The sequence below is a fragment of the Rhizobacter sp. SG703 genome (genome assembly GCF_012275445.1).
Lineage (GTDB): Bacteria > Pseudomonadota > Gammaproteobacteria > Burkholderiales > Burkholderiaceae_C > Rhizobacter.
Map to the genome: position 1 here is coordinate 228813 of NZ_JAAZQK010000009.1, position 57671 is coordinate 286483.

A 57671-nucleotide genomic window follows, 5' to 3' on the forward strand; every position below is an offset into this window, starting at 1 on the left:
GGATCTTCGCGATTGGCTCCCAGGACGCGATGACCAGCGGTGTGTGGAACGGCGAGTACGACGCGGTCGCGATGCCGGCCTTGCGGCCTGCCTCGGTGACCTGGGTCGCCGCCACCACCCCCGAGGGGAAGAAGAAATCGGGGGTGGCGCCGGGCAGCACCCGCGCGGCCATGTCGCGGCTGCCGATGCGGGTGACCTGCACCGGCAAGCGGTGCGCGGCCAGCACCTGCACGACGCGCGGGTTCTTGAAGAAGTCCTCGACGTCGACCGCGATCAGGCCGCTCAGCTCGGTCGCGGCGACCGTCTCGGCAGCGGCCTGCTGCGCCGGGTGGCCGCGCAGCGAGAACCAGAGGGCGCCGCCAAAGCCTCCCAGCAGTGCGAGCGTGACCAAGAGCCTGGCCGTTTTGTTCATGAAGACGCAACCGTCAGTGCAGACGGCGCGAGTCTAGGGCACGCGACCGGGCTTTCAGTCCCGGGTCTCAGACGGCGCTGCGGTGCCGCGCGATGCAGGTGTCCAGCACCTCCCCGCCCGGGCGCTTCCACCAGTCCTCGCTGGAGAAGATCTCCACCTCGCTGTAGCCCGCGTAGCCGGCGGCTTCGACCCAGCCGCGGATGCGCGGAATGTCGATCACGCCGTCGCCCATCATCGCGCGGTCGTTCAGCAGGTCGCGCGTGGGCACGCGCCAGTCGCACACATGGAAGGCCAGCAGCCGCTCGCGGCCGGCGCGTTCGATCTGCGATTGAAGCTTCGGATCCCACCACACGTGGTACACGTCGAGCGCCACGCCGAGCGCGCCGCTGCGGCCGGGGTCGAGCGCATCGCACAGGTCCAGCGCCTGCTCCAGCGTGTTGACGCAGGCGCGGTCGGCCGCATACATCGGGTGCAGCGGCTCGATCGCGAGCGGCATGCCGGCACGGCGCGAATGCTCGAGCGTCGCCGCGATGCCGTCGTGCACCTCGGCCCGCGCCACGCCCAGGTCCTTGTGCGCCGCCTGCCCCGACAGCGCACCCGGCAGTCCGCCCACCACCAGCACCAGGCAGCGCGCGTCCAGCGCACGCGCCTCGTCGACGGCGCGGCGGTTGTCGTCGAGCGCGCGCTGCCGGCCGGCCGCATCGGCCGCCGGAAACATGCCGCCGCGGCAGTAGCCCGACAGCGCGAGGCCGGTGTCGCGCAGCAGCCCGGCAATGCGCTCCAGGCCCGCCGCGGCGACCTGGTCGCGCCACGGCGAGATCGCGCGGATGCCCCTGGTCGCGCACTCCAGCACGATGCGGTCGAGCGGCCATTGCGCGCGTACCGTCGCGGTGTTGATCGACAGCCAGCGGTGGTCGGCGCTGAAGTCCCTCATCTCACGCGTCCACGCCATGCAGGCCCAGCAGGTGCCGCATGCGCCGCGCCGCCAGCTCCGGCTGCTCGATCAGCCCGGCCTCGTCGGCCAGCCGCAGCAGCTCCGCCAGGTGCGGCAGCGACCGCGTGCTCTGCTGCCCGCCGACCATCGCGAAATGATCCTGGTGGCCGTTGATCCACGCCATGAAGACCACGCCGGTCTTGTAGAAGCGGGTTGGCGCCTTGAAGATGTGCCGCGACAGCGGCACCGTCGGCGCGAGGATCGCGTGGAAGCGGCTGCGGTCGTGCGTGGCGAGCGCGGCCAGCGCCGCGCTCGCCGCCGGCGCGATCGCGTCGAAGATGCCGAGCAGCGCATCGCTCTGCCGCTGCGTCGGCGCGCTGCCGACGCCGTCGCCGGCGATCAGCTCCGCGTAGTTGAAGTCGTCGCCGGTGTACATGCGCACGCCGGGCGGCAGGCGCCGCCGCATCGCGATCTCGCGGCCCTTGTCGAGCAGCGAGATCTTGATGCCGTCGACCTGCGCCGGATTCGCCCCGATCACCGCCAGCGCGGTGTCCATCGCGCGGTCGACGTCGGCACTGCCCCAGTAGCCGGCCAGCGCCGGGTCGAACATGTCGCCCAGCCAGTGCAGGATCACCGGCTCGCGGGCCTGGCGCAGCAGGCGGCCGTAGACCTGCAGGTAGTCGTCCGGCCCGCGCGCCACGCGGGCCAGCGCGCGGCTGGCCATCAGGATCAGCCGGCCGCCCAGTTTCTCGATCGCGGCCATCTGCTCCTCGTAGGCACGGATCACGTCGTCGACGCCGTGTGCCGCGTCGGGCGCGAGCTGGTCGGTGCCGCAGCCGCTCGCGACGCGCGCGCCGGGCACGTCGCGCGCCGCATCGAGCGAGCGTGCGATCAGCTCCAGCGAGGTCGGCCAATCGAGGCCCATGCCGCGCTGCGCGGTGTCCATCGCCTCGGCCACGCCCAGGCCCATGCGCCACAGGCGCTGGCGGCAGGCGATCGTGCAGTCCCAGTCGATTGCGCACTGCAGCCACGGGTCGATCGGCGCGAGCGGATCGGCCACCACGTGCGCGGCCGAGTACGCGATGCGGTTGAAGGCCGGCTCGGCCGGTGCGCCCCAGGCCTCGCGCGCCGACAGCGTGTAGCGTGCGAGGTGCCCGTCGGGCTGCGGCAGGTTCAGTGTCAGGCTCATCGCAGTCCCTCGCGTCGTCATCGTCATCGTCAGAGCGCCAGCGCCGGCACGTCGACCCAGCGCCGCTCCTTCCAGCTGGTCAGCGCCGCCTCCACCAGCTGCACGCCCTTGGCCCCTTCGGGCAGCGTGAAGCGGTACGGCGCGTCCTCGGCCACGTGGCGCAGGAACTGCTCCCACTGCAGCTTGAAGCCGTTGTCGTAGGGCTGGGTGTCGGGCACCTCCTGCCACTGCTCGAAGAACGGCATGGTCTGGCGCGTGTCGGGGTTCCACACCGGGCGCGGCGTGTTCACGCGTGCCTGGCTGCGGCAGTCGGTCAGCCCGGCCACCGCCGACCCGTGCGTGCCGTCGACGTGGAAGGTGACCAGGTCGTCGCGCCGCACGCGCGTCACCCACGAGCTGTTGACCTGCGCGATCACGCCGCCGGCGAGCTGGAAGGTCGCGTAGGCGGCGTCGTCGGCCGTCGCGCGGTAGGGCTTGCCGGCTTCGTCGAAGCGCTCCGGGATGTGGGTGCTGCCCAGGCACGACACCGACTGCACTTCGCCGAACAGGTTGTCCAGCACGTAGCGCCAGTGGCAGACCATGTCGAGGATGATGCCGCCGCCGTCTTCCTGCCGGTAGTTCCACGACGGCCGCTGGATCGGCTGCAGGTCGCCCTCGAACACCCAGTAGCCGAACTCGATGCGCACCGACAGGATGCGGCCGAAGAAGCCGGCGCGCTTCAGCAGGTCCAGCTTGCGCAGGCCGGGCAGGAACAGCTTGTCCTGCACCGCGCCATGCTTCACGCCGGCCGCCTGCGCGAGCCGGCACACCGCCAGCGCCTCGGACAGGTTGGTCGCGATCGGCTTCTCGCAGTACACATGCTTGCCGGCACGGATCGCCTGCGCCAGCAGCGTCGGGCGCATCTGCGTGGTGCCGGCATCGAAGAACACCGTGTCGGCGCGGTCGGCCATCGCGCTGTCGAGGTTGGTGCCCCAGCGCGCGATGCCGTGCGCCTTCGCGAGCGCCTCGATCTTGCCGGCGTCGCGGCCGATCAGCAGCGGGTCAGGCATCAGCCGGTCGCCGTTGGCGAGCGCCACGCCGCCCTGGTTGCGGATCGCGACGATGGAGCGGATCAGGTGCTGGTTCATGCCCATGCGGCCGGTGACACCGTGCATGATCAGACCGAGTCGTTGGGTGGCCATGGAGGTCCTTGCGGGGTCGACGATGAGGATTCAGACGAGCGCGGCCGCCTGCGACAGCGGCTGCATCGCCGACCAGTCCGGCGTCGCCGCGTGGGCGTAGCCGGGGCCGGCCAGCGAATGGAGGTCGATGCGGCCGCCGGTGATGCGCAGCCGAGCGCCGGCGTCGTACAGGTCCGGATGCGCCTGCACGAAGGCCTGCCGTTCGGCGGCCGGCGCCGCACCGAAGCCGTCGGCGTAGTGGTGGCCGTTGCGCTCGGCATGCGCCAGGCCGAGCAGCGCGGCCAGCGCCAGGTCCTGCTGCACCGCGAGGCCGGCCTGGCAGGTCAGGTCCTCGGCCGACATGAACCACGCCGGCGGCTGGCCGTCACGCTGAGCGGCCCGGTTCCAGCGCTCGCAGCGCGCGCGGTTGACCAGCGACTTGTGGAAGCCCTTGCAGCCCTTGCTCGACACGCCGTGCCAGCCGGCGTCGCGCCCGCGCACGAAGGCGTCCAGCGTGCCATCGGCCTCGTCCATCAGCAGCGGGCAGGGGAGTGCGGGCAACGCGCCATCGAACGAGCGGTCGCGCGGCACCGGCTGTTCGAGATACAGCAGCGCCTCGGGCCGCACGGCGTACGCGGGCAGCACGGCCAGCCGCGCGAACAGGTCGAGCAGCGCCGCCGTGTCGCCGTACTGCTCGTTGCCGTCCAGCGTGTAGCGGTGGCCGGGCGCGTCGCGGTCGAGCACCGCCAGCACCTCGCCGAGGCGTTGCGCGTCAGCCTGCGGATCGCCGCCGAGCTTGATCTTGAACACCCGGTGCCCATAGCGCGCGATCACCGCCGGCAGGCTCACCGGCAGCGGGCCGGCGTCGGCGGGCAGCGCCTGCAGCGCATCGAGCAGGCCGATGGTGTGGCGGGCCTCGATGTGCGGCCGCGGCACCAGCGTCGGCAGCCAGCCGTTCCAGTCGAAGCCGCGCAGGTCGGGCAGCAGCGCGCTCGGCTGCAGGCCGATCGCGTTGCGCGCCACCGCATCGAACACCGACACGCCGAGCGCGCGGCACAGCGCATCGATCACCGCGCGGTCGACGACTGCCGGGCCGAAGGCGCTCGACAGCTCGGTTGTCCCGGCTTGGCGGCCGGTGTCGGCCAGCGCCGCCGCATGGCGCTGGAAGAGTTCGAACGCGCTGGCCGACGCATCGCCGGCATAGGCCTGCACCGTGCGTTCGACCGCGCCGGCCAGGTGCTCGACGTTCTGCGCATGCGAGAAGCCCGCGCGCTTGTCGAACCACTTCGGCACCATCAGCTCGGCCGCATGGCCTTGCCAGCTGCCGCGGCCGGCCACCTCGACGGTGGCGCGCACGAAGAGCTGCGGGCAGCGGGCCAGCGTGACCGCACCGAAGCGGAACGGCAGGCGCAGCGCGACCGGCCGCACGCCGCAGTCGACCGCGCGCACGACCAGCAGGATGCCTTCGCTTCTCACTTGCTCTTTCCGGATTCAATGCGCATCGAGCGAGCCCTGCGCGTAGAAGTGCGCGCGCAGCGTCTTCGCGTGCGCGGCGAAGGCCTCGCTGCCCATCGCGTCGAGCGAGCGCGGCCGCGGCAGCGCGATGTCGTACACCGCGGCGATCGCGCCCGGCCGTTCGGTCATCACGACCACCCGGTCCGACAGGAAGATCGCCTCCGGGATGCTGTGCGTGATCAGCAGCACCGTCTTGCCGGACGCGCCCCAGATGCGCTGCAGCTCGAGGTTCATGCGCTCGCGCGTCATCGCGTCGAGCGCGCCGAAGGGCTCGTCCATCAGCAGCACCGGCGGGTCGTGCAGCAGCGCCCGCAGGATGGCCACGCGCTGCTGCATGCCACCCGACAGCTGCCACGGGTACTTGTTCTCGAAGCCGCGCAGTCCGGCCATCTCGACCAGCTGCTGCGCGCGCTCGCGGGCCGCTGCCATCGGCAGCCCGCGGATCTCGGCCTGCAGCAGGATGTTGTCGATGACGCGCCGCCACGGCAGCAGCAGCGCGTTCTGGAACACGATCCCGACGTCGGTCTGCGGGCCGTGCACCGGCCGGCCTGACAGGCTCAACTCGCCGCCGCTGGCCGGCAGCAGCCCGGCCACCAGCTTCATCAGCGTGCTCTTGCCGCAGCCCGACGGGCCGACCACCGAGACGAACTCGCCGGCGCGGATCGCGAGGTCGAGCGGGCGCAGCGTCTCGACGTCGCCGTCTTGCGTGCGGTAGGTCTTGTGCAGCCCGCGCGCCTCGATCAGCACGGGCGTCGGCGCGGCCGACTCGACGGGTTTCAGCACGGCGCTCATCGGCTCGGGACTGGAGTACCTTCGTGCTGCGCACTCCGGTATTCGCGCTTGGGGCGGCCCGGCGAGCTCATGGCAGGTAATCCAGCGAGACGTAGTCTTCCGGCTTGCCGCGCGTGGCCGGGTCCATGCCGCCATACTGCACCAGCAGGTCCAGCGATTCGCCGACGTTCTTCATCGACACCCGCAGCGGCCGCAGCGCGCGGGTTTCGTCGGTGTGGTACAGCGCGGTCGTCAGCTTCAGGCCGGCCAGCATGGTGTCGCGCTGGCCCGATTTCGGGTTGGCCTTCAGCGTCGCGTCGACCGCGGCCTCGGGGTTCTTCTCGGCCTCTTCGAGCGCGCGTGTGGTGGCGCGCAGGAAGCGCTTCACCAGGTCGGGCCTGGCGGCCAGCGTGTCCTTGTGGGCGACGATGCCGGAGCTGATCAGGTTGACGCCGTAGTCGGCGAAGCGCACCAGCTGCACCGGCTTCTTCGTCGCGTCCTGCAGCTTGATGTTCTGGTCCATCACATAGCCGAGCAGCAGGTCGGCCTGGCCGTTGATCACCGCATTCAGCTTGGTCTGCGCGTCGCCGGAGACGGTCTTGAACTGGCTTTCCTGCAGCCCGGTCTTCTTCAGGAACAGCGGCCAGATCTGGCTCATCGAATCGCCGGGTGTCATCGCGACGGTCTTGCCGGCGATGTCCTTCGCGGTCTTCACGCCCTTGTCGGCGAAGCCCATCACCGACATCGGGCTGACCTGCAGCGCGACGCCGACCGCCTTCACCGGCGCGCCCTTGGCCGCCGCCTTCACCATCGTCGGCACGTCGACGTACCCGAAGGTGGCCGAGCCCGCAGCCACCGCCTGGATCGACACCGCCGAGCCACGGCCTTCCTGGATCTCCAGGTCGATGTTCTCGGCCTCGTAGAAGCCTTTCTCCTTGCCGATGAAGAACGGCGCGTGCTCGCTGTACACGTACCAGTTCAGCAGCAGCACGACCTTGTCGCGCAATTGCGCGAACGCGGGCGCGGCCAGGCCGATCGACAAGGCTGCGGCAGCGGCTTGCACCAGGACACGTCTCTTCATTTCGTCGACTCCTTTGCAGATGTGATCAAGCAACGCCCGCGGAACCGGCTTTGCCGGGCCGCTGGGTGGCGCCCCTCGGGGCAGGAGCGCAGCGACTGGAGGGCCATCATTTCGACGCGTGCCACGGCATCAGCCAGCGTTCGACCCCTTCGATCGCGAGGAACAGCAGCACGCCGACCAGCGACAGCAGCACCAGCGCGGCGAACATCAGCGGCAGGTCGAAGCTGCCGGTGGCCTTCTGCAGCACGTAGCCGATGCCGGAGTTCGAGCCGACGAACTCGCCGACCACCGCGCCCACCACCGCCAGCGTCACCGAGACCTTCAGGCCGCTGAAGATCGACGGCAGCGCGGTCGGCAGCCGGAACTTGATGAACACCTTCCACGGGCTCGCGCCCATCGAGCGGGCCAGGTCGATCACGTCGGCCTCGACCGACTTGAAGCCCTGCACCGTGGCCACCACCACCGGGAAGAAGCCGAGCAGGAAGGCCGCGATCACCTTGGGCACGATGCCGAAGCCGAACCACACGACGAAGAGCGGCGCGATCGCGACCTTCGGGATCGACTGCGAGAACACCAGCAGCGGGTACACGAAGCTCTCGACCAGGCGCGACGACGCGATCCACATCGCGATCGGCACGCCGAACAGCGCCGACAGCGCGAAGCCGCCCAGCGTGGCGTACAGCGTCGGCAACGTCTCGCGCAGCAGCATCGGCCCCTCGGCCACCAGTTCGCGGGCCACCGACCACGGCGTGGGGACCAGGTAGGGCGGGATGCGCAACACCCGCACCGCCAGGTCCCACAGCACCAGCAGCACCACCAGCAGCCAGGCCGGGCGCAGCGCGGGAGACAGGAGCCAGCGGGTCATCGTGCCGTCCTTCTTCACCATTTGGTGAATTACGTCGGGGTGGTGCTCATCGACGGTCAGTCCCGCAGGACATAGCCCATCACCACCTCGGTGATGTGCGAGAGGCGCTCCGACAGGGCCTTGGGCGCCATCAGGTCGCGCCCGAAGATGGTCGACAGCGTGTGGTTGTTCGACAGGTAGAAGTACGCGAGGCCGGCGATCGAGATGTAGAGCTGCACCGCGTCGACGCCGCCGCGGAACACGCCGTCGCGGCGGCCGCGCTCGAGCACCTCGCCGAGCGTCTGCACCAGCGGCGAGTTCATCTCGAGGATGCGGCTGGACGCCTTCAGGTGGCGGGCGCGGTGCAGGTTCTCGCTGTTGAGCAGCGTCAGGAATTCGGGGTGCGCGAGGTAGTGCTCCCAGGTGAACGACACCAGCCGGCGCACCGCGTCGGGCGGCCTCAGGCGTTCGAGGTGCAGCTCGCGCTCGGCGTTGCGGATGTCGGCATAGGTCTGCTCGAGCACGGCGAGGAACAGCTCGTCCTTGCCGCCGAAGTAGTAGTAGATCAGCCGCTTGTTGACACCGGCGCGTTCGGCGATGCCGTCGATGCGGGCGCCGCCGAGGCCGCGCTCGGCGAATTCGTGCATCGCGGCGCGCAGGATCTCCTGCTGCGTGCGCTCGGCGTCACGCGTGCGCAACTCGACGACGTTGGCGGCGGCGGTGGATGGTGCGGACAGGGCCGGTGGCATGCTGCCCATAATTCAACGCTTGGTGAATTATGGGCATCCGGTCGAACCCGTAGCTACTTCGGCAGGCGCAGGCCCATCAGCGCGTCGATCGCGCTGCGACTGACGGTGTTCGGCAACGCCGGCACGATGGCCTTCACCGCGGCCGGAACGGCGCCCGGGTGGACCACCGCGACCTGCACCGCGCGCGACTGCTCGTCGAGCAGCACCAGGTAGTAGCGGTCGTCCTGCGCGCGGCGCCACACCGGGCCGGCGTTGCCGCGGGTGTTGGCATCGACGACGGCGCCCTGCTTCATCACCGTCAGGCTGTTCGCGTCGAGCAGGTCGGCATCGGCCGCGAAGTGGTCCATCGTGCAGCCCTTGATGCCGCAGGTCGAGCCGCCCAGCGAGCCGACCTGGTAGGAGCGGATGCCGGTGCTGACGATGTCGCGGTTGCCGTACTGCGTGCCCTGCGATTCGGCCACCACCTCGAGGATGTTGATCTGGCCGCAGCCGTCGCCGAGCCCGGCGTTGCCGGGGGTGTTGCTGAAGCAGTGGCAGGGACTGTAGCCAGACCAGCCGTCGCGGTACAGCTCCGACGGGGCGACCGCGAGCCACGGCGAATCCTCCGCCTTCTCGTCCTTGCCGTCGGTGACGCAGCTCAGCGGCTTCATCGACGCGTCGTCGGCGTAGGGCATGCCGGCCAGCATCACGACGAGCTTGGAGCCCTTCCAGCCGACGAAGTCGAGGTCGGATCCCGGGCAATACGGGTCGCTGCCGGGGCCGCACTTGAACGGCTTCTCCTGTGAAGCGAAGACGGTGCAGCTGTTGCCGAGTTCGCTGGGCAGCACCTTCGAACCTTTCGGTCCGGAGAAGTGGAAGTTGTACGGCTTGTCGGGGGTGCGGCGGTCCCAGAACGAGCGGATCGCCCAGTTGCCGTCGGTCGCTGCCAGCGGCTGGTAGACGACCAGCTGCTTGATGCGCAGCGGCCCGTCGAGCACCAGCCCGAGCTCTTCGTTGAACGGGCTGATCCGGTCGCTGCTCACCTCGTGCTTCGTGCGGCAGCAGGATTCGTCGCCCCACGGGAACTTGAGGACCTCCGACTGCACGTTGCAGCTCGCGCTGCCGGCCTGCGCCTCGATGCGGCGACCCCAGTAGCCCTTGGCGCCGATGTTGGTGAAGGTCAGCGTGCCGCCGAGCGTGGTCGTGCCGGTGTTGTCGGTCGGCGACGCGGTGTGGGCCGGCGCCTGGGTGTTGCCGAGGTCGGGCCAGGTGTTGGCCGACGGGGCCGGTGCGGGGGCCGGGCTGGGTGCGGGGGCGGGCGCGGGGGCCGGTGCCGGGCTCGGCGCGGGACTGGGTGCCGGCGCCGGGCTCGGTGCGGGTGCAGGACTGGGGGCCGGGCTCGGTGCAGGCGCCGGTGCCGGCGAGGGGGCGGCCCCGACGGGCGAAGGAGCGGCGCTGTCGCCACCGCTGCCGCTGCAGGCGGCGAGGGCAGCGGCAGCGAAGAGGGCGGCCAGCAGGGAGGTCTTTGTCATGCCGCGAGACGGGCAAGTTGCGGACCATCCCGGTGCGCCGTCATCGCGTGATGGCGCGACGCGGGAGCGTGCCGCCAGCCCGCACCGGCGCTGCGTTCGCGCGACCCATCGGCGCGGCGCATGCCCACCATTCGTGCCAACGCAGACGCCGATTGCGTCGCCGACGGACACTTCCTGTTCGACGCCGCCGCGAATCGTCAGCGCACGAGGCACACTGGGCGCTTCATTCCGCTTCCTTTGCCGCGCCGACATGACCGACTCCCCGTCCCATTCGCCACGCCCGCAACGACTGGCCGGCCACGTGCTGGTCGAAGCGCTGATCGCGCAGGGCATTGACACCGTCTTCGGCGTGCCCGGCGAGAGCTACCTGGCCGTGCTCGACGGCTTCCATGAGCATGCCGACAAGATCCGCTTCATCGCCTGCCGGCAGGAAGGCGGCGCCGCCTTCATGGCCGAGGCGCAGGGCAAGCTGACCGGCCGCCCCGGCGTCTGCTTCGTGACGCGCGGCCCGGGTGCCACCAATGCCAGCATCGGGCTGCACACCGCGTTCCAGGACAGCACGCCGATGGTGCTGTTCATCGGCCAGGTGGCCAGCGACCAGCGCGACCGCGAGGCCTTCCAGGAGCTCGACTACCGGCAGGTGTTCGGCCCCGGCACGCTTGGTTTCGCGAAGTGGGTCGGCGAGGTGCACGACCCGGCGCGGCTGCCCGAATACATCTCGCGCGCCTTCCATACCGCGCTGCAGGGCCGGCCCGGGCCGGTGGTGCTGGTGCTGCCGGAAGACATGCTGACGCAGGCCACCGATGCGCCGGTGCTGCCGCGCGCCGAGCCGGCCCACGCCTGGCCGGCGCCGGGCGGCCTGCGCGACCTGCGGGCGTTGCTGGTGGCGGCCGAGCGGCCGTTCGTGATTGCCGGCGGCAGCGGCTGGGATGCCGCGGCCTGCGCCGCGCTGCAGCGTTTCGCCGAGAACTGGAACCTGCCGGTCGGCTGCGCGTTCCGCTTCCAGGACCTGTTCGACAACCGGCATGCCAACTACGCCGGCGATGTCGGCATCGGCATCAACCCGGCGCTCGCGCGGCGCATCGGCGAGGCCGACCTGGTGATCGCCGTCGGCGCGCGGCTCGGCGAGATGACCACCGGCGGCTACACGCTGCTGAAGGCGCCGCGGCCGCTGCAGAAGCTGGTGCACATCCATGCCGGGCCGGAGGAGCTCGGCCGCGTCTATGCCGCCGACCTGCTGCTGCAGTCGTCGATGGCCGCCGCGGCGAAGGCGCTCGAAGCGCTGGCCGCGCCGACCCGGCCGGCCTGGGGCGACTGGACGGCCGCCGCGCATGCCGACTACGAAGCCAACCACGTGGCCGCCGCGGTGCAGCCGCTCGACATGGCCGAGGTCGTCAAGACCATCCAGCGCCTCGCGCCGGCCGACACCGTCTACACCAACGGCGCCGGCAACTACAGCGGCTGGCTGCACCGCTTCTGCCGCTACCACGGCCTGCAGCACGCCGGCCGCACGCAGCTCGCGCCGACCGCCGGTGCGATGGGCTACGGCGTGCCAGCCGCGGTGGCCGCGGCGCTGCTGTACCCCGAGCGCACCGTGGTCAACATCGCCGGCGACGGCGATTTCCTGATGACCGGGCAGGAGCTCGCGACCGCCACCGGCTACGGGGCGAAGCGGCTGATCAGCGTCGTCGTCGACAACGGCACCTACGGGACGATCCGCATGCACCAGGAGCGCGAGTACCCCGGACGTGTCAGCGGCAGCGACCTGTTCAACCCGGACTTCGCGGCGCTGGCCGAGGCCTTCGGCTGGCGCGCGGCGCGTGTCTCGGACACCGCCGGCTTCGAGCCGGCGTTCGCCGCCGCGCTCGACAGCGGCCGCCCGACGCTGCTGCACCTGAAGCTCGATGCCGACGTCAGCACCAGCCGCAGCAGCCTGCAGGCGATCCGCGACGCGGCCAGGCGCCGGCTGGGCCAGGCATGACCGACCGGATCGCCCGGCAGGCCGGAGGGTGCCGTCGGATGACTTGTTCAAGACAATGTCATACCCGCGGTGTCATACCAACGATATATTGCCGACGATGAACAAAGTGCTTCCCGTCAATCCCGTGCCGGCGCCGACGCCGGCAGAGCGCTGGGTGTGGCGGGCCTGCCTCGCGGTGTCGCTGGTGTGGCTGGCGGCGGCCTGGGCCGGGCAGGCGCGCTGGTGGCCGGGGGCGTTGCTGCTCGCGTTGAGCCTGTTGCCGCCGCTGCTGCGTTCGCAGCGCCGTCAGGTGGCGATGCCGGGCTACGACACGCTGGACGTCGGCCCGTGGGGCCTGGTGCACCGCAGCGGCCTGCCCGACGACCCGCAGGAGCCGTCGACCCGGCGCCTGGCCTGGTCCGACATCCGGCAGGTCGACGTGCTGACCACCGAAGACGGCCCGCTCGGCGAAGACCTGTTCTTCGTGCTGATGACGCAGCCCGACAGCGATGCCGATGCGCTGGCCGTCTCGAATGCGCAGGCCGTGCCGACCCGGCTGCTCGATGCGATGGCGCAGCACCTCGGGCCGCTGGACCAGGCGCAATTGCTGAAGGCCGTCAGCACGCGCGAGCTGAAGCGCTTCACGCTGTGGCGGCGCGAGGCGGTTGCGGCGCGCTAGCGGGCGTCAAGGCATTTTTTCAAGGGGCCAGACCTCGATGACGCCGTGGGCGACGGCGCACGGCGACTTCGACACCAACGCGATGGCGTCCTGCAGGTTGTTCGCGTCGATCACCGCAAACCCCGCAATCGGCAGGCTGCTGCGCAAGAACGGGCCGGCAGTCGTCTGCACACCCGCGGCGTCGTGGTTTCGCACCTGCACCGGCGCGCCCGCGACGCCGATCAATGCACCATTGGCACGCATCGACGCGTCGTGAGCGTGTGCCGCGTCTCTCACCGCGGCGGCGGTCCGGTCGTAGCCGGCTTCATCGCCATAGCCGATCGTGATGAACTTTGCCATGTCGGCTCTCCTGTTCAAGGAACATGCCGTCATGGCGGGCAAACGGGGCGCCCGCCTGGAGTCAAGGGGCGCGTCTCGTCACCTTGCCTTCTTCCAGAGCAGCAGCACGACGCCCGCGAGCACCACGCCGGCGGCCGTCCATTCGTAGTGCGTGACGGTTTCGCCGGCCACCGCGACCCCCAGCAGCATCGCGATCACCGGGTTCACGAAGGTGTAGCTCGACGCGAGCCCGGCGCTCGCCTTCGACAGCAGCACCATGTAGGCGTTGAACGCGATCAGCGAGCCGAACACCACCAGGTAGAACCAGGCACCGACCGCCTTCGGCTCGGGCGGCCACTGCATCTGCTCGCCGGTCACGGCGGCCAGCAACAGCAGCACCACGCCGCCGCAGATCATCTCGCTGGCGAAGCCGGTGGCACCCGGCGCGAGCGGCAGGCTGCGCTGGCTCAGCACGCTGCCGATCGACCAGGTCAGGCAGGCGGTGGCGATGGCGGCCAAGCCGATCGGCGAGGCCTGGAAGCCGGCACCCTGTGTCAGCATCAGCACGCCGGCCAGGCCGACGGCGATGCCGAGCAGCTCGATGCGGCTCGGCACCACGCGCCACAGCAGGTTCAGCCCGGCGATCATCAGCGGCACCACCGCGATGAACGCGACCACCAGGCCGGAGCCGACGGTCTGCTCCGAGTAGGCGGTGCAGCCCATGCCGCCGCCCAGCATCAGCGCGCCGACGACCACAGCATTGCGCCATTGCACGCGGCTCGGCCACGGCGCGCCGCGCCAGCGCATCCATGCCATCAGCAGCACGCCGGCGAACAGGAAGCGCGAGCCCATCTGCAGGAACGGCGGGAAGCTGACCAGTGCGAACTTGATCGCGAGGTAGGTGGAACCCCAGACCAGCCAGGTGGCGGCCAGGCACAGCAGGATCAGCGCTTGCGGGCCGCGGTCGGGCTGCAGCGCGGCGGTGGGTGAGGAGGCGGACATGGGCGGTGCTCGGTGCAGAAATCAGGTCGACATCGTACGAAGGTGGGCACCGCAATGGAATGCAGGAAACAAGGCCGAGCGGGCCGACGCGTGCTATGTTTGAAGGACTTTCGGAGGTTTTGCCTTGAACGCTGAAATCGATGCCCACGACACGCGCATCCTGGCCGAGCTGCAGGCTGACGCGCGGCTGACGATGGCCGAACTGGGCCGCCGCGTGCACCTGAGCCAGCCGGCGGTGACCGAGCGGGTGCGCAAGCTGGAAGCGGCCGGCGTGATCACCGGCTACCGCGCGACGGTCGACCTCGGCAAGCTCGGCTACGGCATCCGCGCGGTGATGCGGGTCGGGCGCGCCGAGTACGCGCGGGTCGTCAAGCTGGTGCAGCAGAGCCCCGAGGTCGTCAATGCCTACAACGTGACCGGCGAAGACAGCTGGATGCTGGAGATCGCGGTGATCGACGTGGCCCACCTCGACGCCGTCGTCACCAAGTTCTGCCTGCTGACCGAAACCTCGACCGCGATCATCCTGAACACCCCGCGCGAGCACCAGACCATGCTGCCGCCGCGGCGCGAAGATGTGAAACCCCCGATCAAGAAGGTCACCGCATGAGCACCGACACCCACGCCGACTTCGCCACCTGCGACCTGTGCGATGCGCACAAGAACGACACCGACGGCGCGTTCCGCGTGCTGCCGCCGGTGTTTCGCGACTACGGCGGCCAGCCGAAGTTCAGCGGCCCGGTCAGCACCGTCAAATGCTTCGAGGACAACTCGCTGGTCAAGGCCGCGGTCGAGTCGCCGGGGCAGGGCCGCGTGCTGGTGGTCGACGGCGGCGGTTCGCTGCGGCGCGCGCTGGTCGGCGGCAACCTCGCGGCCGCCGCGGCGCGCAACGGCTGGGCCGGGGTGCTCGTCGACGGCTGCGTGCGTGATGTCGAGGAGCTCAGGGCCTGCAATGTCGGCATCCGCGCGCTGGCGCTGATGCCGTTGCCGACCGAGAAGCGCAACGAAGGCCAGCGCGACGTGGCCGTGACGATCCAGGGTGTGTGGGTGCGGCCGGGCGAATGGCTCTATGCGGATGCGGACGGGATCGTCGTCATGCTTCGGTAGTCCGCTTCCCGGGTTGTCACCCGGGCTACGCGACAACCTCCAGCAGCCGGTCCAGGCCGCCGGTGTTGATCGCCACCATCGCCTGTGCCCGCACCGCCGGCTTCGCGTGGTAGGCCACCGACAGCCCGGCCACGCCCATCATCGGCAGGTCGTTCGCGCCGTCGCCCATCGCGATCGCCTGTGACGGCGCGATGCCGAGTTGCGCGCAGGTCGCGAGCAGCATGCGGCGCTTCTCGTCGCCGTCGCAGATGTCGCCCCAGGGCTGGTCGACCATGCGGCCGGTCAGCGCGCCGTCGGTCACTTCCAGCACGTTGGAGCGGGTGAAGTCGATCTTCAGGCGGTCGCGCACGTGGTCGGTGAAGAAGGTGAAGCCGCCCGACACCAGCAGGGTCTTCAGCCCGGCGGCCTGGCAGGCCTGCACCAGCGTCGCGGCACCCGGGTTCAATTGCAGCCGCTGGTCGAGCACCTGCTGCATCGCGCCGACCGGCACGCCTTTCAGCAGCGCCACGCGCCGGCGCAGGCTGTCCTTGTAGTCGGCGATCTCGCCGCGCATCGCGGCCTCGGTGATCGCCGCGACCTCGGCCTTGCGGCCGGCCGCATCGGCGATCTCGTCGACGCATTCGATGTTGATCAGCGTCGAATCCATGTCGAACGCGATCAGCTTGAAGTCGGCAAGCCGCAGCGGCGGCGTGAAGCGCTGGAGGACGAGGCCGGGGGCGAATTCGGAGGTCATGGGTCAGGCAGGTTGCTTCGGGGTGCCGAGCGAACGCAGCACGTCGCGAATGAGCTGCGCGCGGTCCTTCGGCTCGGGGGTCTGGCGCTCGATGCGCAGCTTGTCGTTGCCGGCCAGCTTGATGTGGCGGTTCTTCTGCACCAGCTCGATGATGCGCATCGCATCCACCGGCGGGTTGGGCCGGAAGCTGATCACCATCAGCGCCGGCGCCGCATCGATCTTCATCACGCCGTACGGCTTGGCCAGCACGCGCAGCCGGTGCACGTCGAACAGCGTCTGGCCCTGCGGCGGCAGCTTGCCGAAGCGGTCGGTGATTTCCTCGAGCATGGTGTCGATCTGCTCGGGCTTGTCGGCGGTGGCCAGGCGCTTGTACAGGCTCAGGCGGGTGTGCACGTCGCCGCAGTAGGCGTCGGGCAGCAGCGCCGGCGCATGCAGGTTGATCTCGGTGGTGGCCGACAACGGCGACAACAGGTCGGGCTCGCGGCCGGCCTTCAGCGAACGCACCGCTTCGCCCAGCATCTCGTTGTAGAGCTGGAAGCCGACCTCCATCATGTTGCCGCTCTGGTTGTCGCCCAGCACCTCGCCGGCGCCGCGGATCTCCAGGTCGTGCATCGCGAGGTAGAAGCCCGAGCCGAGCTCCTCCATGTTCTGGATCGCCTCCAGCCGCATCGCGGCCTGCTTGGTCAGGCCCTCGACCTCGGGCACCAGCAGGTAGGCATACGCCTGGTGGTGCGAGCGGCCGACGCGCCCGCGCAGCTGGTGCAGCTGCGCCAGGCCGAACTTGTCGGCGCGGCTGATCACGATGGTGTTCGCGCTCGGCACGTCGATGCCGGTCTCGATGATGGTGGAACACAGCAGCACGTTGTGTCGCTGCGCGACGAAATCGCGCATCACGTGCTCCAGCTGCCGCTCGGCCATCTGACCATGCGCGACCGCGATGCGCGCCTCGGGCAGCAGCTCCTGCAGCTTCTCGCGCCGGTTCTCGATCGTCTCGACCTCGTTGTGCAGGAAGTACACCTGCCCGCCACGCTTCAGCTCGCGCAGCACCGCTTCGCGGATGGTGCCGGTGCTCTCGTTGCGCACGAAGGTCTTGATCGCCAGCCGCCGCTGCGGCGCGGTCGCGATCACGCTCAGGTCGCGCAGGCCTTCGAGCGCCATGCCAAGCGTCCGCGGGATCGGCGTCGCGGTCAGCGTCAGCACGTCGACCTCGGCGCGCATCGCCTTGATCGCTTCCTTGTGACGCACGCCGAAGCGGTGTTCCTCGTCGATCACCAGCAGCCCCAGGCGCTTGAACTTGACGCTCTGGCTGATCAGCTTGTGGGTGCCGATCACGATGTCGACGGTGCCGTCCTCGATGCCTTCGAGCGCCGCCTTCACCTCCTTCGGCGAGCGGAAGCGCGACAGCTCGGCCACCTTCACCGGCCACTTGCCGAAGCGGTCGGAGATGTTCTGGAAATGCTGCTCGGCCAGCAGCGTGGTCGGCGCGAGGATCGCCACCTGCTTGCCGCCGGTGACGGCCACGAAGGCCGCGCGCAGCGCCACCTCGGTCTTGCCGAAGCCGACGTCGCCGCACACCAGCCGGTCCATCGGCTTCGGGCTGACCATGTCCTGGATCACCGCATGGATCGCGGCCTTCTGGTCGGGCGTTTCCTCGAAGCCGAAGCTCGCGGCAAAGGCCTCGTAGTCGTGCGGCGAGAAGCGGAACGCGAAGCCTTCGCGCGCCGCGCGGCGCGCGTACAGGTTCAGCAGCTCGGCCGCGGTGTCGCGCACCTGCTCGGCGGCCTTGCGCCTGGCCTTGTCCCACTGGCCGGAGCCGAGCCGGTGCAGCGGCGCCTCTTCGGCGCTGACGCCGGTGTAGCGGCTGATCAGGTGCAGCTGCGCGACCGGCACGTAGAGCGTGGCCTTGTCTGCGTATTCGAGGTGCAGGAACTCGCTCGGCCCCTCGCCCAGGTCGATGTTCATCAGCCCCACGTAGCGGCCGATGCCGTGGTTCACATGCACCACCGGGTCGCCGACCTTCAGCTCCGACAAGTCCTTGATCAGCGCGTTGACGTCGCTGACCTGCTCCTGCTTGCGCTTGCGCCGGCCGGTGGGCGAGGTGGCGAACAGCTCCGTCTCGGTGACGAACTGGATCGCCTTGCCGTGCTCGGTGTCGTGCCAGAAGAAGCCCTCGGCCAGCGGCGCGACCGCGATCGCGAAGCGCTCGTCGCCTTGCTCGAATTCCGCGAGGCCCTTGACCGACGGCGGCTCGATCCGGTTGTCGCGCAGCAGCTCGAGCAGGCTCTCGCGCCGGCCTTCGCTCTCGGCGACGATCAGCACCCGGTGCGCCGTGGTGCCGACATGCAGCTGCAGCTTCTTCAGCGGCTCCGGCGCGCCGCGGTCGACGCTCAGGTCGGGCAGCGGGCGCGCCCAGTCGGTCTCTTCCTTGCCGCGCACCGACAGCACCGGGTGCGCATTCACGATCGCGAAGAAGTCTTCGGCGCGCAGGAAGATGTCTTCCGGCGGGAGGATCGGCCGTTCCTTGTCGTGCTGGAGAAAGCGGTGCCGTTCGCGGGTGTCGACCCAGAAGCGCTTCAGTGCATCGTCGACCTCGCCGTGCAGCGCGATCGCGGCCTGCTCGCCGAGGTAGTCGAAGATGGTCGCGATGCTGTCGAAGAACAGCGGCAGGTAGTACTCGATGCCGGCGGTGGCGATGCCGCTGCCGATGTCCTTGTAGAGCCGCACCTTGGTCGGGTCGCCGTCCACCTTCTCGCGCCAGCGGGCGCGGAACGCGGTGCGCGAATCCTCGTCCATCGGGAATTCGCGGCCCGGCAGCAGCCGCACCTCGGGCACCGGAAACAAGCTGCGCTGGCTGTCGGGGTCGAAGGTACGGATGCTGTCGACCTCGTCGCCGAACAGGTCGACGCGATAGGGCACCAGCGAGCCCATCGGGAACAGGTCGATCAGCCCGCCGCGCACGGCGTACTCGCCGGGCGACACCACCTGGCTCACATGGGTGTAGCCGGCCAGGGTCAGCTGGGCCTTCAGCGCGGCTTCGTTGAGCTTTTCCTTCTGTTTGAAGTTGAAGGTGTAGGCCGCGAGGAAGCTGGGCGGCGCGAGGCGCACGAGCGCAGTCGATGCCGGCAGCAGCACCACGTCGACCTCGCCGCGCTGGATGCGCCACAGTGTGGCCAGCCGCTCGGAGATCAGGTCCTGGTGCGGCGAGAAGGTGTCGTAGGGCAGCGTTTCCCAGTCGGGGAACACCGCGATGCGCAGCTCGGGCGCGAAGAACGCGAGCTCGCCTTCGAGGCGCTGCGTGTCGGCCGGCTCGGCGCTGACGATCGCGGTGAGCTGCTTCTGGTCGGTGCGGGCCTGTGCGAAGCGGGCCAGCAGCAGCGCATCGGCCGAGCCGATCGGACGGGGCAGCGTGAAGCGTTTTCCGGGGGACAGGCTGGGCAGGTGCATGGACACAGGCAACACGGGCAGCGCGAGCGTGCGCGACAAAATCAAATCGCCCCGCGCGGCGTGGCGGCGGGGCGATCGAGCAGTGCCGATTATAGAATTCGCCCACTTTTTCGCGCCCCATGCCGACTTCATCTCCCTCCAGGTTGTTCGCCCTCGTGCCCTGCGCCGGTGTCGGCGAGCGTGCCGCGGCCAACGGGCCGAAGCAGTACGCAGCGCTGGCCGGTGCGAGCGTCGTCTCGCACACGCTGGCGGCGCTCGCGCAGGTGGCGCGGCTCGCGCAGGTGCTGGTGGTGCTGAGCCCTTCGGACAACGCGTTCGAATCGCACGCGCCGGCCTTCACCGGCTGGGCCGCGCGCGTCGGCGGCGACACCCGCGCGCAGACGGTGGCCAACGGCCTGGCCGAGCTGCTGGCACGCGGCGCGCACAGCGACGACTGGGTGCTGGTGCACGATGCCGCACGCTGCCTGGTGCGCCCCGAGTGGATCGACCGGCTGATCGACGTGTGCCTGCATGACGCCGTCGGCGGCCTGCTCGCGTTGCCGCTGGCCGACACGCTGAAGCACGAGGTGCAGGGCCGCAGCGAGGCGACGCTCGAGCGCCGCCACAAGTGGCAGGCGCAGACGCCGCAGATGTTCCGCATCGGCCGGCTGCGCGACGCGCTGGCGCATGCCGGCAGCGAGGTCACCGATGAAGCGAGCGCGATCGAGGCGCAGGGCCGCTCGCCGCTGCTGGTGCGCGGCGCGCTCGAGAACCTGAAGATCACCTACCCGGACGACTTCGCGTTGGCCGAACGACTGCTGAGGACGCGCTGATGAACCCGAACCGCAACAAGCCGCCGCAGATGCGCATCGGCGAAGGCTGGGACACGCACCAGCTGGTGGCCGACCGCAAGCTGGTGCTGGGCGGCGTCGAGATCCCGCACACGCACGGGCTGCTCGGCCATTCCGATGCCGACGCGCTGTGCCATGCGCTGACCGATGCGCTGTTCGGTGCCGCCGCGCTCGGCGACATCGGCAAGCATTTCCCCGACACCGACCCGCAGTTCCACGGCGCCGATTCGCTCGCGCTGCTGGCCGAGGCGGCGCGCCGCGTGCGACTGGCCGGCTGGGAGATCGCCAACGTCGACAGCACCATCGTCGCGCAGCAGCCGAAGATGGCGCCGCACATCCTGACGATGCGCCAGCGCGTGGCCGGCGCGCTCGGCCTCGACGTCGACCGCGTCAACGTGAAGGCCAAGACGGCCGAGAAGATGGGGCCGGTCGGCCGCCTCGAAGCCATCGAGGCCCGCGCCGTCTGCCTGCTGGTCAAGCCTTGAGTTCACAGCCCGGATGCCGATCCGGGACACGTCGCCGCCAGCACACCCACCCGAGCCCGCACACCATCAGTACCGCCACCGCCGGCTCCGGCACTGGCGTCACCAGGTACGCATGGCTGTTGAGCCCGGTGACGACGAACTGCCCGCGGTCGTTGATGTCGCTTGCATACAGGAACTCGCCGTAGAACGAAGGGTCGGTGTTGACGAACGACAGGGTGTTGACGTCGACCGGATCGCTGCCGTTCGGGCCGGTGATGTAGGCGTGCGCGTAGATGTTGGGCGTGAAGGTGAAGCTGCCCGCGATCTGGCCCAGGTTGTTGATTGCGTTGCCCCCTGCGTAGAACGCTTCTCGACCGCCGCCGTGGAACGTGGCCAGTTGCCCCAGCTCGATCTTCTTCACGGCACCGCTGGCTTCAGTGAGGTAGACACCGCCGTCCGGGCCATAGAAGCGCGCGGCACCGCTCAGCACCTGACCGCGGTCGTTGATGTCCGCAACGCCCGAGATCGTGTCGATGTTGTCGTAGTCGTAGCCGGGAACCTTCACCTCGGTCAGCGCCTGGTTGCTCGCGTCGGCCAGCGCACCGCGCGAGCGCACCGGCTCCGTCGGGTCGCCGCGCATGCGGTTCTCTGCGTTGACCGCCACCGTGCCGGCGGCATTGATGCCGTTGGCCGTCGAGGTCGCGCCGCCCAGCGTGCCGATCGGCTGGAGGGCGCCGGCGCCCGGCTTGGTGACGAATCCGCGCTGCAGCCCGTCGGCGTTGATGAAGCTGCCGGTAACCTGGCCGCCGGCATTGATCTTCGACGCAGTGCTGTTGCCTGCCGACCCGAGGCTGCGCGGCGTGGCGCCGGCGCCCGGCATCACGAAGGCGCGGGTGTCGTCCGGTGCATCGCCGTTGTCGGGGTTGATCGACGAGGTGCCGACGACCCAGCCCTGGTCGTTGATGGCGGTCGCCTTGTTCCAGCTGCCGCCCAGCGTCGGGATGCTGGTCAGGCCGATGCCGTTGGCGCCGGTCACGAAGGCCATGTAGGTGTCGTCGGACGACCAGCCGTTGTTGCCGCGCGCATAGGCATAGCCGACCACCTGGCCGCTGTTGTTCAGGCCGGTGGCGACCATGCCGATCCAGTCGCCGCCGAACCCGCCGAGGTCGGTCAGCAGGTACTCGCCGGCCTGCGCGAGCGGCGCGGTGGCCAGCAAGGCGCCGGAGGTGCCGAGTGCCGCCAGCAGGCGGCGCAGGCGGTGCTTCATCGTGTGCTTCACGTGTTCTCCTTTCGTGGGGACGGCTTCTGCCGCCAGGCCAGCAGGCCCAGGCCGGCCAGCAGCATCGAGACGACGGCCGGCTCGGGCACCGGCGAGATCAGGTAGACGTGGCGGTCCCCGGAGGTGACGAGGATTCGCCCGGCATCGTTGATCAGCAACGCAGCGTCGTAGTCCCAGTACGGCAGCGGCCCGGTGAGCCCGATGAAGGAGCTGGCATCCAGCAGCGTTGCGCCGTGGCCATCGGGTCCGGTGACGAACAGGCCCTCCGCGAGGGTGCCCTGGTGGTAGCGGCCGACCATCTGGCCCGCCGCATTCAGTCCGCCGGGCCAGACGTCGACAGACACCGGGAATTCGCCACCGCCAGGCCCGATGGGCAACTCCAGCAGCCGTCCGTTGCCGTCGGCGTCGGCGATGAATCCGGCGGGGTAGCTGTAGCCGGGTGCCGACAGTCCGCTCGTCTGCCCACGGTCATTGATGCCCCGGCCCCAGCTGGGTGCGGTCGGGTCCTGGCCGGTGATGGTGATTTGACGCATCGCCGTGCCGTTCGGTCCGGTGACGAACGCGCGCTCCGTGCCGTCCATGCCGGGGGATGCGCTGCTCATGCCGGTGACCTGCCCGGATGCATTGATGGCGGTCGGCGCGCTCGTGGCGGTGCTGCCTTGGTACAGGCTGCCGAGGTCGTGCAGGGTGCCCGCCTGCGCATCGCTGATGAAGCCGCGTCGAAGCCCCGCGGCGGTCGTGCTGGTGCCCACCACCTGGCCGCTGGCGTTGATCGCGGTCGCACTGCTGGACGTGCCACCCAGCGTGCCGAGGTCGCGAGCCGACGTGCCGTTCGGGCCGACCACGAACGCGCGCTCGGTGCCGCTGGCCGTCGACGAGGTGCCGACCACCCAGCCTGCATCGTTGATGCCGGTGGCCCGGTTCCATGCGCCACCGAGCGTCGGGAGGGCGCTCAGGCCGATGCCATTGGCGCCGCTGATCCAGGCGGTCTCGCCGGTCTCGCTCCACGACCCGTCCGCCGCCTGGGCGAGGTGCGTTTCAAAGCCCACCACCTGGCCGCTGTTGTTGAAGCCGGTGGCCTGCATCCAGCGCCATTCGCCCGCCCCTGGCGGTGGTCCCAGCGCCCCCAGGTCGAACAACGTGTACATGGCGGCGTTCGCCACCGCGGGCGCGCCGGCCAGGCCCGCTACGGCACACAGCGCAGCAAAGAAGCGCATCAGTGTCTTGCCCATGGTCGACTCCTTCCGTCAACCGTTGATGCTCGCGCGGCGGCGCCACACGAGCCAGCCGAGGCCGCACGCCATCATCAGCACCGCCGCCGGCTCGGGCACCGGCGTCACCAGGTAGGCATGGCCGTTGCTGCCGTTGGTGATGAACTGGCCCGAATCGTTGATGCCGGTGGCGTCGAAGAACATCCAGTCGCGCGCACCGGCCGCGAGGTTCGTGAAGCTCAGCGTGTTGACGTCGACGAGCCCGAAGCCGTTGGCGCCGCTGATGAACGCGTGGCTCATCATGTTGCTGGTGAAGTAGTAGCTGCCGACGACCTGGCCGAGGCGGTTGAGTCCCAGCGCCTGGCTCGTCAGCTGCCACGGGCCGGGCATCTCGAACGTGCCCATGTCGTGCAGGTTCAGCACGCGGCCGATGCCGTCGCGCCCGGCGATGAACGCCCGCCCGGCGTCGCCGACGAACGCGGACGAGCGGCCGACCACCGTGCCCTCCTCGTTGATCGCGTAGGCCACCGAATTGGTGTCGCGGTCCGTCATGTCGTAGCCGGCCACCGCGATGGGCATCATCACGTCGCCGGCGCGGCCGGTCATGAAGGCGCGTTCGCGCGGCGTGTCGACGCTGGTGTAGCTGCGGTACTCGGCGCTGCCGACCACCTGGCCTGCCTGGTTGACGCCGTGGGCGGTCGAGCTGGAACCGCCCAGCGTGCCGATGTCGTGCATCGCTCCGCCGTTCGCATCGGTCAGGTAGGCGCGCTGCGTGCTGGCCGGGCTGGTGTAGGCACCGACGATGCGGCCGTCGGCGCTGATGCCGTTCGCGGTGCTCGGGCCGGCCAGCGTGCCGAGGCTGCGCGGCGCTGCACCGGCGCCTTCCATCGCGAAGCCGCGGGTGTCGCCGCCCGGTGTCGAGGTGGTGGTGGCCGAGGTGCCGACGACCCAGCCGTTGTCGTTGATGCCGGTCGCCTTGTTCCAGCTGCCGCCGAGCGTCGGGATCGCCGCCATGCCGTGGCCGTCGGCGCCGGTGACGAAGGCCTGGTACTGGTCGCTGAACGAGGTGCCGTTGGTGCCGTCGTTGAAGGCATAGCCGACCACCTGTCCGCTGGCGTTGATGCCGGTCGCGTAGGTGTTGCTCCAGCCGCTGCCGAGCAGGCCGAGGTCGGTGAGGCTGTACTCGGTGGCGTGGGCGGGGGCGAGGGCGCCGGACAGGCAGGCGCTGGTGCCCAGCGCCGCGAGGACGCGTGCGATGCGAGTCTTCATGGTGTTCCCCTGGGATGCGACGACGGCCGTCGACGCAGCTTTTGTACGGCTGCCGTGTGACGTTTGATGTCGTTTTCACACACACCCGCGAGAAGCGCAGGGGCATGCGGCCGCCATCCGTCGGATGGGCCGCGCGCGGGCGGTCAGAAGCTCAGCAGGTCGATGGTCGGCGGCACGCGAAAGCGCACCGGCAGCTTGTCGATGCCGACGCCGGGGGTGACGAACACGCGCGCGTTCTTCATCTCGTACAGGCCCTGGCGGAACGCGCCGTCGGTGGCATGCGCCAGCAGGTGCGCCGTGAAGACCGGGATGTCGATCTGCCCGCCGTGCGTGTGGCCGGCCAGCAGCAGCGCGGCCTCGTCGGGTTCGAGGTCGAACACCGTGTCGGGGTTGTGCGTCAGCATCACGCGGTGCGCGCGGTCGACGCGCCAGGGCTCGCGGCGCGATTCGGCGAGGTCGCGCTCGGCCGAACCGGCGCTGCGGTCGCCGAGGCCTTGCAGCTCGCAGCGGCCGAGCGGCACGCGCCGGCCGTCGATCGGCTCGACATGCGCGGCCGCCAGCGCCTGCTGCAGCGCATCGCGCAGCGGCGGGCCGGGCCGCTGCTCGTCGTGGTTGCCCAGTACCGACAGCGTGCGGTGGCGCAGCCCGGCCAGCGGCGCGAAGGTGCTGCGCAGGTCGTGGTCCGGCTCGAAGGTCCAGTCGCCGGCCACCAGCACCGCGTCGACCTGCAGCGTGTTGAGGCGGTCGACCAGGCGCTGCAGGTCGGGTTCGCGCACGAACAGGCCGACGTGCAGGTCGGAGATCAGCGCGACCCGCACGCCGCAGGCGGTGCCGAGCGTGGTCTCGCGCACCTGCAGCGCGTTCGGTTCGATGAAGCGGGCCCAGGTGAAGCAGCCGCACAGCGCGACGGCGATGGCCCCGGCCAGGGTGGCGGCGACACGGCGGCGGCGCGCAGTGCGCCAGGTCTCGCGCACGAGCAGCAGCAGGGCCGGCCACAGCAGCCACGAGAACCAGTAGATCGCGAGCTTGGCGATCACGCGATGGCGGTCGCCTTCTTCGTACCATGCGCCCCGGAAGTCGTGCGCCACCAGTGCGCCGAACAGCACGACGATGGCGACGCCCGACAGCACGCGCCACCCGCGGCTGCCGGCGCGGGCGATCGGGAATCCGAGCTTCATGGCGCGCGCTTCAGCCTGACGTGCGCGACGAGGCCGCCGTCGGACGCATTCGACAGCTCGAAGTTGCCGCCCATGCGCTGCACCGCCTTCTCGACGATGGCCAGGCCCAGGCCGGCGCCGGTGGCGGCGGTGCGCGCGGCATCGCCGCGGAAGAACGGGGTGGTGAGCTGCTTCAATTTGTCGTGCGAGACGCCGGGTCCGTGGTCGCGAACGCTCAGGATCACCCACGGGCCGGTGCGCGCGTAGCTGACATGCACGCGGGCAACGCCAGAGTCGGTGGAGCGGCCGTAGCGGCGTGCATTCTCGAACAGGTTCTGGAACACGCGGCCGAGCTCGATCTCGTCGGCCATCACCTTGGTGTCGATCGCCACCCGCGAGACGATGCGGATCTGGCTCGGGTCGCGGAAGCCCTGCATCTCGCGCTCGACCAGGCTGCTGACGTGCACCGGTACCAGCTTGGTCTCGCCGGGGCGGGCGTAGTCCATGAACTTGTCGATGATGGCGTCGAGCTGGTCGATGTCGAGCGCCATGTTGCGCTTGGCTTCTTCATCGTGCACGCTCATCTCGGCCTCGAGCCGCAGCCGGGCGAGCGGGGTGCGCAGGTCGTGCGAGATGCCGGCGAGCATCACCGCGCGGTCTTCTTCGACCTTGGCGAGTTCGCGGGCCATGCGGTTGAAGCCCATGTTGACCTGGCGGATCTCGCTGGTCAGCGTGTTCTCGTCGAGCTGCGATTCGTATTCGCCATCGCGGATGCGGCTGGCGGCGAACGACAGGTCGCGCAGCGGCTGGTTGATCAGCCGGGCGATCGCGGCCGAGCCGACCACGGTGGCCAGCAGCGCGATGCTGACCCACAGCAGCCAGGTGCTGCCGGCCAGCGGGCGCACGCGGGTCGGGTCGGCCTGCAGCCAGTACGGATCCTTCTCGATCGAGAAGCCGACCCACAGGCCGCCGTTGCCGTTGACCGAGGTCGCGACGATGGTGTCCGGGCCGAGGCGGGTGCGCAGTTCCTGGCCGATCGCGCGCGAGAAGCGGTCGACCTCGAAGGCCTCCCACTTATCGCCCGGCTCGCGCGGCAGCACGCGCACCGCTTCCTGGTCGGACATGGTCTTGACCAGCGTGACGCGGTTGATGCCGTCGGCATAGCGCAGCGCGGCGCGCGACAGGTTCACCAGGCTCGCGATCTGCTGCGCCGCCTGGACTGCGCGCGGCTCGAATTCGAGCGCGCGGAAGGTCTGCACCCACGCGAAGATGCCGCCGGTCAGCAGCACGGCCAGCAGAAAGAAGGTGCGCCAGAAAAGGCTCAGCGCTACCGCGTTGCGCGCCATCCGGCGTCAGGCGGTGCCGTCTGGAACGAACACGTAGCCGACGCCCCAGACGGTCTGGATGTAGCGGGGTTGTGCGGGGTCCGGCTCGATCATCTTGCGCAGGCGCGAGATCTGCACGTCGAGGCTGCGGTCGAAGGGCTCGAACTCGCGGCCGCGGGCCAGCTGGGCCAGCTTGTCGCGCGACAGCGGCTGGCGCGGGTGGCGCACCAGCGCCTTCAGCATCGAGAACTCGCCGGTGGTGAGCGCGATCTGCTCGCCGTCCTTCGACAGGCGGCGCAACGCCAGGTCGAACTCGAACGGGCCGAAGGTGACGGTCTGCGCGTCCTTCGCCGGGGCGCCCGGGGCTTCCATCGCGGGGCGGCGGCGCAGCACCGCATGGATGCGGGCCAGCAGTTCGCGCGGGTTGAACGGCTTCGGCAGGTAGTCGTCGGCACCGACCTCCAGGCCGACGATGCGGTCGACGTCTTCGACCTTGGCGGTCAGCATGATGATCGGCGTCACGTCGCTCGCGGCCCGCAGCCGGCGGCAGATCGACAGGCCGTCTTCGCCCGGCAACATCAGGTCCAGCACGATCAGGTCGACCGTCTCGCGAGTCAGCACGCGGTTCAAGGCCTTCGCGTCTTCCGCCAGCAGGACTTCAAAGCCTTCCTGGGTCAGATAGCGGCGGAGCAGGTCGCGGATCCGGGCATCGTCATCGACCACGACGACACGGTCGGGACGGGCAGTGGCAGTGGGCGTCATCGACGGCTCCGTTGATTTGTAACAGCCGAGATTGTGCGCAGGTTCGGCCGGGGATTTCGAGCGCCGGGACCATCTGTTACAAATCTTGCGACACGCCTTTTCCGGTTTGGCAAGTGAAGGTTTGTGAAGGGCGGCAAGAGTTGTCGGCGAAGCGCGCGGCCGGTTCGTTGGGGCCACACTGCCCTCGGAGACACGCATGACGTTGAACGAAAGCGATGCCCGCCACCTGCTGACCCGCACCGGCTTCGCGCCGTCGCCGCAGCAGCTCGCCCCGTGGGTCGGCCTGGGTGCCGAAGCCGCGGTGGACCGGCTGATCGATGCGGCGCGCGCGGCCCGCTTCATGCACCCGCCGCCCGACTTCACCCGCGAGCCGATCCGCACGCCGCTCGGCCAGCTGCCCGACGACGATGCGCGCAAGGCCGCGCGGCAGCAGGCGCGGCGCGACACGCTCGACCTCGCGGCCTGGTGGCTGCAGGAGATGCGCGACACGCCGGCGCCGCTGGCCGAGCGCATGGTGCTGTTCTGGCACAACCACTTCGCGACCTCGGTGCAGAAGGTGCAGAACCCGCAGGGCATGTTCATCCAGCAGCAGTTGTTTCGCACGCATGCGCTCGGGTCCTTCGCCGAGCTGCTGCACGGCATCGCGCGCGATCCGGCGATGCTGATCTACCTCGACGGCGCGGCCAACAAGGCGCAGGCGCCGAACGAGAACTTCGCGCGCGAGGTGATGGAGCTGTTCACGCTCGGCGAAGGGCAGTACCGCGAGCAGGACATCAAGGAAGCCGCGCGCGCCTTTTCGGGCTGGACCGTCGACCGCGCCGACTGGAGCGCCCGTCTGCGCCCGCGGCTGCACGACGGCGGCGGCAAGACGCTGCTCGGCCGCAGCGCTGCCTTCGACACCGACGGCGCGCTCGACCAGATGCTCGCGCAGCCGGCGGCGGCGCGCTTCATCGCCGGCAAGCTGTGGCGCGAGTTCGTCTCGCCGGTGCCGGAGGCGGCGGCGCTCGATCGCGTCGCGGCCCGGCTGCGCGGCAGCGGCTGGCGCATCGATGCGGCGCTGCGCGAGCTGCTGCTGAGCGATGCGTTCTGGGCGCCGTCCGCGCGCGCGGCGCTGATCAAGTCGCCGGTCGAGCTGACGGTCGGCACGCTGCGCCAGTTCGACGTGCAGCTCGATTCGATGCTGCCGATCGCCCGCGCCGGCGCGAAGCTCGGGCAGAGCCTGTTCGTGCCGCCGAACGTGAAGGGCTGGCCGGGCTATACCGACTGGATCGACAGCACGACGCTGCTCGAGCGCAAGCGCTTCACCGAGCGGCTGTTCCGTGGCGTCGAGATGGGTGGCATGGAAAAGGGCGCAGGCGGATTGCACTTCGATGCGGATGCCTGGCTGACGCAGTTCGGCGCGCATGCCGACCGCGAGCCGGATGCGGCGACGAAGACGCGCATCGAGATGGCGGTGCTGGCCGCGCCGCCGGTCAATCCGCTGCCGGCCGGCACGGTCGGGCTGTCGATGCTGCGGGCGCTGAGCCTGGACCCTGCGTTTCAACTGAAGTGACCCGGAGGCAGCGATGCAATCCACCCGCCGAGAATTCATGCGCCTGTCGGGCGCGGTCGCTGCGTGCAGCGGCCTCGCGCTGCCGGGCATCCCGGGCGCCGCGTGGGCGCAGGGCCCCAACGGCCTGCTGCAGCCGGCCGCATCGGCCGCCGACCGCGTGCTGGTGCTGGTCGAGCTGAAGGGCGGCAACGACGGGCTCAACACCGTCGTGCCGTATGCCGACCCGGCCTATGCGGCGCTGCGGCCGACGCTCGCGCTGCCGGCCGCCGACCTGCTGCGGCTCGACGGCGCGCTCGGGCTGCACCCGTCGCTCGCGCCGCTGCTGCCGCTGTGGGAGAAGCGCGAGCTCGCGCTGCTGCTCGGCCTCGGCTACCCGCAGCCCAACCTGTCGCACTTCCGCTCGATCGAGATCTGGGACACCGCGTCGGCGTCGCGGGAGTACCTCGACGAAGGCTGGGTTGCGCGCGCCTTCGATGCCGGGCTGCGCGAACGCGGCCGCTTCACCGCCGAGGGCGTCGCGGTCGGCACCGCCGGGCTCGGCGCGCTGAGCGGCGCGCGCGCGGTGTCGCTGACCAGCGCCGAGGCCTTCGTCAACGAGTCGCGGCTGGCGCGGCCGGCGGCGCTGCAGGGCAACGCGGCGCTCGCGCATGTGCTGAAGGTCGAGGCCGGCGTGCTGCAGGCGGCCGAGGGCCTGCGCAACCCGGGCGTGCCGCCGTTGCGCACCGAGTTCCCGGCGCACGGCTTCGGCCAGGCGGTGCGCGCCTGCTGCGCGATCGTCGCCGGCCAGGCCGGGCGCGGCGGCGTGCCGGTGTTCCACCTGACGCACGGCAGCTTCGACACGCACCGCGGCCAGTTGCCGACGCATGCCGCGTTGCTGAAGCAGCTTGCCGAGGGGCTGGCCGCGTTGCGCGAAGGGCTGGTCGAGGCCGGCGCGTGGGACCGCACGCTGGTGCTGACCTATTCGGAGTTCGGCCGCCGCGCGCGCCAGAACCAGAGCGGCGGCACCGACCACGGCACCGCCGCGCCGCACTTCGCGCTGGGCGGCGCGGTGCGCGGCGGCGTGGTCGGCCGCATGCCCGACCTGCAGCGGCTCGACGAGGGCCAGAACCTGGTGCACACGGCCGATTTCCGGCAGGTCTATGCGACCATCGCGCAGCGCTGGTGGGGTGTCGACGCGCAGGCGGTGCTGAACGGGCGCTTCGAGGCGCTGCCGTTCATCGCGGCCTGAACGACGACACGCCGACGGCGTGCCACTCACAAGGAGGATCCATGACGATTCAATCGAAGCTCTCGCCCCTGGCCGCCGTTGCGGCCTTTGCTGCCGCGCTGGCGGCCGAACCCGCGCTCGCCAACGAGCCGCCGCTGCAGAACGTGGTGAGCCTGTCGGCCAGCGCCACCGTCGAGGTCAACAAGGACTTGTTGAACGTGACGCTCAGCACCACCCGCGAGGGCACCGATGCCGGCGCCGTGCAGGCGCAACTGAAGCAGGCGCTCGACGCCGCGCTGGCCGAGGCCAAGCGCGTCGCGAAGCCGGGCGACATCGAGGTGCACACCGGCAACTTCTCGCTCTTTCCGCGCTACAGCCAGAAGGGTGGCATCAATGGCTGGCAGGGCACGGCCGAGCTGGTGGTCGAGGGCAAGGACATCCCCGGCATCGCCGCGCTGACCGCGAAGATCAGCACGCTGACGATCGCGCGCGTCGGCAGCAACCTGTCGCGCGAGCAGCGCGAGAAGGTCGAGGCCGACGTCGCTGCGCAGGCCATCGCCCGCTACCGCGCAAAGGCGGCCGAGTACGCGAAACAGTTCGGTTTCAGCAGCTACGTGCTGCGCGAGGTCAACATCGGCAGCAACGAGCCGGTGATGTACGCCGCCGCGCCGATGGCCCGCATGAAGACGATGGGCGCGGCCGACGAGTCGCTGCCGGTCGAGCTGGGCAAGGGCAGCGTGACGGTCAGCGTCAACGGCTCGGTGCAGATGACGAAGTGATCACTGGGCCGTCCAGCCGCCGTCGACCGCCCAGGCCACCCCGCGCACGTTGTCGGCGGCGGCCGAGCACAGGAAGACCGCCAGGTCGCCCAGCTGCTGCGGCGTGACGAACTGCAGCGACGGCTGCTTCTCGCCGAGCAGCTCGCGCGAGGCCTGCTCCACCGGGATGCCCTCGCGGGCGGCGCGGTCGTCGATCTGCTTCTGCACCAGCGGCGTCAGCACCCAGCCGGGGCAGATCGCATTCGACGTGATGCCGGTCTGCGCGGTCTCCAGCGCGATCGACTTCGTGAAGCCGACGATGCCGTGCTTGGCCGCCACGTAGGCCGACTTCTGCGCCGACGCGACCAGCCCGTGCGCCGACGCGATGTTGACGATGCGGCCCCAGTTGCGCGCCCGCATGCCGGGGATCGCGAGCCGCGTGGTGTGGAAGGCCGAGCTCAGGTTGATCGCGATGATCGCGTCCCACTTCGCCGCGGGAAACTCCTCGACCGCGGCCACGTGCTGGATGCCGGCGTTGTTGACCAGGATGTCGACGCCGCCGAACTCGGCCTGCGCATAGGCCATCATCGCCTCGATCTCGGCCGGCTTGCTCATGTCGGCCCCGTGGTAGCCGGCCTTCACGCCCAGCGCGGCCACCTCGGCGCGCGCCGCCTCGAATTCGCCGAAACCATTGAGCACCACGTTGGCGCCCTGGCGCGCCAGGCACAGCGCGATGCCGTGGCCGATGCCGCTGGTGGAGCCGGTGACGAGGGCGGTTTTTCCTTTGAGCACGGTGGGGACCTCCAGGTTGATACAGTCCATTATCGAAGAGGAAGCCCGGCCCATGCATGAACCCCGCCTGAACCACGTGCAATGCCTCGACACCCGCGGCCTGCACCGCATGGCGTGGTGGGAGTGGGGCGACGCCGGCAACCCGCGCGTGCTGGTCTGCGTGCACGGCCTGTCGCGCCAGGGCCGCGACTTCGACACCTTCGCGCAGGCGATGCAGGGCGACTACCGCGTCGTGTGCCCCGACGTCGTCGGCCGCGGCGAATCCGATCGGCTCGCCGACCCGATGGGCTACCAGATCCCTGCCTACGTGGCCGACATGGTCACGCTGCTCGCGCGGCTGGACGCCGCCACGCTGCACTGGGTCGGCACCTCGATGGGCGGGCTGATCGGCCTGGGCCTCGCGGCGCTGAAGAATTCGCCGGTGTCGAAGCTGGTGCTGAACGACGTCGGCCCGAGCATCGAGCCGGCGGCGTTGGCGCGCATCGGCACCTACCTCGGCCAGCCGGCGCGCTGGCGCAGCCTCGAGGAGGCGGCCGACGCGCTGTGGAGCATCTCGCAGGGCTTCGGCCCGCACACCCGCGAACAGTGGCTCGCGCTGACGCGGCCGATGCTGCGCCCGGATCCTGACGCGAATGACAGCGGCTTCGTGCCGCACTACGACCCGCAGATCGCGCTGCCGTTCCGCGCGATCACGCCCGAGGCGGCGCGCGCCGGCGAGGCGGTGCTGTGGGGCATGTACGACGCCATCGCCTGCCCGACGCTGCTGCTGCGCGGCGCCGACTCCGACCTGCTGAACCGCGCCACTGCGCAGGCGATGACGCAGCGCGGCCCGCGTGCGCTGCTGCGCGAGTTCGCCGGCGTCGGCCATGCGCCGATGCTGACCTCGCCGGAGCAGATCGCGGCCGTCCGGGAGTTCCTGCTCGCGGCATGAAGACCGGACTGCTTTCGACACCGGACCCGCAGCACGACGCGGCACCCATCGTCCAGCTGGCCGACGAGTCCGGCCGCCAGGACGACCGCGACGCCGAACTCGCGCAGCTCGCCCGCGCACGCGCGTTTGCCGAGCCGCTGCTCGACGGCCAGGCCCTCGACACCGGCGAAGACGCGCTGGTGCATGCCGATGGCGTCGCGGCGATCCTGCAGGGCATCGGCGCGGCGCCGTCGATGCGCGCCGCCGCCTACCTGGTCTACGCGAGCGACTACCTCAGCAAGCCGGAAGAGGTCGTCAGCAAGGCCTTCGGCGCGTCGTACGCCAGCCTGGTGCTGCACACCCGCAAGCTGGTGCAGATCCAGCGCGCGGCGCGCGAAGCCCGCGTGCATGCCGAGCAGCGCGCCGAGCAGACCGAGCGGGTGCGCAAGATGCTGCTGGCGTTCTCGCGCGACCTGCGCGTCGTGCTGCTGCGGCTGGCTTCGCGGCTGCAGACGCTGCGCCACTTCGCGCTCAGCAAGCAGCCGTGCCCGGCGGTGCTGGCGCGCGAATCGCTGCAGGTGTTCGCGCCGCTCGCCAACCGGCTCGGCATCTGGCAGATCAAGTGGGAGATGGAAGACCTGTCGTTCCGCTTCCTCGAGCCGCTGCAGTACAAGACCGTTGCGCGCCTGCTCGACGAGAAGCGCGTCGAGCGCGAGCAGGGCGTCGAGGCCTTCCGCTGCCGGCTCGGCGACGCGCTGGCCGCTGCCGGGCTGCGCGCCGAGGTGCAGGGCCGGCCCAAGCACCTGTACAGCATCTGGAAGAAGATGCGCGGCAAGGGGCTGGACATCGACCGGGTGTTCGACGTGCGCGCGATGCGCGTGATCGTCGCCGACGTGCCCGACTGCTATGCGGTGCTGAGCCGCGTGCACGAGCTGTGGCCGCCGGTGCCGGGCGAGTTCGACGACTACATCGCGCGGCCGAAGGTCAACGGCTACCAGTCGCTGCACACCGTGGTGCAGGACGAGCAAGGGCGGGCGGTCGAGGTGCAGATCCGCACCCGCGCGATGCACGAGCATGCCGAGCACGGCGTGGCGGCGCACTGGGCCTACAAGGAGGCCGGCACCAAGGGCTATGCCGGCGTCAGCGCGAGCGGCGATTTCGATGCGCAGGTGGCCGAGGCGCGCAAGGCGGTGCTGCGCCAGCTGCTGGCGTGGGAGCGCGAGTTCGTCGAAAGCGGCGACGAGGGCGGCGTCGAGCAGCGCAGCGAGCGGGCGGCGCCCGGTGCGGTGTTCGACGACCGCATCTACGTCTTCACGCCCGATGCCGCGGTGATCGAGCTGCCGGCCGGCGCGACGCCGATCGACTTCGCGTACACCGTGCACACCGACCTCGGCCACCGCTGCCGCGGCGCCAAGGTCGACGGCACGATGGTGCCGCTGAACACCCCGCTGCAGAGCGGCCAGACCGTCGAGGTGACGGCGATCAAGGAAGGCGGGCCGTCGCTCGACTGGCTGAACGACAACCTCGGCTACCTGCAGAGTTCGCGCTCGAAGGCCAAGGTGCGGGCCTGGTTCAACGCGCTCGCGCTGCGCGACACCGTCGCACGCGGCCGCGAGGCGGTCGAGAAGCTGCTGCAGCGCGAGGGCCGCACGTCGATGAAGCTCGACGACCTGGCGGCGCAGCTCGGCTTCCGCCATGCCGAGGCGCTGTTCGAGGTGGTCGGCAAGGACGAGTTCTCGCTGCGCAACATCGAGGCGCTGCTGCGCCCGCCCGAGCCGCAGCCCGACCCCGATGCGGTGATCACGCAGCGCCTGACGCGCCCCGAGGGCGAGGCGCCGAAGGGCGGCGTGCTGGTGGTCGGCGTCGAATCGCTGATGACCAGCCTGTCGCGCTGCTGCCGGCCGGCGCCGCCGGACGCGATCGGCGGCTACGTGACGCGCGGCCGCGGCGTGGCCATCCACCGCGCCGACTGCAGCAACTTCCGGCAGATGGCGGCGCGCAGCCCCGAGCGGGTGATTCCCGTCGCCTGGGGCGAGCGGCGCGGCGACAAGCCCTCGCTGTACCCGGTCGACGTGCTGGTCGAGGCGGCCGACCGGCAGGGCCTGCTGCGCGACATCTCCGAGGTGTTCGCGAAGGAGAAGATGAACGTGACCGGCGTCAACACGCAGTCGGTGAAGGACGCGCGCGGCGGCACCGCGTGGATGACCTTCACCGTCGAGGTCGCCGATTCGGCGCGGCTGAACCAGGTGCTGGCCGCGGTGGACCGCATCGGCGGCGTGCGAAGCGCACGCCGGAAATGAGCCGCTCGATGAAGAAAATTTCGGAGCCGGACGGAACCCGAAAAAAGTAATGCTATAGTCACAGGCTCGGGCGATTAGCTCAGTGGTAGAGCGCCTCTTTGACGTGGAGGATGTCGGGAGTTCGACCCTCTCATCGCCCACCAAAAACGTCTGGACATCAGGGCCTGTTCCGAAAGGGACAGGCCCTTTTTCCATTTGGCCTTTTTCCATTTGGCCGTTTTTCCATTTGGCCCGTCCTCCAGGAGATGCGTGATGGAGATGACCCCTCGCCGCCGCGAGCTGATCGATGCCCACGTGGCCGACACGCACGCGCAGATGACCGAGCTGGCGTTCGAGCTGAACGACCTCGTGCGCTTCACGCTGTCGGCCGCGAAGCCCAAGGGCAACAAGGTCTACTACCCGATGGACCCGGTGAACGAGGGCATCCGCAACTGGCGCGACCTGCAGCGCAAGCTCGCGAAGCTCACCGCGCGCGTCGACCAGGCCGCGGCGCGGCTGGGCGTGCAGCCCTTCGATCCGGAAGCGCCGGCGCAGGACGACGCGCCGGCGGGTTGAGCGGCGCCGGCGTCCGTGAAGGACCGCATGAACCCGCGGTATCCTCGCCCTCTTTACTCCAAAGGATCGAGATGGCACTGGCAAAGAAGAAGCGCGTGGGCAAGAGAACCATTTCTGCCAAGCAGGTCAGGAAGACGGCGAGCGGCAGGAAGCGCCGCAAGTCCGACGGCACCCAGCCGCCGAAGGCGGTGACCTCGACGCCCGCGGCGGCCTGACCGTTCGGGCCGGCTGTCCGCGGCGGCAGGCCGCTTCGGCTCGGTCGCTCGCGCTGTTCGAGCGAACCGCGGCAACGCCGGCTCCCGTCGAAAGCACTCAGAACGCCGCCTCGCGCTGCCACAGCGCCGCGAGCCGGCGCCAGCCCTCCACCGCCAGCGAGCGCCGCTCGCCCGCCAGCACCGCGACGCCGCTGACCTCCGACGCCGGGGCGCTGCCGAGTTCGCAGTCTTCCAGCCGCACCCGGAAGGTCGGCTGCAGCGGAATCACGCGGCCGTCGGCATGCCGCTGCGCCGGGATCGCGCCGCCGTACAGGCTCGCGACCGCGGGCTGCTCCAGTTGCGCGAGCTGCACCGCATCGACCACGCTGCGCGCGCAGCGCACGTGCGCGCGTTCCGGCGCGTCGGGCACGAACACGCCCGGCCCGCCGCCGAACCGCTGCAAGGCCGCCTCGTCGACGAAGGCCTCGACCTTGCTGCCCTGCGGCGCCACCAGCTGCAGCAGCTTCTCGCCCGGCCGCACCCAGCTGCCGGCGCCGACCTCGGGCGACGACTCGACGACGCGGCCGTCGAACGGCATCGTCACGTCGAGCCGCTGCAATTCCCGCTGCAGACCGTCGACCTCCTCCTGCGCCGCCTCCCAGTGCTTGCGCAGCGCCGGGCCGGCCTCCATCAGCCGTGCGTCGAACGGCTGCTGCGTCAGCTGCCACTGCAGCTGTCGCTCGCGCGCCTGCGCCAGCGCGAACCGGGCTTCCAGGTCGGGCGACCGCAGGCGCAGCAGCGGCTCGCCGCGCCGCAGGGCCTGCCCGACCGGCGGCAGCGCCGCGGTCACCTGCGCCGCATGGGGCGCGTACACGCCTTGCGCCTGCCGCGCGCCCAGCACCGCCGGCGCGTGCACGCCGGCCTGCCAGGGCCACAGCAGCACGGCCGCCAGCGCGCCGAGCAGCAGCGCGAGCCGCCGCGTCGCGCGGTTCCAGCGCAGCAGGCCGCGCCGCAGCCACCATTGCTGCAGCTCGCGCGCCACCGGCATCACGATGAACCAGCCCAGCTCGACCGCCATCATCAGCAGCCCCAGCGCCTTGAAGAACAGGTGGTACACCAGCAGCGCGATGCCGGCGAACAGCACCAGCCGGTACAGCCAGGTCGCGAACGCGAAGCCGACCAGGAAGGCCTGGCGTCCGGGCGGCTGCGGCTCGGGCGCCGGCTCCTGCAGCCCGAACAGCCGCTCGCGCAGCCACCAGCGGCCGAGCGCGAACGCGCGCTCGTGCAGGTTCGGCAGGTTCAGTGCGTCCGACAGCAGGAAGTAGCCGTCGAAGCGCATGAACGGGCTCGCATTGATCGCGAGCGTCAGCAGCCAGGTGGTGGTCGCCAGCAGGAAGGCCGCGGCGCGCACCGGTCCCCAGGCGGGCGACTCCGGCAGCAGCGCCCACAGCAGCGTCGCGAACGCCGCCAGTGCGATCTCGCCGAGCATGCCGGCCGCGCCGATCGCCAGCCGCTGGCGGCGCGATGCGAGCTTCCACGCCTCGTTGGTGTCGGTGTAGAGCACCGGCCACATCACGAGGAACGCGACGCCCATCGTCGGCACGCGGCAGCCGTGGCGCTGCGCGGTGAAGGCATGGCCAAGCTCGTGCAGCACCTTCGCGAAGCTCAGCGCCGCCGCGACGGCGAGCGCGCCGCTCCAGCTCGCGTAGGCGGCGAAGGTGTGGACGAAGCCGTCCCAGCGCCGCGACGCGAGCACGAGGCCCAGTGCGGCCGCGGCGACCACCGTGAGCCAGAAGGCCGGCGTGTAGGCCCAGGCCACGTGGGGCGCGAAGCGTTGCAGCCATGGCATCGGCCGCACCAGCGGCAGCCGGAAGAACAGGTAGTTCTTCAGCAGCCAGCGTGCCGGACCGACGCGCCGTGCCTCCACCGCGCGCTGCAGTCGCGCGCTGTCCTGCGGGCCGCTCGCCAGCAGCAGGTGGTTGGTGGCCAGCATGCGCAGCAGGCCGTCCATCTCGGCGTCGCCGATCCGCAGCGTGGTCTCGCGCCGCACGGCGGCCAGCACCTGGCGCGCGCTGCCGAGCGACCAGCGCGACAGCACCTCGAAGGCCGGCCAGCGCAGCTCGTAGAAGCGGTTCGCGGCCGGGTCGTGCAGCGTCCAGGTCGGCGAGCCGTCGGCCGCCGTCGGGCCGGCGTGCAGCGCCAGGTCCTGGCGCAGGGCCGGCAGCGCGTCGACGTCCATCGTCACCAGCCCAGCCACTGCCGCGCGGCCACCAAGGGCCGCCGCAGCAGCACGTAGGCGAGCGGCGCCCACGGCCCGCGCAGCCGCGCGCTGCCGAGCTGGCCGATGCGCGGCGGCGCCTGGCCGGGCAGGAACCCGGCCTTGATGCGGTAGGCGAGGAAGCCCTCGGGCGTCAGCTCGGCGCGGTAGGCCACGCTGATGACGCGGGCCTCGAACGACGCGAGCGGCGCGCCCTGCGGGTACAGCGTCAGCAGGTCGCCCGGCGCGACCTCGATGTGATCGGCCGCCGGCAACTGCGCGCTCAGCTCCACCTGCGCCGGGTCGGCCACCAGCAGGATGCGCTCGCCCACCGTGACGGCCTTGCCGAGCCAGTCGTTGGCGTCGGCGAACACCGCGATGCCGTCGCGCTCGGCCTTCACCTGCACGCGCTCCAGCTGGCCGCCGGTGTAGTCGAGCTCGACCTGCTTCTCCTGCAGCTGGCCCTGGCGCAGCGCGATCTCGGCGCGGTTCTTGTCGCTGGTGACGGCGGCCTGCGCCGACTGGCGGTATTCCTCCTGCGCGGTGTCGACCGCCTTGCGCGCGACCTCGAAGCGGGTGCGCAGCGCGGTGGTGTCGAGGCTGAACAGCGGATCGCCGGCCTTCACGGCCTGGTTGGGCCGCACGTCGAAGCGCTCGATCACGCCGTCGAGCGGCGCGCGCACCAGCAGCGGGTCGCGCGGCACGACCTCGGCGCCGGCCAGCGCCGTCACGCGCACCGGCAGCACGCACAGCAGCGCGGCGGCGAGCAGCAGGCGCCGCCGCGCCCGCGCGGTGCGCAGCCAGCCGATCGTGCGGTCGAGCCCATGCTGGCGCGGTCGGAACGCGGCCAGCGCATGCGCGTGCACGTCGGCCAGCTCGCGCAGCAGCGCCTGCTCGGCCTCGGTCCAGGGCTCGTCGCGGGCCAGCAGCAGCCCGCCGTCGAGCCGAGCCTCGTGCCGCAGCGGCAGCCACAGCGCGTGCGGCGGCAGCCATTCGCGCCATTCGCCCTGCAGCAGCGGCGGCAGCGCGGCCACGTCGACCGTGCCGCCGTCGAACGACGCCGCGAGCTGCCGGCACACGCTGGTCAGCCACTGGATGTACGGCGCCCCCGGATCGGGCTGCGGCAGGCCCGACACGCTCGCGATGCGCGGCAGCCCGAGCTCGGTCCACAGCGCCGCCTGCCGGTAGGGCAGCAGCTGCAGCGTCTCGTTGACGGCAACGAAGCCGAGCGCCTCGAGGCTGGCCGCGGCGCGCGCGCGGCGGCCCAGCTGCAGCAGCGTCACCAGCGGCTGGACCGACGCATCGGATTTCATTTCGCTTCTCCGTGTCTCGCGCGACCGGCGACGCTGGAAACCGCACGGCCAAGCGGCCGCCGCGGAACCGGCTTTGCCGGGCCGCTGGCGGCGCCCCCTTGAGGGGGAGCGCCGCAGGCGCTCCGGGGGTGGGTCATTTCTGTCGCTGCGGGTAGACGGCCCAGCCGCTCATGCCCGGAAGCAGCGCCGCATGTTCGCCGTCGATCGCGCCGACCACCGGCAGCGTCTGGCTCACCGGGTCGATCTGCGCGCCCAGCCGCAGCACGCGCGCCGGGAAGCTCTTGCCGAGTTCCTCGACCTCGACCGTGAAGGCCACGCCCGGCTTCAGCCACGCGAGCCATTTCGACGGCACGATCATCTGCACCTCCAGCGTGCCGCCCTCGAGGATGTCGAGCAGCGGCGTGCCCGGCGTCACGTACTGGTGCGCGGCCGCATGCCGCCTCGCGACGCGGCCGCCGAACGGCGCGGCGATGCTGCAGCGGTTGACGACGCTGCGCTGGCTCGCCGCCTCGGCCTGCGCCTCCTTCAGCCTGGCCTGCGCCTGCTGCACCTCGAACTTGCCGATCGAGTTCAGCTCGACCAGGCGCAGGTTCGACTGCACCAGCGCGTTCGCCGCGTCGATGCCGGCCTCGGCCTTGCGCAGCTGCGACTGGTACAGCTCGCAGTCGAATGCCACCAACAGCTGGCCGGGGCGGAATGCATCGCCGTCGCGCAGCGCAAGCGTCGCGATGCGCGCGGCCAGTTCGCTGGAGATGGTGACCGCGTTGCGCGACGAGAGCTGGGTGCGGATGCGGCCGTCCTTGTCGGCAAGCTGCAGCGCGGGGGCGGAGGAGGGCGGCGCCGCACGCGCGCTGACGGACGCGACGACCAGGGGCAGGGACAGCCACAGAGCGAGCGCCAGCGCGCCGCCCGGCCGCCCGCGCCGCGTCGCCGTCAAGTGCCGCCCCCCGGGTTCACCGTGCGGGTCCACGACTGCTCCGACGCATCGACCGCCTCGCCCAGCGTCCGCAGGTCGCTGCCGGCCACCGACTGCGGCAGCGGGTCGAGCCCGATGGTCGCGATCATCTGGCCGTAGGCGCCCTGCAGCGCGCCATAGGTCTGGTACATGCGCAGCTCGGACATCATCGCGGCGGCGGCGGCGCGGATCTCCTCCAGCTTGCCCTGCGCGCTCGCGCTCGCGACATTGCGCGTCTGCTGCAGGATGCGCTGCTCGACGCCGTCGAGCTCGCGCGTCATCCGGTACTGCCGCACCCGCGCCAGGTACTCGAGCTGCGCCACGTGCACCTGCGTCAGCACCGCCATGTTCAGCGCGAGCCGCTGCTGCTTCGCGACGTCGAGCTGGGCCTGCGCCGCGCCGCGTATCGTGCCGGCGTTGAAGACGTTCAACAGGTTCCAGCTGACGCGCAGCCCGGCGTCCCACCACTGGTTGTTCACCAGGTAGCTGTTGCTGTCGTAGTGGCCGCCGAGGTTCAGCTCGACGCCGGGCAGCAGCCGCGCGAGCGCCTTGCGCGTCTCGAGCACGCCGATGCGCTCGTTGTACTGCGCCTCGACCAGCTCGGGCCGGCGCAGCAGGGCGGTCTCTTCCATCCTGTCGGTGCCGAGGCTGACCGGCGGCACGTCGAGCGCGCCGGCCGGCACCACGCTGAACGGGCGGCCGGGCTCCAGGTTCATCACCGACGCGAGCCGCGGCTTGGCCTGCTGCAGTTCGTCGCGCACCGCTTCGAGCTGGCGCACGATGTCGAGCAGCTGCCGCTGGTAGGTCAGCGCCTCCAGCGGCGAGCGCAGCCGCTCGGCCTCGACCTTGCGCGCATCGTCGAGCGCGCGCTGCGCCTGCTGCAGCACCGGGTCGATCTTCGCCTCCAGCTGCTGCGCGCCGACCGCCTGCCAGTAGGCCTGGCGGGTCTGCTGCATCAGCAGGTGCAGCACCTTGCGGCGGCGCTCCTGCGCGACCAGCAGCCGGTCGGCCTGCTGGCGGGCCTGGTAGTAGCTGACGCCGAAGTCGAGCACGTTCCACGACAGCCCGAGGTCGGCGGTGCGGCGCTCGCGGTCGCTGGAGGTCGACGGCACCAGCGACTGCTGGCCGGTGGAGACGTCGCGCGACGACGAGGCCGCCTCGTTGTCGCGCGCGGTGTAGCCGGCCGATGCGACGACGCGCGGCAGCAGCTCGATGCGCGACAGGTCGAGCTGGCCGCGCGCGACCGCCTCTTCCATCAGCTTCAGCCGGTGGTCCAGGTTGTACTTGATGGCCCGCGCCATCGCCTCCTGCAGCGTGATCGGACCCTGCACCGGCTCCTGGTCGGCGAACATCGCCAGCCGGTCGGCGGCGACGCTCGCCTGTCGCTCGTCCGCGGTGAGGGCCTGCGGTTGGACGGCGCAGCCGCTGACGGCTGCGACGGCGAGGGTGGCGAGCAGGGTGCGCGCCGGAAGGCGAGGGCGAGAGGTGCTCAAGGGTCTTCTCCTGGTGGTTGTTGTTGGAGTGAGCGGTGGGATCCCTGTCAGCCGGTCGGGCTTGTCGCCTGGCGGGCGTGTTCGAGCAGTGCGGCGCGCTCGGCCTGCCGCGCCTGCAGGCCGTGGCGGTCGAACTGCGCCTGCAGGCTGGCGCGGCCCTCGGCGCCGGCCGGCGACGCGCTCCAGGCCAGGCGGTCGAGCAGAGGCTGCAGCGGGTCGGCCAGCAGCGACTGCTTGTCGGGCGCGGGCCGCGGGGCCGGCGCGGCGGGCGCGGCAGCCGGCGCGCCCTTCACGTCGACCTCCAGGTGCGAGCTCGCCCGGTTGCCCTTGCTGTCGCGCGCGATCACCTCGATCGCGAGCTTCTGCGTCAGTCCGCGCGGCGGCTGGCCCGACAGCGTGCCGTTGACCGGATCGAACTTCAGCCACGACGGCAGCGGCCGGCCGTCGGCCAGGCGCACCTCGACCGAGACCTGCACGTTGCGTTCGCTGTGGCTGAACGTGGACGTCGGCAGCGCGATGCTGACCGGCTGGCCGGCCTGCGCGCTGAAGTTGCCGATCTCCGGCATCGCCTGCAGCCCGGCGCCGGTGGCCGCGCCCACCTCGATGAAGTTGCCGCGTGCCGGCGCGGCCGCCACGGCGACAGTGGCGGCCGCCGGTGCGGCCAGCGGATCCGGCGAGAACGAGTTGCCGCCGCCGGCCACGACCAGGCTGCTGCCGCCGGCGCTGGCGGCGGGCGGCAGCGTCGGCGTGCTGACCGGCGCGATCGGGTCCATCGGCGACAGCGTGACCGGCGGTGCCGCTGGCGCGATCACCAGCGGCGGCGGGGCCGGGGCGGGCGGCGGCGGCTCGGCCGGCGCGGGCGGAGGCACGACGATCGGCCGCAGCACGTAGCGCTCGCCGGCCAAGCCGCCGGCGATCGCGTTGCCGGCCGCATCGGCGATGCCGGTGGCCGCGGGGTTCAGCGAGATGCCGAGCTCGCCTTCGCCGTGCAGGCCGCCGACCAGAACGGTGTACGTGCGCGCATCGACCTGCGTGACCGAGACGATGCTGCCGCCGGCCGTGCCGGTGGTGGTCAGCGCCAGGTCGCCGGCATCGAGCCCGCTGACGGCCTCGGAGAAGGTCAGCGTGTAGCGCACGCCGTTGCCGGACGCCGGCGACGGATCGGCGCGCACCAGCCCGACGGCGGTCGGCGCGGTGGTGTCGATGCGCACGCCGGCCGTCGACGGCACGGCCGCGAGCGCGAGCGACAGGTCGTTGCCGGCCGCGTCGCGCAGCGTGCCGCCGTGCGCCTGCAGCGCGCCGACCGCGATGCCGTCGGCATCGGCGTCGCCGGCCAGCACGGTGTAGCTGAAATGCAGCGTGCCGGTGCCGGAGCCGCCGGCGTAGTTCGCGTAGGCCGTGCTGCCGCCGATGTCGATCGCCAGCCGCGGCGTGCCGCCGGCGCTGTTCACGACCACCGCCTCGCTGGTGGCGACGGTGAAGCCCAGCACGTCGCCGGCCTTGTAGGTGCCGTCGGCCGGCACGCCGACGCTTGCGACCGCCGGCGCGATTGCGTCGATGCGCAGGCCGCCGGTGGCCGCCGCGTTGTGCAGCGCGGGGAGCACCGCGTTGCCGATCGCGTCGCGCAGCGCGCCGCCGTTCAGGTCGATGGCCGACCCGAGCACGATGCCGTTCGCATCGAGCTGGCCGCTCGCCACCGTCAGCCGGAACGCCAGCGTGCCGGTGCCCGAGCCGCCGACGTAGTTGGCATAGACGGTGCCGCCGGTGTCCAGCGTGACGGCCAGGCGCGGCGTGCCGCTGCCGGTGTCGACCAGCACCGCTTCGCTGAACTGCACATCGAAGCCGAGCGTCTGGCCGGCCACGTAGGTGCCGTCGGCCGGTGCGCTGACGGCGGTCACCACCGGCGCGATGCGGTCGACGGTGTAGGCCGCGCCGGCCAGTCCGCCGGCCAGCGCGTTGCCGGCGACGTCGGCGATGCCGGTGCCGCTGCCGTTCAGGTCCAGCCGCAGGCTGCCGGCACCGGCGATGCCGCCGACCTGCACGGTGTACGTGTGCGCATCGACCTGGGTGACGCCGGTCACCTGGCCGGCCGCGCTGCCGGTGGCGACGAGCGAGAAGTCCGCCGCATCGAGCCCGGACACGTCTTCCGAGAACGTGACGGTGAAGGCGACGCTGGCAGCCGCGGTCGGGTTCGCATCGACGCGCACGACGCCGGTCGCCGCCGGCGCGGTGGTGTCGACGCGCACCGCCGCGGTCGACGGCAGCGTGCCCAGCGCGAGCGCGAGGTCGTTGCCGGCCGCGTCGCGCAGCGTGCCGCCATGCGCCTGCAGCGCACCGACCGCGATGCCGTCGGCATCGGTGTCGCCGGCTTGCACGGTGTACGAGAAGGTCAGCGCCGTGGTACCCGAGCCGCTCGCGTAGTCGGCATAGGCGGTGCTGCCGCCGATGTCGATCGCGAGCCGCGGCACGCCGCCGGCGCTGTTGACGATCACCGCCTCGCTGGCGGTCACGGTGAAGTTCAGCACGTCGCCCGCGTTGTAGGCGCCGGCGGCCGGCACCGAGACGCTCGCGACGGTCGGCACGACGGCGTCGACTTGCACGCCGGCCGTCGACGCGACGCCGTTCAGCGCGGTGGCGGCGCTGTTGCCGACCGCATCGCGCAGCGTGCCGCCGTTCAGGTCGAGCGCGCTGCCAAGCGTGATGCCGTTGCCGTCGAGCTGGCCGCTCGCGACGGTCAGGCGGAACACCAGCGTGCCGCTGCCCGAGCCGCTCAGGTAGCTCGCGTAGACGGTGCCGCCGGTGTCCAGCGCGACCGCGAGGCGCGGCGTGCCGCCGCTGGTGTCGACGGTGACGGCTTCGCTGAGCTGCACGCTGAAGTCGAGGTTCTGCCCGGCCGCGTAGGTGCCGTTGGCCGGCACCGCCACCGAAGTGACCGTGGGGGCGATGCCGTCGATCACCAGCGCGCTCTGGCCGCCGAGCGACTGGGCGCCGCCGATCGCCGGCAGCGTCAGCACCGCGTCGTCGCTGCTCGCGCTGCGGAGGGTCGCGCCGTTCAGCGCCAGCGCCGCGGTCGATGCGGCGTCGAGGTCGGCCGAGCTGTCGCCCGCCTGCACGGTGTACGAGAAGGTCAGCGTGTTGCTGCCCGAGCCGGCGACGTAGGTCGCGTTGCGGTCGACGCTGCCGGTTTCGAGCAGCAGCGTCGGCGTGCCGCCCGTGGTGTCGACGTTGACCGCCATGTCGAAGCCGATCGTCACCAGCACCGTGTCGCCGACGCGGTAGCCGCCGTCCGGCGAGCCGGATTGCACCGTCGTGACGACCGGGTTGATCGGGCTGACGGTGATCGCGACGGTGTCGGTGTCGGTCCGCGCGCCGCCGCTGCCGGCGGCGCCCTGGTCGTTGCTGGTGATCTGCAGCGAGGCCGGACCGTTGTAGCCGCCGGTCGGCGAGAAGACCAGGCCGGCCAGCGCGGCGTTGACGTCGGCGGCCGTGCCGCTGAAGGTCATCGTGGCGTCGCCGGTGCCGGAGCCGACGCTGAACGACAGCCCGCTGGTGCCCGACAGCGTCAGCAGCCCGTGGCTCGCGGCCAGCGTCACCTGCAGCGGGCTGCCGCCGAGGTCGGCGTCGCCGACCGTCAGCAGGTTGCCGTTGCCGGACGAGAACACCAGGGCCTGGTCCTGCCGCGTCGCCTGCGCCGCCGGCACGCCGTTGACCGGCGCGTCGTTGACGGCGGTGATGGCCAGCGTCACGGTGGTCGACGCGGACTCGCTGGTCGCGGTACCGCTGTTGCCCGGGTCGATGCCGGCGTTGCCGCCGTCGTCGATCGCGATCGACAGCGTCACGTTCGACGCGGCGTTCGCGGCGGTCGTGAAGCTGGCATTGCCGGCCGCGAGGAAGGCGTTCAGGTCGGCCAGCGTGCCGCCCAGCACCAGCGTGCCGCTGCCGCTGCCGGACACGGTGACGCCGCCGCCCGAGGTCGCGCTCAGCGTGCCCGAGCCGACCGACAGCGTCGCGCTGAGCGCGCCGCTGCCGGCGTCGACATCGGAGAAGCCGATGCCGGTCAGCGCGGTCGTCACGTCCTCGGTCACCGCGATGCTGCCGGGCGCGGCGATCGCCGGCGCGTCGTTGACGGCGGTGATGTGCAGCGTGGCCGACTGGCTGGCCGTCTTCGCGCCGCCGCTGCCGGTGTTGCCGCCGTCGTCGATCGCCGCGGTGACGGTCACGTCGGCGGTGGCGTTCGAGGCCGGCGTGTACACGACGTTGCTGCCGGCGATGAAGGTGTTGATGTTGGCGATCGAGCCGGTCAGCGTGCGCGCGGTGGCGGTGCCGCCGACCGTGACGCCACCGCCGCTGGTCGCGGTGAGCGCGCCCGAGCCGACCGACAGCGTCACGCTGACGCTCGCGCTGCCGGCGTCGGCATCGCTGAAGCTGATGCCGGTGAGCGCGGCAGGGGTGTCTTCGTTGGCGCTGAAGCTCGCCGGCAGCGTGACCTGCGGCGTGTCGTTGACGCTCGCCACCGTGACGGTGCGCGTGGCCGCGATGCTGTCCAGCGACCCGTCGTTGACGACGATGCTGACGGTGCGCGTTGCGGTGTTCGGCGTGTCGGAGCCGTTGGTGTAGGTCACGCTGCGCAGCGCGGCCTGCCATTGCGCGAGCGTCGCGCTGGCGCCCGACGAGGTCAGCGTCAGCACGCCGGTGCCGCTGTTGTAGCTGGCGGCGATGTTGCCCATCGTGCTGCCGTCGTTGGTGAACGCGAGCACGTCCTGGCCGGACTGGAAGTTGCCGGTGAGGCCGACGGTGGCGCTGGCGAGGCTCGGCGAATCGGAGTCGGCCAGCGTCAGGCTGCCGTCGACCGCGACCGGGGTCGACGTGGCGTTGTCGGCCTCGCTGAAGGCCGCGCTGCCGCCGCTGGCGGCGACGGTCGGCGCGTCGTTGACGGCCGTCACGACGATGCTCGCGGTGTCGGCGGCCGACGAGAACGCGCTGCTGCCGCCGGCACTGCTTGCATCGACCTTGCTGCCCTGCTGGCCGGCGCTGGCGCCGGTCTGGTCCCAGGCCTGGTAGCTGAGGCTGCCGGTGGTGCCGGTGACGCCGTCGGGCACGAAGCGCACGCGGTCGGTCGAGCGCAGCAGCAGCGCGCTGCCGGTGGACACGCTGCCGATGCCGGTCCAGCTGCTGCCGCCGTTCAGGCTGTACTGCCAGGTGCCGCTGCCCGACACCAGGCCGCTGACGGCGATGCCCGAGACGGCGCCGCTGTCGGCGTCGGCGATGCTGCTGCCGACGATGCTCGCGACCGTCTGGCCGGCGTTGTTGACGTCGCCGTCGGTCAGGCCGGTCAGTGTCGGCGACGCTGGCGTCAGCACCGGTGCGTCGTTGACCGACGTGACGACCAGGGTGGCCTGCGCCGCGCTGCCGCCGGAGAACGCGGTGGTGGTGCCGTTGGTGCTGGTGTCGGCGGTGTTGCGGGTGCTGTTGGTCGACGCGCTGCCGCTGGTCTGGTCCCAGGCGCGAAAGCTGACGCTGGCGGTCTCGCCGTTCGCGCCGTCGGGCACGTAGCGCAGCCGGGTGCTGCTGCCCAGCAGCAGGCTGGCGCCGGCCGAGACCGTGCCGACGCCGTTCCAGGTGACGCCGTCGGTCGAGTACTGCCAGCTGCCGTTGCCGGTGCGCGCGGTGATCGCGATGCCGGATGCCGGGCTCGCGTCGACGTCGCCGTAGGTCAGGCCGGCCAGCAGCGTCGACACCAGCGTGCCGGCGGTGGTGGTGTCCTCGTCGGTGCCGGTCAGCACGTACGGGCCGCCCGACAGCGTCGGCGCATCGTTGACGGCCGTCACGCCGACGGTGGCCGCCACCGACAGCGCGGTCGTGTCGACGCCGCCGTTCGCAGTGCCGCCGCTGTCCGTGAGGCTGGTCAGCGTGACGACGCGGTTGGTGGTGGTCGGCGCTTCGCTGCTGTTGCGGTAGGTCATGCCGTCGACCAGCGTCTGCGCCGCGGCGGTGCTCAGCCCGCCGGCCTTCGTCAGCGTGACGGTGGCGGTGCCGCCGCTGACGGCGACGCTGTAGCCGACCGCGTTGGTCGCGGTGGTGCCGCTGTTGCCGTTGGTGAGCGCGAAGCTGCTGCCGTCGGCACCGACGATCTCGTTGGCACCATCGCTGACGTTGCTGACGGTGAACGTGATCGCGGTGATCGTCTGGCCGGCTTCGATGGTGCCGATGCCGATGCCGCTGAACAGGTCGACCGCGCCGCCGTTCTCGGTGTAGGTCGGGGTGCCGCCGGTGGCGCTCAGCGTCGGCGCGTCGTTGACGCCGGTCACGCTGACGGCGACGTCGGCATTGCTGCTGGTGCCGCCGTCGCCGTCGTTGACGGTGATGCGCACGGTGCGGGCCGCGGCCGACGGGTCGGTGCCGTTGCCGTTGGCGTAGGTCAGGTTGCGCACCAGCGCCTGCACCGCCGCCGGCGTCGCGCTGGCGTTCAGCGTGATCACCAGGTCGTTGGTGCCGGTGCCGCCGGTGGCGGTGCCGATGGTGACGCCGCCGTAGCTGATGGTGCTGCCCGACACGCCGATCTGGCCGGCGCTCGAGCCTTCGTTGCGCACGCCCAGCACGTCTTCGCCGCTGACGCGGTTGGTGACGATGGCGGCCGTCACGTTGCCGCCGTTGAAATCGGCCGAATCGCTGTCCGTCACCGTGGCGTCGCTGCCGCTGTCGAGCAGGGCCGCCGCGGCGCCTTCGACGTAGCCGACGCTGTCGCCACCGAGGTTGGCCACCACCGGCGCGGCGTTCGGGACGTAGTTGGTGATCGTCGTGCCGCCGCTGGTGGTGTTGATGTCGCCCTTGCCGACGCCGGCTGCGCCGTTGTTGCTGCCCGGTCTCGTCGCGAAGCCGATGCCGCCGGCGGTGCCGGCGTTGGCAGTGGCCAGCGAGGTATTGGTGCCGGCGTCGATGCGCACCGTGCCGCCGGCGTTCCAGATGCCCGCGACGCCGGAGCCGGCATCGCCGCCGTTGCCGGGGTTGATGCCGCCGACCGCCGAGCCGCCGCCGCCGCCGCCGCCCGCGCCGATGTTGCCGGTGATCGAGCTGCGCAAGATCGTCACCGTGCCGGTGTTGTAGATCGCGGCGGCCGCGTTGCCGCCGCGTCCGCCGGCGAAGTCGTAGCCCCCGCCGCCGCCGCCGCCGCCGATGGCGATCGAGCCGTTGTTGGCGGTGCCCCCGCTGCCCGCGCTGGTGTAGCCGCCGCCATAGTTGGCGCCTGCGCCTCCGGTGGTGCTGCCGCCGATGCCGCGCAGGGCACCGAAGCCGCTGCCCGTGCCGCCGGTGCCGGCCGTGCCGGCGCCACCGGCGGCGCCGTTGTTGCTGCCGCCGGCGCCGCCCGGCGTGCTGCCGAAGCCGCCGCCGCCGCCGCCCGCGCCGCCGCCGCCGCCGGCGCCGCCCCCGCCGCCGCCGCCCCCGGCCGCCTTGTTGGACGAGATCGTGCTGTCGGTGATGGTCAGCGTGCCGGCGTTGCGGATGCCCGCACCCAGCGCATCGCCGCCGGCCAGCCCGGCAGCGTTGCCCGGCGTGTTGCCGCCGGCGCCGGTCAGGAAGCCGTTGGTGATCGTCAGGTGGTCGATCGCCACCGTGCCGGCGGTCACGTTGAGCACCTGCCCGAGGTTGTTGCCGCTGAGCGTGAAGTTGCCGCCGACGATGCTCATCGTCTGCCCGTCGGTCACGTTGATCGTGATCGTGTCGGCGGCGCTCGCGAACGTGATGTTGCCGGTGAACGTGATGGTGTCGGCGACGCCGTCGGTGTTGCCGGTCGCGATCGCGGCCTTCAGCTGTGCCACCGTGTTGACGCTGGCGGTGACCAGCAGCTCGTCGTAGAACGCGAGCTTGCCGGCGTCCAGCGCTTGGCTTGCGGCGATGCGGCCGGTGGCGATCTCCAGTTCCCAGTCCCCGCCGCGCGTGGTGGTGCCGGTGCCGTCGGTCGACGCGGCCACGTCGGCGCCGGTCGCATCGGCCAGCTTCGCGAGGAAGGCGGCGCCCTCGGTGCCGGCGCCGACGTCGCAGCCGTACAGCAGGATGTCGCCGTCGGCCTTCAGCGCCTGGCCGATGGCCTGCAGCTGCGCGGCGTAGTGGTCGACGTTGCCGTTGAACAGCGGCCCGCTGCCCAGCAGCAGCAGGCCGTCGTCGCCGTGCGAGACGATGTGCACCGCGTCGATGTCGTGGCGCGAGGCGAGCGCGTCGGCGATCTGCTGCACGCCGTCGGTGTGCGTGTCCAGCAGCACCACCTCGACGCCGGACGCGACCGCGTCGACGATCTTCTGGTAGTCGGGCACGCGGGTGTCGACGAACACGATCTCGTGGCGCGGCTCGGCCGGCGCAGGCGTCGATGCCACGGCGGCCCGCGGCGCGCCGACGTCGTCGCGCGCATGCGCCGTGTCGACGACCGGGTGCGCGGCCTCGGCATGCGCCGGCTCGGCGATCGCGGCGGCGGTGCCGCCGACCGCGGCGTCGAACATGATGCGCGGCTCGAGCGCGATCATCATCGGCGCCGCCGCGTGCCGGGTGGGCCTCGTCGTGGCGGCCGTGGCGGCGGGACTGCGCTTGAACCAGTTCTTCATGGTCGTCTCCCGGGGCCGTCAGGCGCCCTTGATCCTGATGACATTCGCGGCGCTGCCGCTGCCGTCCTGCCAGAACGACAGCGCGGCGTACTTCTCGAACAGATCGGGCGGCAGCACGGTGCGGCGCTCCTGCAGGCCCACCTTCGGCCGCACCTTGTGCAGGCCGGCCAGCCCGAGCGCCTGGTCGAATTCCGGCGCGTCGTAGGCGACCTGCTGGAAGTCGTGCGCGAACCATCGCTCGCCGATGAACTCGTAGACCAGCCGCATCACCTTGTCGGGCGACTGCGCGAGCAGCTCGTAGTCGATCACCAGCAGCGACGCCGCGTGCTCGCCGTAGTACGCCTCCTTCAGCGCCGACCACGCAAAGCCGACCAGCCGGTTGCGCTGCGCCAGCGTGTCGACGCGGCTGTAGACGCTGTTGCGCTCGGTCTCGTCGCCGAACAGCTTGGTGTTCTCGAACGGGTCGGCGCGCACCAGCCGCTCGAGGCTGTCCATCACCCAGGCGACGTTGCGCACGCAGGCGATCACCCGGGTGTCGGGGAACAGGTCGAGCAGCGCCGGCAGCTTCGCGCACCACAGGCGGTTGGTGTCGAACACCACCGGGTGCGGCGAGGGTTCGTCGTAGTAGGCGTGAAAGAGCCCGCGCAGCAGCCGGCGGCGCTGCTCCTTCGTGATCACCGGGCCGAACTCGCTGCCGGCGCCGAACTGGTTCAGCAGCGTCGAGAACAGCGTGCCGACCGGGCTCGTCATGCCGGCGCGAAAGCGCGGGTTCTGCTGCAGCAGCGCGGCCAGCAGCGTCGAGCCCGAGCGAGGCAGGCCGGAGATGAAGTGAAAGCGCGGCCCGGGCCCGCGATCACGCAAGTCGTCGTTGTGCAAGGACTCTCCCTGAAGGGCCGCCTGCCGACTGCGTCGGCGGTGGCCGTCGTCGAGCACACTATGGGTCAGGTCGGGTGAACCCCGTACTGATGCCAACCCGCAGATGCGCACAAATGCCGTGGAAGGAATCGCGATGCCGCCCACTTTCTCGCCGAGCCTCTTGCCATCCGACAGCGCGCCGAAGCTTGCGCAACTGCGCGAGCGCCGTTTCGGCCAGCGCCCGGCCACGGTGTGGATGACCGGGCTGAGCGGCGCCGGCAAGTCGACGCTCGCGGCCGCGCTCGAACACGCGCTGCTGCTGGCCGGTCGGCCGGTGCTGGTGCTCGACGGCGATGTCGTGCGCGAAGGCCTGAACCGCGGGCTGGGCTTCTCGAGCGCCGACCGCGATGAGAACGTCCGCCGCGTCGCCGAGGTCGCACGGCTCGCCAACGAGGCCGGGCTGCTGGTGCTGGCCGCGCTGATCTCGCCGCTGGCTGCGCAGCGCGCGCTGGCGCGCGGCATCGTCGGCGCCGAACGCTTCGTCGAGGTGCACCTCAGCACCACGCTGGCGGTGTGTGCCGGGCGCGATCCGAAGGGGCTGTACGCGAAGGCAATGGCCGGCGGGCTGGCCGACTTCACCGGCATCGGGGCGGCCTACGAGCCGCCGCAGCAGCCCGACCTGCGCATCGATGCCGGCAGCGCCAGCCCCGCGGCGGCGGCATCGTCGGTGCTGGACCTGCTGCATGCGCGCGGCTTCCTGCTCGATCACGGCCGCGACGGGTAGATGCCTTCCATCGCGATGATGAAGGTGACGCCCAGGTAGGGGTTGCGCGTCGGCAGCAGCTGGCTGCCGCCGGTCAGCCCGGTCTGCACGCCGGCCATCGGCACCGGGCCCGACATCACGGTCGACCAGATGCTCGCCGAGCCCGGGCCGGCGCCCGAGGCGCCGAGCACCGCGTTGTCGGCGGTCGGCGCCGTCACCGGCGCGGTCGCGGTGCCGGCCACGCTGACGGTCGTGACGTGGGTGTGCGCCGGCAGGTTCTGCGTCGTGATGAACACCGATTCGGTGCCGGACTTCTCGCCGACCTCGATCGGCGCCAGGCCACCGCCGTTGCCGACGCCGACCGGGCTGCGGCCCTGCAGGTCAGGCAGGTTGAAGGTGGTGGTGCCGTTGCCGCCGTAGTTCACGCCGAGCAGCGAGAACACCACCTGGTTCTGGGCGATCGGGACCGTCTGGCCCAGGCACTGCGCCCAGCCCTGCGGCGCGTAGTTGAAACCGACCATCCTGATCTCTCCGACGAAAGGCTCGCTCATGTCGTGATGCTCCTCGGTTGGACAGTGGGGCGAATGCAATCAGGCGGACGACTGTCCGGCATCGGCCTGGATGCGGTAATGGAAGACGGCCTCGAGCACCCCGCTGCCGTCGGCCAGCGGGGCGAGTGGCGTCAGCAGCAGGTCCCAGGCGTCGCCGTGCGACTCGACGCGGTACAGCGCCTGCAGCGCCCGCACGCCCGGCGGCAGCGCGAAGCGGGCCGCATAGCAGCAGTGCTGCGTGTTCACCGGCACGCCCGGCAGCGCGGCATGCAGCCGCGCCGGGCAGCGTTCGCCGGACGGGCCGACGAGCCAGAACGGCTCGGCCGCGCCGGCCTGCAGGCGTGCGAGGCTGGGGACGCTCATCCGACAGCCTCCGCGGCCGACGGCCGCGACTGCGGCGGGCGGCGCATCTTCAGGTGGACGCCGTTGTCGGCGGTGACCTCGAAGCCGAAGCGGGCGTACAGGCGGCGCGCCGGGTTGTCGGGCTCCACATGCAGGCCCACCGGCCGGTCGGCCGCGTCGGCATGGCCGCACAGCGTCGCGAGCAGCCCGCTGCCGAGCCCCCGGCCGCGCCATGCGGGCAGCAGGCTGATGTCGATCAGCGTCGACGCGTGGGCGGCGTCCTGCCACAGCAGCCGCCCGATCGCCTCGTGCCCGTGCGACAGCAGCAGGAACTCCGCATCGGCGTAGTGCTCGGCGTAGTAGCGCTGCTGGTAGCCGAACTGGGTGTCGAGGAACGCGCGCTGCCGCTCCGGCGGCCAGCCGGTGCAGGCGAGTTCCTGCGCGCGGGTGGATGCATACAACGCCTGCAGGAAGGCCTCGTCGGCCGGGCCGATGCGGCGCGCGTGCACCGGTCGGCCAGGTGCGAACACCTGCAGGAGTGCCATGCCTCGTCCTTTCCTCGCCTGATGGTTCTTGTGCTTTGGAAGCGAATGTAGGAACTTCGCCGCGGCTTGAACAGGGGGCGACCCTTGCGCCGCATCGTTTTTCAGGATCCTTCAGGCCGCGCTGCGCGGTGGCGGCCCCGCCGGTAACATTCGCGCCGCATGGACGTCCCCCACGAGAGCGCCGAGCCCGGCGACGCACCCCCGTCGACGCTGCCGGAAACGCCGCTGACGCGTTTCCTGCGCGCGGTGCTGTGGGGTGCCGCGATCCTGCCGCTGGCGGGCTTCATCGCCGCGAGCTGGTGGGCCTGGCGGCATGCCGACGACGGCGTGCGCGACACGCTGGTGCGCACCAGCGATGTCGCGGCGCGGCACGCGTTGCGGGTGTTCGAATCGTCGCGGCTGATCGGCGAGAAGTCACTGGCGTTCCTCGGCATTCCTGACGACCAGGTGCGGGCCAACGAGGCCGCGCTGCGCGTGCGCCTGCAGGACACCAGCATCGGCATTCCCGGCGTGCGCTCGATCTCGGTGTGGGATGCGCAGGGGCACCACCTGGTCGGCACCGGCTTCCCGGTCGGCTCGGGCGATGTCTCGATCGCCGATCGCAACTACTTCCAGCAGATGAAGGCCACGCAGGCGCCGCTGGTGATCGGCGACATCGTGCTCGGCCGCGCCTCCGGCATGCCGGCGCTGAGCATCGCGGTGCGCCGCACGATGCCCGACGGCAGCTTCGGCGGCGCGGTCGTGATCGCGCTGCAGCCGGCGGTGTTCGAGGAGTTCTACCGCTCGATCTCGCTCGAGGAGGCGGGCGTCAGCACCTTCAACCTGTTCAAGGCCGACGGCACGCTGCTGACGCGCTGGCCGGTGCTGCCGGACGGGCGCGCGCGCCTGCCCGACGACAGCCCGGTGCTCGCGGCGGTGCGGCGCGGCGAGCACTCGGGCGTGCTGAGTTTCCGCTCCGCCTTCGACGGCATGCTGCGCACGGTGAGCTTCCAGCAGGTGCACGACCTGCCGGTCTACGTCAGCAGCTCGCTGCGCAACGACGCGGTGCTGGCCGACTGGAAACGCTTCGTGATGCTGCTCGCGGCGATCACGCTGCCGGTGACGATCGGCCTGGTGTCGGTGGCCTGGCTGGCGCTGCGCAAGACGCAGCTCGAACAGCGCATGGCGATCGAGTTCAATGCCGAGGCGCGCAAGCGGGCGCTGGCCGAGAAGGCGCTGCTGCAATCGCAGAAGCTGGAGGCGCTGGCCCAGCTGACCGGCGGCGTCGCGCACGACTTCAACAACCTGCTGGCGATCGTCAACAGCAACCTGCACGTCGTGAAGAAGCTGCGGCCCGACGTGGCCGAGATGAAGCAGATCGGCGCGATCTCGCGCGCGGTCGGATCGGGCGCGCGGCTGACGCGCCAGCTGCTGTCGTTCTCGCGGCGCCAGGCGCTGAAGCCGGAGCGGGTCGACCTCGCGACCTGGCTGCCGGCGGTCGCGGAGCTGCTGAAGGCGACGCTGGGCAGCAGCGTCGCGCTGTCGCTCGAGGTGGCGCCGGAGGTTCCGCCGATCCGCGTCGACGTCGGCGAGCTGGAGCTTGCGCTGATCAACCTCGCCTCGAATGCGCGCGACGCGATGCCGGGCGGTGGCCGGCTGACGATCGAGGCGAGCCGGGAGCCGGCGGGCGACGGCGAGCCGGAGCGCGTGCTGATCCGGGCCACCGACACCGGCAGCGGCATCGACCCGGCGCTGCTCGGCAAGGTGCTCGAACCCTTCTTCACGACCAAGCCGGCCAGCAAGGGCAGCGGCCTCGGGCTGAGCCAGGTGCAGGGCTTCTGCGTGCAGGCGGGCGGCAGCGTCGAGGTGCGCTCGGAGCCGGGGCAGGGCACGTCGATCCTGATGCGGCTGCCGGCGCGGCCCGGTGTCCCGTCCGACACGGTGCCGGCGTCGCTGGCCGAGCCGGCGGCCGTCAGCGGGCGGGTGCTGCTGGTCGACGACAACGCCGAGGTGGTCGATGCCACCGCCGAAATGCTGCAGGCATGCGGACTGCAGGTGCACAGCGTGCGCTCGGCCGGCGCGGCGCTCGATGCGCTGGCCGGCGCGTCGCAGATGCCCGACCTGGTGTTCTCCGATGTCTCGATGCCTGGCGAGATGGACGGCATCCAGCTCGCCCACGAGATCCGCCGGCGCTGGCCCGCGTTGCCGGTCGTGCTGCTGACGGGCTACGCGGCGCGCGTGCACGATGCGACCGAAGCGGGCTTTCGCGTGCTCGGCAAGCCGGTCGGTGCGCAGGCGCTGCTCGACGAGTTCATGCGCGCGACGCGCGGCCGCTGAGCGCCGCGCGTCGCACGGCGTCAATGGCGCCGCGCGCCGTCCTCTTCGGCTTCGCCTTCTTCGGTGTCGTCGGCGTCGTCGGCGATCGCCTCGACGTCGTCGGAGGCGAACGGCCGGCCGGCCGCATTGGTGTCCCACATCGGATTCGCCACCAGCTGGTCGGGCAGGATGTCGGCCGCGTCGTCGCGGCCGTCGCCGGTGGCCGAGCCGCGCTCGCCGGTGCCGCTCGCATCGCTGTCGCTGTCGCGGTTCACCGGCAGCGCGCCGAGTTCGCCGGGGTTGTCGGCATCGGTGGGCATCGTGCGTTCGCCTTGCACGTCGCTGCCGCTGTCCGAACTGTCGCTCGGACCGAGCGCGTCCACGTCGCGCCCGATGGCACGGGGGGCGGCGCGTTCGCCGCCGAGGATGCTGCTGTTCGACATCGAAGGGTCCTTTCGAAGCGGTGGCGCGGGGTGCGCCACCCATGGGTCCAGACTAGGCCGCACACCGCGTGGCGTCTGTAGGGCATGGCGTGGCGGGCCGTAGGACGGGGTCGTGCCTTCGAGCGGGAAAACCCTTCGCGGTCCCCGGCAGCGCGCTCCTAGAATCGTTGTGCACCCGCACAATGACCCATCACGCGACCCCACCGGGTCCCACAAGGAGTTTGCCGAATGGCCCCGACTCGCCGCCCTTCCGCCAAGACGGAAGGCGCCTCTCCCGACGCTGCCGACGAGTCCGCCAAGGCCGGCAGCAAAGGGGCCGGCACCACGACGCGCGTGCTGAAGAAGTACCCGAACCGCCGCCTCTACGACACGCAGAACAGCAGCTACATCACGCTGGCCGACGTGAAGGCGATGGTGCTGGCCGCGCAGGATTTCGTCGTGCGCGACGCGAAGACCTCCGAAGACCTGACGCGCAGCATCCTGCTGCAGATCATCCTCGAGGAAGAGACCGGCGGCGTGCCGATGTTCTCGTCGCAGATGCTGGCGCAGATCATCCGTTTCTACGGCCACTCGATGCAGGGGATGATGGGGACCTACCTCGAGAAGAACCTGCAGGCCTTCGCCGACATGCAGGCCCGCGTGGCCGAGCAGTCGAAGGGCCTGAACCCCGAGCTGTGGACGCAGTTCCTGAACGGCCAGGCGCCGGGCATGCAGGGGGTGATGGGCAACTACCTGGAGCAGTCGCGCCACATGTTCGAACAGATGGCCAAGCAGGCCGAAGCGCTGTTCCCGGGCATGCCGGGCTTCGTGCCGCCCAAGCGCTGAGGGCTGGATGGAGCGGTACGCCGGCGGCTGCGTGTGCGGCAGCGTTCGATTCGTCGCGACAGGGCGACCGTGGCGTGTGGGCCTGTGCCACTGCCTCGATTGCCGCAAGCACCACGGTGCGTTGTTCTTCGCCGCCGCGATCTTTCCGCGGGAGGCGGTGACGATCGAAGGCGACACCGGCGAGTACGCGGGGCGCTGCTTCTGTCCGCGCTGCGGCTCGTCGGTGTTCGCGCGCAGCGGCGACGAGATCGAAGTGAACCTCGGGTCGCTCGATGCGCCGGACCAGCTGACGCCCACCTACGAATGCTGGACGGTGCGCCGCGAGGCATGGTTGCCGCCATTTCCGCTGGCGAGGCGGTACGAGCACGACCGGGAGGGCGGCGGGCGCTTCGAGGGGTAGTTGGGCGATGAAAGCGTGACGACGTTCCCGGATTGGCATCCGGGCTGCCGGCCCGAGCCCGGGGCTTCT

At 71.3% G+C, this 57671-nt stretch carries 47 protein-coding genes and 1 tRNA gene (1 of these 48 only partly in view); 17 read left to right on the forward strand and 31 right to left on the reverse strand.

Translation table 11 applies throughout. The annotated features are described in order from the left end of the window. The 10 genes from FHT26_RS20385 to FHT26_RS20430 form a co-directional block, all read right to left on the reverse strand. A protein-coding gene (locus tag FHT26_RS20385; protein ID WP_168561929.1) for a substrate-binding domain-containing protein crosses the window boundary here: on the reverse strand, positions 1–412 show its start. The gene continues 704 nt to the left of window position 1, outside the view; the window shows 412 of its 1116 coding nt (coding positions 1–412); its start codon is at positions 410–412; its stop codon lies beyond the left edge, outside the window. A gap of 67 nt (positions 413–479) precedes the next feature. Then, the gene (locus tag FHT26_RS20390; RefSeq protein WP_168561930.1) at positions 480–1346 is read right to left on the reverse strand and encodes a sugar phosphate isomerase/epimerase family protein; all 867 of its coding nucleotides are present in this window, start codon (positions 1344–1346) and stop codon (positions 480–482) included. 1 nt (position 1347) lies between these two features. Next, positions 1348–2535: a dihydrodipicolinate synthase family protein gene (locus tag FHT26_RS20395; RefSeq protein ID WP_168561931.1), complete on the reverse strand. Its 1188-nt coding sequence runs from the start codon at positions 2533–2535 to the stop codon at positions 1348–1350. Positions 2536–2564: 29 nt separating this feature from the next. Next, positions 2565–3716 carry a Gfo/Idh/MocA family protein gene (locus tag FHT26_RS20400; protein ID WP_168561932.1) on the reverse strand — a complete coding sequence of 384 codons (1152 nt, stop codon included), beginning with the start codon at positions 3714–3716 and terminating at the stop codon, positions 2565–2567. 30 nt (positions 3717–3746) lie between these two features. Then, positions 3747–5171, reverse strand: a complete 1425-nt coding sequence (locus FHT26_RS20405) for an enolase-like domain-containing protein (protein ID WP_210427503.1) — start codon at positions 5169–5171, stop codon at positions 3747–3749. A 15-nt stretch (positions 5172–5186) separates the two neighbouring features. Then, positions 5187–6002, reverse strand: coding sequence for an ABC transporter ATP-binding protein (locus tag FHT26_RS20410; protein WP_168561933.1), 816 nt, complete (start codon positions 6000–6002; stop codon positions 5187–5189). Positions 6003–6069: 67 nt separating this feature from the next. Beyond that, complete coding sequence (locus FHT26_RS20415; protein ID WP_168561934.1) at positions 6070–7062, reverse strand: ABC transporter substrate-binding protein; 993 nt, start codon at positions 7060–7062, stop codon at positions 6070–6072. A gap of 106 nt (positions 7063–7168) precedes the next feature. Beyond that, the gene (locus FHT26_RS20420) at positions 7169–7927 is read right to left on the reverse strand and encodes an ABC transporter permease (RefSeq protein ID WP_210427504.1); all 759 of its coding nucleotides are present in this window, start codon (positions 7925–7927) and stop codon (positions 7169–7171) included. 56 nt (positions 7928–7983) lie between these two features. Further along, positions 7984–8655: a TetR/AcrR family transcriptional regulator gene (locus tag FHT26_RS20425; RefSeq protein WP_168561936.1), complete on the reverse strand. Its 672-nt coding sequence runs from the start codon at positions 8653–8655 to the stop codon at positions 7984–7986. Between the two features lie 53 nt (positions 8656–8708). Further along, on the reverse strand, positions 8709–10166 hold the full coding sequence (locus FHT26_RS20430) for a DUF2403 domain-containing lipoprotein (protein ID WP_168561937.1): 1458 nt from the start codon (positions 10164–10166) through the stop codon (positions 8709–8711). A 250-nt stretch (positions 10167–10416) separates the two neighbouring features. Here FHT26_RS20430 and FHT26_RS20435 point away from each other — a divergent pair, with 250 nt between their 5' ends. Next, the gene (locus FHT26_RS20435) at positions 10417–12147 is read left to right on the forward strand and encodes a thiamine pyrophosphate-binding protein (RefSeq protein WP_168561938.1); all 1731 of its coding nucleotides are present in this window, start codon (positions 10417–10419) and stop codon (positions 12145–12147) included. A gap of 97 nt (positions 12148–12244) precedes the next feature. Further along, complete coding sequence (locus FHT26_RS20440; RefSeq protein WP_168561939.1) at positions 12245–12805, forward strand: hypothetical protein; 561 nt, start codon at positions 12245–12247, stop codon at positions 12803–12805. 6 nt (positions 12806–12811) lie between these two features. Here the strand turns inward: FHT26_RS20440 and FHT26_RS20445 are convergent, their stop codons facing one another. Beyond that, complete coding sequence (locus FHT26_RS20445) at positions 12812–13144, reverse strand: YciI family protein (RefSeq protein ID WP_168561940.1); 333 nt, start codon at positions 13142–13144, stop codon at positions 12812–12814. A 78-nt stretch (positions 13145–13222) separates the two neighbouring features. Beyond that, positions 13223–14125 (reverse strand): drug/metabolite exporter YedA, encoded by a 903-nt coding sequence (yedA, locus tag FHT26_RS20450; protein WP_168561941.1) that lies wholly within the window; start codon positions 14123–14125, stop codon positions 13223–13225. 124 nt (positions 14126–14249) lie between these two features. Between yedA and FHT26_RS20455 the strand changes: the two genes are divergently transcribed. Continuing rightward, on the forward strand, positions 14250–14732 hold the full coding sequence (locus FHT26_RS20455; RefSeq protein WP_056814554.1) for an Lrp/AsnC family transcriptional regulator: 483 nt from the start codon (positions 14250–14252) through the stop codon (positions 14730–14732). Beyond that, a complete protein-coding gene (rraA, locus tag FHT26_RS20460) occupies positions 14729–15229 on the forward strand; it encodes a ribonuclease E activity regulator RraA (RefSeq protein ID WP_168561942.1) in 501 nt (166 codons plus the stop codon). Before FHT26_RS20455 ends, rraA begins: the two co-directional genes overlap by 4 nt. A 25-nt stretch (positions 15230–15254) precedes the next feature. On the opposite strand, the gene serB is transcribed toward rraA, so the two are convergent. Both serB and mfd read right to left on the reverse strand, forming a co-directional pair. After that, positions 15255–15962, reverse strand: a complete 708-nt coding sequence (serB, locus tag FHT26_RS20465; RefSeq protein ID WP_168561943.1) for a phosphoserine phosphatase SerB — start codon at positions 15960–15962, stop codon at positions 15255–15257. A gap of 3 nt (positions 15963–15965) precedes the next feature. After that, positions 15966–19538: a transcription-repair coupling factor gene (gene mfd / locus FHT26_RS20470; RefSeq protein WP_490362802.1), complete on the reverse strand. Its 3573-nt coding sequence runs from the start codon at positions 19536–19538 to the stop codon at positions 15966–15968. Between mfd and ispD the strand changes: the two genes are divergently transcribed. Both ispD and ispF read left to right on the forward strand, forming a co-directional pair. Then, complete coding sequence (gene ispD / locus FHT26_RS20475) at positions 19526–20218, forward strand: 2-C-methyl-D-erythritol 4-phosphate cytidylyltransferase (RefSeq protein WP_168561945.1); 693 nt, start codon at positions 19526–19528, stop codon at positions 20216–20218. The genes mfd and ispD overlap by 13 nt on opposite strands. Beyond that, positions 20218–20721 carry a 2-C-methyl-D-erythritol 2,4-cyclodiphosphate synthase gene (ispF, locus tag FHT26_RS20480; protein WP_246868016.1) on the forward strand — a complete coding sequence of 168 codons (504 nt, stop codon included), beginning with the start codon at positions 20218–20220 and terminating at the stop codon, positions 20719–20721. Before ispD ends, ispF begins: the two co-directional genes overlap by 1 nt. On the opposite strand, the gene FHT26_RS20485 is transcribed toward ispF, so the two are convergent. From FHT26_RS20485 to ompR, 6 genes are all read right to left on the reverse strand, one after another. Then, entirely contained in the window at positions 20711–21979 is a 1269-nt protein-coding gene (locus FHT26_RS20485) for a hypothetical protein (RefSeq protein WP_168561946.1), read from the reverse strand. The two genes, ispF and FHT26_RS20485, sit on opposite strands and share 11 nt — an antisense overlap. Continuing rightward, a complete protein-coding gene (locus tag FHT26_RS20490) occupies positions 21976–23211 on the reverse strand; it encodes an HAF repeat-containing PEP-CTERM protein (RefSeq protein ID WP_168561947.1) in 1236 nt (411 codons plus the stop codon). Before FHT26_RS20490 ends, FHT26_RS20485 begins: the two co-directional genes overlap by 4 nt. Before the next feature lie 15 nt (positions 23212–23226). After that, complete coding sequence (locus FHT26_RS20495) at positions 23227–24459, reverse strand: HAF repeat-containing PEP-CTERM protein (RefSeq protein ID WP_168562013.1); 1233 nt, start codon at positions 24457–24459, stop codon at positions 23227–23229. Positions 24460–24602: 143 nt separating this feature from the next. Continuing rightward, positions 24603–25637: a metallophosphoesterase gene (locus tag FHT26_RS20500; protein ID WP_168561948.1), complete on the reverse strand. Its 1035-nt coding sequence runs from the start codon at positions 25635–25637 to the stop codon at positions 24603–24605. Continuing rightward, on the reverse strand, positions 25634–26962 hold the full coding sequence (locus FHT26_RS20505; protein ID WP_056814584.1) for an ATP-binding protein: 1329 nt from the start codon (positions 26960–26962) through the stop codon (positions 25634–25636). Before FHT26_RS20505 ends, FHT26_RS20500 begins: the two co-directional genes overlap by 4 nt. 6 nt (positions 26963–26968) lie before the next feature. After that, positions 26969–27703, reverse strand: a complete 735-nt coding sequence (ompR, locus tag FHT26_RS20510; RefSeq protein ID WP_047512077.1) for an osmolarity response regulator transcription factor OmpR — start codon at positions 27701–27703, stop codon at positions 26969–26971. Between the two features lie 196 nt (positions 27704–27899). Here ompR and FHT26_RS20515 point away from each other — a divergent pair, with 196 nt between their 5' ends. Genes FHT26_RS20515 through FHT26_RS20525 form a run of 3 tightly spaced genes read left to right on the forward strand, consistent with a single transcriptional unit; the run spans position 27900 to position 31241 of the window. Next, complete coding sequence (locus FHT26_RS20515) at positions 27900–29255, forward strand: DUF1800 domain-containing protein (protein ID WP_168561949.1); 1356 nt, start codon at positions 27900–27902, stop codon at positions 29253–29255. A 13-nt stretch (positions 29256–29268) separates the two neighbouring features. Continuing rightward, positions 29269–30483, forward strand: a complete 1215-nt coding sequence (locus FHT26_RS20520) for a DUF1501 domain-containing protein (RefSeq protein ID WP_168561950.1) — start codon at positions 29269–29271, stop codon at positions 30481–30483. Positions 30484–30524: 41 nt separating this feature from the next. Further along, entirely contained in the window at positions 30525–31241 is a 717-nt protein-coding gene (locus tag FHT26_RS20525; RefSeq protein WP_168561951.1) for an SIMPL domain-containing protein, read from the forward strand. Here FHT26_RS20525 and FHT26_RS20530 read toward each other — a convergent pair whose 3' ends face one another. Continuing rightward, positions 31242–32042, reverse strand: a complete 801-nt coding sequence (locus FHT26_RS20530; RefSeq protein WP_210427505.1) for a 3-hydroxybutyrate dehydrogenase — start codon at positions 32040–32042, stop codon at positions 31242–31244. Positions 32043–32064: 22 nt separating this feature from the next. Here FHT26_RS20530 and FHT26_RS20535 point away from each other — a divergent pair, with 22 nt between their 5' ends. The 4 genes from FHT26_RS20535 (at position 32065) to FHT26_RS20550 (ending at position 35777) form a co-directional block, all read left to right on the forward strand. Next, a complete protein-coding gene (locus FHT26_RS20535; protein WP_168561953.1) occupies positions 32065–32943 on the forward strand; it encodes an alpha/beta fold hydrolase in 879 nt (292 codons plus the stop codon). After that, positions 32940–35222, forward strand: coding sequence for a RelA/SpoT family protein (locus FHT26_RS20540; RefSeq protein WP_168561954.1), 2283 nt, complete (start codon positions 32940–32942; stop codon positions 35220–35222). Before FHT26_RS20535 ends, FHT26_RS20540 begins: the two co-directional genes overlap by 4 nt. A gap of 68 nt (positions 35223–35290) precedes the next feature. Next, positions 35291–35365: transfer RNA gene (locus FHT26_RS20545), tRNA-Val, on the forward strand. A 109-nt stretch (positions 35366–35474) separates the two neighbouring features. Continuing rightward, a complete protein-coding gene (locus tag FHT26_RS20550) occupies positions 35475–35777 on the forward strand; it encodes a hypothetical protein (protein ID WP_168561955.1) in 303 nt (100 codons plus the stop codon). Positions 35778–36089: 312 nt separating this feature from the next. Here FHT26_RS20550 and FHT26_RS20555 read toward each other — a convergent pair whose 3' ends face one another. From FHT26_RS20555 to FHT26_RS20580, 6 genes are all read right to left on the reverse strand, one after another. After that, a complete protein-coding gene (locus FHT26_RS20555) occupies positions 36090–38210 on the reverse strand; it encodes a site-2 protease family protein (RefSeq protein WP_210427506.1) in 2121 nt (706 codons plus the stop codon). Positions 38211–38212: 2 nt separating this feature from the next. Beyond that, positions 38213–39541, reverse strand: a complete 1329-nt coding sequence (locus FHT26_RS20560; protein WP_168561956.1) for an efflux RND transporter periplasmic adaptor subunit — start codon at positions 39539–39541, stop codon at positions 38213–38215. A 133-nt stretch (positions 39542–39674) separates the two neighbouring features. Beyond that, positions 39675–40478: an efflux RND transporter periplasmic adaptor subunit gene (locus FHT26_RS20565; RefSeq protein WP_246868017.1), complete on the reverse strand. Its 804-nt coding sequence runs from the start codon at positions 40476–40478 to the stop codon at positions 39675–39677. Next, positions 40475–41989, reverse strand: a complete 1515-nt coding sequence (locus tag FHT26_RS20570) for a TolC family protein (protein ID WP_168561957.1) — start codon at positions 41987–41989, stop codon at positions 40475–40477. The genes FHT26_RS20565 and FHT26_RS20570 overlap by 4 nt, the downstream gene beginning before the upstream one ends. 47 nt (positions 41990–42036) lie before the next feature. Next, a complete protein-coding gene (locus FHT26_RS20575; protein ID WP_168561958.1) occupies positions 42037–50583 on the reverse strand; it encodes a DUF4347 domain-containing protein in 8547 nt (2848 codons plus the stop codon). A gap of 18 nt (positions 50584–50601) precedes the next feature. Then, positions 50602–51459, reverse strand: coding sequence for a sulfotransferase family protein (locus FHT26_RS20580; protein WP_246868018.1), 858 nt, complete (start codon positions 51457–51459; stop codon positions 50602–50604). Between the two features lie 133 nt (positions 51460–51592). On the opposite strand from FHT26_RS20580, the gene cysC reads away from it, so the two are divergent. After that, the gene (gene cysC / locus FHT26_RS20585) at positions 51593–52222 is read left to right on the forward strand and encodes an adenylyl-sulfate kinase (RefSeq protein WP_210427507.1); all 630 of its coding nucleotides are present in this window, start codon (positions 51593–51595) and stop codon (positions 52220–52222) included. Here the strand turns inward: cysC and FHT26_RS20590 are convergent. Genes FHT26_RS20590 through FHT26_RS20600 form a run of 3 tightly spaced genes read right to left on the reverse strand, consistent with a single transcriptional unit; the run spans position 52204 to position 53639 of the window. Beyond that, positions 52204–52752, reverse strand: a complete 549-nt coding sequence (locus FHT26_RS20590; protein WP_168561960.1) for a phage tail protein — start codon at positions 52750–52752, stop codon at positions 52204–52206. The genes cysC and FHT26_RS20590 overlap by 19 nt on opposite strands. A gap of 39 nt (positions 52753–52791) precedes the next feature. Then, positions 52792–53115, reverse strand: a complete 324-nt coding sequence (locus FHT26_RS20595) for a hypothetical protein (protein WP_168561961.1) — start codon at positions 53113–53115, stop codon at positions 52792–52794. Then, positions 53112–53639: a GNAT family N-acetyltransferase gene (locus tag FHT26_RS20600; protein ID WP_168561962.1), complete on the reverse strand. Its 528-nt coding sequence runs from the start codon at positions 53637–53639 to the stop codon at positions 53112–53114. The genes FHT26_RS20595 and FHT26_RS20600 overlap by 4 nt, the downstream gene beginning before the upstream one ends. A gap of 159 nt (positions 53640–53798) precedes the next feature. Here FHT26_RS20600 and FHT26_RS20605 point away from each other — a divergent pair, with 159 nt between their 5' ends. Next, complete coding sequence (locus tag FHT26_RS20605) at positions 53799–55955, forward strand: hybrid sensor histidine kinase/response regulator (RefSeq protein ID WP_168561963.1); 2157 nt, start codon at positions 53799–53801, stop codon at positions 55953–55955. Between the two features lie 20 nt (positions 55956–55975). On the opposite strand, the gene FHT26_RS20610 is transcribed toward FHT26_RS20605, so the two are convergent. Next, positions 55976–56377: a hypothetical protein gene (locus FHT26_RS20610; RefSeq protein ID WP_168561964.1), complete on the reverse strand. Its 402-nt coding sequence runs from the start codon at positions 56375–56377 to the stop codon at positions 55976–55978. A gap of 228 nt (positions 56378–56605) precedes the next feature. Between FHT26_RS20610 and phaR the strand changes: the two genes are divergently transcribed. Continuing rightward, positions 56606–57202 (forward strand): polyhydroxyalkanoate synthesis repressor PhaR, encoded by a 597-nt coding sequence (gene phaR, locus FHT26_RS20615; protein WP_168561965.1) that lies wholly within the window; start codon positions 56606–56608, stop codon positions 57200–57202. Between the two features lie 7 nt (positions 57203–57209). Beyond that, on the forward strand, positions 57210–57602 hold the full coding sequence (locus tag FHT26_RS20620; protein WP_168561966.1) for a GFA family protein: 393 nt from the start codon (positions 57210–57212) through the stop codon (positions 57600–57602). Positions 57603–57671: the final 69 nt, after the last annotated feature.

Coding starts and splice junctions, on each gene's coding strand:
- FHT26_RS20390 (WP_168561930.1), bottom strand. CDS start 1,346: ATGAGGGACTTCAGCGCCGACCACCGCTGGCTGTCGATCAACACCGCG.
- FHT26_RS20395 (WP_168561931.1), bottom strand. CDS start 2,535: ATGAGCCTGACACTGAACCTGCCGCAGCCCGACGGGCACCTCGCACGC.
- FHT26_RS20400 (WP_168561932.1), bottom strand. CDS start 3,716: ATGGCCACCCAACGACTCGGTCTGATCATGCACGGTGTCACCGGCCGC.
- FHT26_RS20410 (WP_168561933.1), bottom strand. CDS start 6,002: ATGAGCGCCGTGCTGAAACCCGTCGAGTCGGCCGCGCCGACGCCCGTG.
- FHT26_RS20415 (WP_168561934.1), bottom strand. CDS start 7,062: ATGAAGAGACGTGTCCTGGTGCAAGCCGCTGCCGCAGCCTTGTCGATC.
- FHT26_RS20420 (WP_210427504.1), bottom strand. CDS start 7,927: ATGACCCGCTGGCTCCTGTCTCCCGCGCTGCGCCCGGCCTGGCTGCTG.
- FHT26_RS20425 (WP_168561936.1), bottom strand. CDS start 8,655: ATGCCACCGGCCCTGTCCGCACCATCCACCGCCGCCGCCAACGTCGTC.
- FHT26_RS20430 (WP_168561937.1), bottom strand. CDS start 10,166: ATGACAAAGACCTCCCTGCTGGCCGCCCTCTTCGCTGCCGCTGCCCTC.
- FHT26_RS20435 (WP_168561938.1), top strand. CDS start 10,417: ATGACCGACTCCCCGTCCCATTCGCCACGCCCGCAACGACTGGCCGGC.
- FHT26_RS20440 (WP_168561939.1), top strand. CDS start 12,245: ATGAACAAAGTGCTTCCCGTCAATCCCGTGCCGGCGCCGACGCCGGCA.
- FHT26_RS20445 (WP_168561940.1), bottom strand. CDS start 13,144: ATGGCAAAGTTCATCACGATCGGCTATGGCGATGAAGCCGGCTACGAC.
- yedA (WP_168561941.1), bottom strand. CDS start 14,125: ATGTCCGCCTCCTCACCCACCGCCGCGCTGCAGCCCGACCGCGGCCCG.
- rraA (WP_168561942.1), top strand. CDS start 14,729: ATGAGCACCGACACCCACGCCGACTTCGCCACCTGCGACCTGTGCGAT.
- serB (WP_168561943.1), bottom strand. CDS start 15,962: ATGACCTCCGAATTCGCCCCCGGCCTCGTCCTCCAGCGCTTCACGCCG.
- ispD (WP_168561945.1), top strand. CDS start 19,526: ATGCCGACTTCATCTCCCTCCAGGTTGTTCGCCCTCGTGCCCTGCGCC.
- mfd (WP_490362802.1), bottom strand. CDS start 19,538: ATGAAGTCGGCATGGGGCGCGAAAAAGTGGGCGAATTCTATAATCGGC.
- ispF (WP_246868016.1), top strand. CDS start 20,218: ATGAACCCGAACCGCAACAAGCCGCCGCAGATGCGCATCGGCGAAGGC.
- FHT26_RS20490 (WP_168561947.1), bottom strand. CDS start 23,211: ATGGGCAAGACACTGATGCGCTTCTTTGCTGCGCTGTGTGCCGTAGCG.
- FHT26_RS20495 (WP_168562013.1), bottom strand. CDS start 24,459: ATGAAGACTCGCATCGCACGCGTCCTCGCGGCGCTGGGCACCAGCGCC.
- FHT26_RS20500 (WP_168561948.1), bottom strand. CDS start 25,637: ATGAAGCTCGGATTCCCGATCGCCCGCGCCGGCAGCCGCGGGTGGCGC.
- FHT26_RS20505 (WP_056814584.1), bottom strand. CDS start 26,962: ATGGCGCGCAACGCGGTAGCGCTGAGCCTTTTCTGGCGCACCTTCTTT.
- ompR (WP_047512077.1), bottom strand. CDS start 27,703: ATGACGCCCACTGCCACTGCCCGTCCCGACCGTGTCGTCGTGGTCGAT.
- FHT26_RS20515 (WP_168561949.1), top strand. CDS start 27,900: ATGACGTTGAACGAAAGCGATGCCCGCCACCTGCTGACCCGCACCGGC.
- FHT26_RS20520 (WP_168561950.1), top strand. CDS start 29,269: ATGCAATCCACCCGCCGAGAATTCATGCGCCTGTCGGGCGCGGTCGCT.
- FHT26_RS20525 (WP_168561951.1), top strand. CDS start 30,525: ATGACGATTCAATCGAAGCTCTCGCCCCTGGCCGCCGTTGCGGCCTTT.
- FHT26_RS20530 (WP_210427505.1), bottom strand. CDS start 32,042: ATGGACTGTATCAACCTGGAGGTCCCCACCGTGCTCAAAGGAAAAACC.
- FHT26_RS20535 (WP_168561953.1), top strand. CDS start 32,065: ATGCATGAACCCCGCCTGAACCACGTGCAATGCCTCGACACCCGCGGC.
- FHT26_RS20540 (WP_168561954.1), top strand. CDS start 32,940: ATGAAGACCGGACTGCTTTCGACACCGGACCCGCAGCACGACGCGGCA.
- FHT26_RS20550 (WP_168561955.1), top strand. CDS start 35,475: ATGGAGATGACCCCTCGCCGCCGCGAGCTGATCGATGCCCACGTGGCC.
- FHT26_RS20555 (WP_210427506.1), bottom strand. CDS start 38,210: ATGGACGTCGACGCGCTGCCGGCCCTGCGCCAGGACCTGGCGCTGCAC.
- FHT26_RS20560 (WP_168561956.1), bottom strand. CDS start 39,541: ATGAAATCCGATGCGTCGGTCCAGCCGCTGGTGACGCTGCTGCAGCTG.
- FHT26_RS20575 (WP_168561958.1), bottom strand. CDS start 50,583: ATGAAGAACTGGTTCAAGCGCAGTCCCGCCGCCACGGCCGCCACGACG.
- cysC (WP_210427507.1), top strand. CDS start 51,593: ATGCCGCCCACTTTCTCGCCGAGCCTCTTGCCATCCGACAGCGCGCCG.
- FHT26_RS20590 (WP_168561960.1), bottom strand. CDS start 52,752: ATGAGCGAGCCTTTCGTCGGAGAGATCAGGATGGTCGGTTTCAACTAC.
- FHT26_RS20595 (WP_168561961.1), bottom strand. CDS start 53,115: ATGAGCGTCCCCAGCCTCGCACGCCTGCAGGCCGGCGCGGCCGAGCCG.
- FHT26_RS20600 (WP_168561962.1), bottom strand. CDS start 53,639: ATGGCACTCCTGCAGGTGTTCGCACCTGGCCGACCGGTGCACGCGCGC.
- FHT26_RS20605 (WP_168561963.1), top strand. CDS start 53,799: ATGGACGTCCCCCACGAGAGCGCCGAGCCCGGCGACGCACCCCCGTCG.
- FHT26_RS20610 (WP_168561964.1), bottom strand. CDS start 56,377: ATGTCGAACAGCAGCATCCTCGGCGGCGAACGCGCCGCCCCCCGTGCC.
- phaR (WP_168561965.1), top strand. CDS start 56,606: ATGGCCCCGACTCGCCGCCCTTCCGCCAAGACGGAAGGCGCCTCTCCC.
- FHT26_RS20620 (WP_168561966.1), top strand. CDS start 57,210: ATGGAGCGGTACGCCGGCGGCTGCGTGTGCGGCAGCGTTCGATTCGTC.